Genomic DNA, 56,395 nt, shown 5'->3' on the forward strand with positions numbered 1-56,395 from the left:
TCGAAAACTGCGTAACTCATTGAATCTCAAGGAGTTTTCCGTTTCGACTGCGCCGGAAGTGGGGCGAATTATAGAGACTCAGAATCTGCCGTCAACCCTTATTTTCATAAATCTGTCATATCGGTCAAAAAAGCCCGAAACGCGAAGGCCGACCTTATAAGGTCGGCCTTCTGTGCACTGCCCTTCTCCTTACAAGCTAGGGAAAGCGAATTGCGAAGCTTCATGGCTCGCACGCTGCGGCCAGCGCTGGGTGATGGCCTTGCGACGGGTATAGAAGCGCACACCATCCGGGCCATAGGCGTGCAGGTCGCCGAACAGCGAACGCTTCCAGCCGCCGAAGCTGTGGTAAGCCACCGGCACCGGCAGCGGTACGTTGACGCCGACCATGCCGACTTCGATCTCGTCGCAGAACAGCCGCGCCGCTTCACCGTCACGGGTGAAGATGCAGGTGCCGTTGCCGTATTCGTGATCGTTGATCAGCTTCATCGCCTCTTCCAGGCTGTTGACCCGAACCACGCACAACACCGGCCCGAAGATCTCTTCCTTATAGATGCGCATCTCAGGGGTGACGTTATCGAACAGGCAGCCGCCGAGGAAGAAGCCATCCTCATGACCTGGAATACTCAAGCCGCGACCATCGACGACCAAGGTCGCGCCCGCTGCCACGCCGTCATCGACGTAACCGCTTACCTTGTCCCGCGCCTGACCGGTGACCAGTGGCCCCATGTCCAGACCGCACGAAGTGCCGGCACCGATTTTCAGCGCCTTGATCTGCGGAACCAGTTTCGCCACCAGCGCATCCGCCACCTGATCGCCGACACACACTGCGACCGAAATCGCCATGCAGCGCTCACCGCAAGAACCGTAGGCCGCGCCCATCAGTGCGCTGACGGCATTGTCCAGATCCGCGTCCGGCATCAGCACCGCGTGGTTCTTCGCCCCGCCCAGTGCCTGAACTCGTTTACCGCGCTTGGTACCTTCGGCGTAGATGTATTCGGCAATCGGCGTCGAGCCGACAAAGCTCAATGCTTTGACTTCCGGCGCTTCGATCAGCGCGTCCACTGCAGTCTTGTCGCCATGCACCACGCTCAGCACGCCTTTCGGCAGGCCAGCTTCCAGCAACAGTTGAGCGATCAGCAGCGTCGAGCTCGGGTCACGCTCGGATGGTTTGAGAATGAAGCAGTTACCGCAGACGATCGCCAGCGGATACATCCACAGCGGCACCATCGCCGGGAAGTTGAACGGGGTGATACCGGCCACCACGCCCAACGGCTGGAAGTCCGACCAGGCGTCGATGTTCGGGCCAACGTTGCGGCTGTACTCACCCTTGAGGATTTCCGGGGCAGCGCAGGCGAACTCGACGTTCTCGATACCACGCTTCAGTTCACCGGCGGCGTCTTCGAGGGTCTTGCCGTGTTCTTCGCTGATCAATTGCGAGATGCGCGCTTCGTTCTGCTCCAGCAATTGCTTGAAGCGGAACATCACCTGGGCACGTTTGGCCGGCGGGGTGTTGCGCCATGCCGGGAACGCAGCCTTGGCGGCGTCGATCGCGTGTTGAATGGTTTCGCGGGTCGCCAATGGCAGCTTGTGGATTGCCTGACCGGTAGACGGGTTGAACACATCAACCGCGCGACCGCTCTCGGTCACCAGTTCGCCATTGATCAAATGCGGGATAACGCTCATCGAAAACTCCTGAATTCTTGTGTACAGACGCCCGCATGGGGCGCCTGTCATTCGCAGGTATATATAGAGGGAAAAATCAGTCGAGCTTGTTCAGCACTTCGCCAACCGCGTCGAACAGACGATCGAGGTCTTGCGGCTTGCTGTTGAAGGTTGGGCCGAACTGCAGGGTGTCGCCGCCGAAGCGCACGTAGAACCCGGCTTTCCACAGGGCCATGCCGGCTTCGAACGGACGCACGATGGCGTCGCCGTCACGGGCCGCAATCTGGATCGCACCGGCCAGGCCGTAGTTACGGATGTCGATGACGTTCTTCGAACCTTTCAGACCGTGCAGGGCATTTTCGAAATGCGGTGCAACCTCGGCCACGCTCTGCACCAGGTTTTCCTTTTGCAGCAGGTCGAGTGCCGCCAGGCCAGCGGCGCACGCCACCGGGTGGGCCGAGTAGGTGTAGCCGTGGGGGAATTCCACCGCGTATTCCGGAGTCGGCTGATTCATGAAGGTCTGGTAGATCTCGGAGCTGGCAATCACTGCGCCCATCGGAATCGCGCCGTTGGTGACTTGCTTGGCGATGCACATCAGGTCCGGGGTCACGCCAAAGCTCTCGGCGCCGAACATCGAGCCGGTGCGGCCGAAACCGGTAATCACTTCGTCGAATATCAGCAGGATGTTGTGCTGATCGCAGATCTCGCGCAGACGCTTCAGGTAACCCTGCGGCGGAACCAGCACGCCAGCGGAACCGGCCATCGGCTCAACGAATACCGCCGCGATGTTCGACGCGTCGTGCAGTTCGATCAACTTCAGCAGCTCATCGGCCAGGGCGATACCGCCCTGCTCCGGCATGCCACGAGAGAATGCGTTGCTGGCCAGCAACGTGTGCGGCAGGTGATCGACGTCCATCATCGCCTGACCGAACAGTTTGCGGTTGCCGTTGACACCGCCGAGGCTGGTGCCGGCGATGTTCACGCCGTGATAACCACGGGCACGGCCGATCATTTTGGTCTTGGTCGACTGGCCTTTCAGGCGCCAGTAGGCACGGACCATTTTCACTGCAGTGTCGGCGCACTCGGAGCCGGAGTCAGTGAAGAACACGTGGTTCAGATTGCCCGGGGTCAGGTCAGTGATTTTCTCGGCGAGCTGGAACGACAGCGGATGGCCGTACTGGAAGCCTGGCGAGTAATCGAGAGTGCCCAGTTGCTTGGAAACCGCTTCCTGGATTTCCTTGCGGGTGTGCCCGGCGCCGCAGGTCCACAGACCGGACAGCGAGTCGTAAACCTTGCGGCCCTTGTCGTCGATCAGCCAGCTGCCTTCGGCGCCAACGATCAGACGCGGATCGCGCTGGAAGTTGCGGTTGGCGGTGTACGGCATCCAGTGCGCGTCCAGCTTCAGTTGGCTGGCCAGTGGCGACGGCGCGTTTTCAGGCATGTTCATCGGGCAAAACCTCGCAGGGCATAAGCATCAGGGAGATAAAAAGCGTTGTTGCAGCTAAATTGCCACGGCGATAAAGTCGGTGAAATCCAACTTTTCTAACCTTCAGTTAGAAGCCTGCTAAACAATGAGAACAACAGTATGAGCAGTCGCCGCCCCGATCCGCTGGCCCAGGTCAGTGATTTTGATATTCGCCTGCTGCGGATTTTTCGCAGCGTGGTGGAGTGCGGCGGCTTTTCTGCGGCAGAAACCGTGCTCGGCATTGGCCGCTCGGCGATCAGCCAGCAGATGAGCGATCTCGAACAGCGCCTCGGCCTGCGTTTGTGCCAACGCGGGCGCGCCGGGTTCTCGCTGACCGAAGAGGGCCGCGAGGTTTATCAGTCAGCGCTGCAACTGTTAAGTGCGCTGGAAAGTTTCCGCACCGAGGTCAACGGCCTGCACCAACACCTGCGTGGCGAGTTGATCATCGGCCTGACCGACAACCTCGTCACCCTGCCCCACATGCGCATCACCCATGCCCTCGCCCAGCTGAAGGAGCGCGGGCCGGACGTGCAGATCCAGATTCGTATGATCGCGCCCAATGAAGTCGAACAAGGCGTACTCGATGGCCGCCTGCATGTCGGTGTGGTGCCACAGGCCAGCGCACTGTCGGGGCTGGAATATCAGCCGTTGTACAGCGAACGCTCACTGCTTTATTGCGCGGTGGGTCATCCGCTGTTTTATGTCGATGACAAGCAACTGGATGACGAGCGCCTTAATAGCCAGGATGCGATTGCCCCGACCTTTCGTTTGCCGGCGGAGATTCAGGCGCATTACCAGGCGCTCAATTGCACCGCCAGTGCGTCCGACCGTGAGGGCATGGCGTTTCTGATTTTGACCGGGCGTTACATCGGTTATCTGCCGGATCATTACGCCAGCCTGTGGGTGCAGCAAGGTCGCTTGCGTGCGCTGAAATCGACGACACGTTTTTATGATTTGAGTCTGGCATCGGTCACGCGCAAGGGGCGGCGCCCTCATTTGGTGCTGGAAAGTTTTCTGGAGAGTCTGGCGGCGACGCGTTGAAAAATCCTGCAAGGCCCGACAGATCAGGTTTTCAACCACAAAATCACTGAATAACCTGAGCAAGTGGACAGCTTTTTGCAAAGCAGGATCAACCCCGATCCTTCAACAAGAAGCCTTAAGCCATGCAGCCAGATTCTGAACCGTCCAGCGACCTGATCTACGGCCTCGACGACCGCCCAAAACCACCGGCCGCGATCCTCGCCGCCCTGCAACACGTGCTCGCCAGTTTCGTCGGCATCATCACCCCGCCGCTGGTGATCGGCTCGGCACTCGGCCTGACCGCGCATTTGCCGTATCTGATCAGCATGGCGCTGATGGTTTCCGGGGTCGGCACCTTTATTCAGGCGCGGCGGCCGTTCGGCATCGGCGCCGGGATGATCTGTTTGCAGGGCACCAGTTTTGCCTTTCTCGGCGCGGTGCTGTCGGCCGGGTTTCTGGTCAAGCAGCGCGGTGGCAGCCCGGAAGACATTCTGGCGATGATCTTCGGCGTGTGCTTTTTCGGCGCCGTGGTGCAGATCGTCCTCAGCCGTTTCATCGGTCAATTACGCCGGGTTGTTACGCCGCTAGTGACCGGGATCGTCATCACCCTGATCGGCGTCAGTCTGATCAAGGTCGGCATCACCGATCTGGGCGGTGGTTTCAATGCGCCGGACTTCGGGGCGCCGGGCAATCTGGCACTGGGTGTGTTCGTGTTGCTGACGATCATCCTGCTCAATCGCTCGAACACGCCGTGGGTGCGGTTGTCGGCCATCATTATCGGATTGCTGCTTGGCAGTCTGGCCGCGTGGTTCAGCGGGAAACTGGTCCCGCAGGCATTGCCTGACCTGCCGCTGGTCAGTCTTCCTGCACCGTTCAAGTTCGGTTTCAGCTTCGACTGGACGGCTTTCCTGCCCGTCGCGCTGATTTATCTGATCAGCACCATCGAAACCGTCGGCGACCTCACGGCCAATTGCATGCTCGCCCGCCAGCCGATCAGCGGCCCCTCTTATATAAGCCGACTGCGCGGCGGCGTGCTCGGTGACGGCGTGAGCTGCATGATCGCCGCCACCTTCAGCGCCTTCCCCAACACCACGTTTGCGCAGAACAACGGCGTGATCCAGTTGACCGGCGTCGCCAGCCGCTACGTCGGGCTGTACATCGGTGCGATCCTGTTTTGTCTCGGCCTGTTCCCCATGATCGGCGCGGTGCTGCAGCAGATCCCGAAACCGGTGCTCGGCGGCGCGACCCTGGTGATGTTCGGCAGCGTCGCCGCAGCCGGGGTGCGGATCCTCGCGCAGTCGCCGCTGGACCGACGCAGCATGCTGATCATCGCCACTTCGCTCGGCGTCGGCCTGGGCATCGCCGCGCAACCGAGCCTGCTGCACCTGTTGCCGAAACTGGTGCAGAACCTGTTCGACTCGGCGATCACCAGCGGTGGCCTGACCGCGATCATCCTCTGCCTGCTACTGCCAGAAGCGAAAACCAACCGCGTTGAATCCGCCGCAGCGCTGAACAAGATCGAACAGGCGTAACGGTTTTATTGCTTCAGGACTTGTCGGATGCCTGTGGGTGCGTTATCAACGCAACTGGTTGCACCCACAGACAAACCGGAAGTGCCTATGACCTTTGAAGTCCCCGCTCACGGCGGCAAACCCGCCAGCCGCATTCGTCAGAAGAACGAAGAGACCATCCTCAAAGCCGCCGAAGACGAGTTCGCCCGTCACGGTTACAAAGGCACCAGCATGAACACCATTGCGCAGAATGCCGGGTTGCCCAAGGCGAACCTGCATTACTACTTCACCAACAAGTTGGGGTTGTACGTCGCGGTGCTGAGCAACATCATCGAACTGTGGGACAGCACCTTCAACACCCTGACCGCCGAGGACGATCCGGCCGAAGCGCTGACCCGCTACATCCGCGCCAAAATGGAATTCTCCCGCCGTCAGCCGCAGGCCTCGCGGATCTTTGCGATGGAAGTGATCAGCGGTGGCGAATGCCTGACCGAGTATTTCAACCAGGATTACCGCACCTGGTTCCAGGGCCGCGCGGCCGTGTTTCAGGCGTGGATCGATGCGGGCAAGATGGACCCGGTGGATCCGGTGCACCTGATCTTCCTGCTGTGGGGCAGCACCCAGCATTACGCCGACTTCGCCACGCAGATCTGCCGCGTCAGCGGGCGCAGCAAGCTGACCAAGCAAGACATGGAAGACGCCGGCAACAACCTGATCCGCATCATTCTCAAAGGCTGCGGCCTCACCCCGACTATTTAAGACGTTTATGCCTTTCACCCTCAGCGGTTTTTGCGAGTACCGCGAAGAGATTCGCAAAAGCCGCTTCATCACCTTCGCCGCGCCGATCGGCAGCCCCGCCGACGCGCAGGCGTTCTTCGAACAACACAGCGACTTGAATGCCTCGCATAACTGCTGGGCGTGGAAACTCGGTGTGCAATACCGCAGCAACGACGATGGCGAACCCGGTGGCACCGCGGGACGACCGATTCTGGCAGCCATCGAGGCGCAGGATTGCGACCAAGTCGCGGTGCTGGTGATCCGCTGGTATGGCGGCATTCAACTGGGCACCGGCGGTTTGGCCCGAGCCTATGGCGGCGGCGCGAACAAGTGCCTGCAAGCGGCGGCAAAAGTCGAGTTGATCAGCCGTGTGCCGCTCAGTTGTGCCTGCGGCTTTGCCGAGTTGGCGTTGGTGAAGCTGCGGGTGGCGGATCTGGGTGGTTTGGTAGTGGAGGAAAACTTCACGGCCAATGGTGTTGAGTTGCAGTTGGCGGTGGGTGAGGCGCAGATCGGGTTGCTGCAGACGCAACTGGCGGATTTGAGCCGGGGGCGGATTGTGCTGCAGCGTTGAAAGCAAGATCAAAAGATCGCTGCCTTCGGCCGCTCCTACAAAAGAATGTTCGTGTCCGTGTAGGAGCTGCCGAAGGCTGCGATCTTTTAGGGCAGCCCACAATCTGCTTATTCCACGGAGTTGCCCACATCTGCTGTGCACCCGACTGTGGATAACCTGAGCACATATGGCTGTAACCCTTCTGTCACGTGGCTTTGCGCGATTTGCTCACTTTTCGTCCATTCCATATGAAAAAAGATTAATCCCATGTAAAAACAAACAGTTAGCGCTGTTTATCACCATTGGGAGATAGCACCCCAGCGCTTATGCCAAGGATTTCCAATTGCGCACAATTACTGTGGAGCAACCTGTGGATAACCCGTTCATGGCTGGCGCAGTCGCAGGTTCTGCATAGGCCCCACGCGTTTGCTCGTTTTTTGATCAGTAGCCGGCGGTCAAAACTGGAGCCTGATCAACGGCTTTGCTCTCAATTGGTGCCGTACTTCCCGAGCATTTCCCCTTCGACGCTCTACGGCAACCGTTGGCGTGCAAGGCCCGACAAGGTTCCTGACTCAATGGCCAGGAAATTGCTTTATCCACAGGCATAACTCCAAGTCAGTCGAGCCTGTCATGCCAAGCCCAGATTCAACGCCGCGCCTGCAACTGCGCCAGATCAGCAAACGCTACCCCGGTTGTCTGGCCAATGACGCCATCGACCTGAGCATCGCGCCGGGGGAAATCCACGCCTTGCTCGGTGAGAACGGTGCGGGCAAAAGCACACTGATGAAGATCATCTACGGCGTGACCCAGGCCGATACGGGGGAAATGCTCTGGCAGGGTCAGCGAGTAAATATGCGTAACCCGGCGCAGGCCCGGCAGTTGGGGATCGGCATGGTGTTCCAGCATTTCTCGCTGTTTGAAACCCTCAGCGTCGCGCAGAACATTGCCTTGGCCATGGGCGCCAAGGCCGGCACGCCGAAACAACTGGAGCCAAAAATTCGGGAAGTGTCGCACCGCTACGGCATGGCGCTGGAGCCGGAGCGACTTGTCCACAGCCTGTCGATTGGCGAGCGACAACGGGTGGAAATCATCCGCTGCCTGATGCAGGACATCCGCCTGCTGATCCTCGACGAGCCGACATCGGTGCTGACACCGCAAGAGGCCGACGAACTGTTCATCACCCTGCGTCGTCTGGCGGCCGAGGGCTGCAGCATTCTGTTTATCAGCCACAAGCTCGCGGAAGTGCGCGCGCTGTGCCATAGCGCCACGGTCTTGCGCGGCGGGCGGGTCGCCGGGCATTGCCGGCCGGCCGAATGCTCGGATCAGCAATTGGCGCAGATGATGGTTGGCGAAGCGGCAGCACTGATCGGCGAATACCCGAAGGTCAGTGGCGGCGCGGACTTTCTACAGGTCAACGGCTTGAGCTGGCACAACCCCGATCCCTTCGGCTGCTCGTTGAGCGACATCAACCTGCAAGTGCGCGGCGGCGAAATCGTCGGTATCGCCGGGGTCGCGGGCAATGGCCAGGATGAGTTGCTCGCCCTGCTCAGCGGTGAGCAAACCCTGCCTCGCGACAGCGCGACAACGATTCGTTTCGCCGGGCAAGCGGTCGCTGATTTGCGCCCGGATGGAAGACGAAAACTCGGTCTGGCTTTCGTTCCCGCCGAACGTCTGGGCCACGGCGCGGTGCCGGAACTGAGCCTTGCCGACAACGCCTTGCTCACGGCCTTTCAACAGGGGCTGGTGAGCAACGGTTTGATCGAGCGCAGCAAAGTCGAAACCCTCGCACAAACCATCATTCAGCGCTTCGGGGTGAAAACCCCGGGCACTCACGCTGCCGCGCGCAGCCTGTCCGGTGGCAATCTGCAGAAATTCATTCTTGGCCGGGAAATCCTCCAGCAACCGAAACTGCTGATCGCCGCGCACCCTACCTGGGGCGTCGACGTTGGCGCGGCGGCGACCATTCACCGCGCGCTGATTGCCCTGCGCGATGCCGGCGCGGCGATCCTGGTGATCTCCGAAGACCTCGACGAACTGTTCCAGATCAGCGACCGCCTCGGCGCACTGTGCGCGGGGCGTCTGTCGCCGCTGCAGAACACCATCGACACCCTGCTGAGCGATGTCGGTGGCTGGATGGCCGGGCACATCGACCACACGCATTCATCGGCCACGGCCTGACGGAGTTTCCCAACATGCTGCTTTCCCTCGAACCCCGTGGCCAGCAATCGCGCCTGATGCTGTGGTGCTCGCCATTGCTGGCGGCGCTGCTGACCCTCGGTTGCGGCTCGCTGTTGTTCATCGCTCTGGGACATGACCCACTGCAAACTCTGCACACCCTGCTGATTGCACCGATCAGCGACTTGTATGGCATTTCCGAGTTATTGGTCAAAGCCCTGCCGATTCTGCTCTGTGCATTAGGCTTGGCGGTGGCGTATCAAGCGCGGATCTGGAATATCGGCGCCGAAGGGCAATTGCTCCTTGGTGCACTCGCCGGCAGTGCCTTGGCGGTGAACATCATCGACCTGCAAAGCCGTTGGGCGCTGGTGCTGATTCTTCTTACCGGCACCTGCGCCGGCGCCGCTTGGGCCGGGCTGACGGCATGGCTGCGCACACGCTTCAGCGCCAACGAAATCCTCACCAGCATCATGCTCAATTACATCGCGCTGAACCTGTTGCTGTTCTGCGTGCACGGGCCGCTGAAGGATCCGGCCGGCTACAACTTTCCCGAGTCGGCGATGTTCGGCGACGCCAGCCGCCTGCCGCTGCTGATGGAGGACGGCCGGGTGCATGCCGGGGTGTATTTCGCCCTGCTCGCGCTGGTTGCGGTGTGGGTGTTGTTGCAGAAAAGCTTTGTCGGTTTTCAGATCAAGGTGCTGGGGCTGGATAAACGTGCGGCGGGTTTCGTCGGTTTTCGCGAGAAGCGTTTGATCTGGCTCGCGCTGTTGATCAGCGGTGGTTTGGCCGGGCTGGCCGGGGTTTGCGAAGTGACCGGGCCGATCGGGCAATTGGTGCCGCAAGTCTCGCCGGGGTACGGCTATGCGGCGATCACCGTGGCGTTTCTCGGGCGGCTGAATCCGATCGGGATTCTGTTCTCCAGCCTGTTGATGGCGCTGCTGTACATCGGCGGCGAAAGCGCGCAAATGACCCTCAATCTGCCGCAAGCCATCACCCAACTGTTTCAGGGAATGATGCTGTTTTTCCTGCTGGCCTGCGACGTGCTGATTCTCTATCGGCCACGCCTGAAACTGCGCTGGACACGGCGCGCGTCGACCACCGCCGTAACCGCCGGAGCGCTGTGATGGATATCGATCTGCTGAGCAATATTTTCTACGCCATGGTGCGTTGCGGCACGCCGCTGTTGTTGGTGGCGCTGGGTGAGTTGATCTGCGAAAAGAGCGGCGTGCTCAACCTCGGCCAGGAAGGGATGATGCTGTTTGGCGCGGTGATCGGTTTTATCGTCGCCCTCAACAGCGGCAGCCTGTGGCTCGGTGTGCTGCTGGCGATGCTGGCGGGGATGCTGCTGTCGTCGCTGTTTGCCCTGGTGGCGCTGGTGTTCAACGCCAATCAGGTGGCGACCGGGCTGGCGCTGACGATTTTCGGCGTGGGTCTGTCGACCTTCGTTGGTGCGGCGTGGGTCGGCAAGCCGTTGGCCGGATTCGAGCCGTTGGCGATTCCGTACTTGAGTGAGATTCCGCTGATTGGACGGATGCTGTTTGCTCAGGATCTGCTGGTGTACCTGTCGTTCGCGCTGTTTGCGCTGGTGGCGTGGGTGATCATCAAGAGCCGTGTCGGCTTGATCATTCAGGCCGTTGGCGAGAACCCGGACGCGGCCAGTGCGATGGGCCTGCCGGTGCTGACCGTGCGCACGCTGGCGGTGCTGTTTGGCGGGGCGATGGCCGGGCTGGCCGGGGCGTATCTGTCGCTGGCGTACACGCCGATGTGGGCGGAAAACATGACCGCCGGACGCGGCTGGATCGCGCTGGCGCTGGTGGTGTTTGCCAGTTGGCGGGTATGGCGTTTGTTGCTCGGGGCGTATCTGTTTGGCCTCGCCAGCATCCTGCACCTGGTGGCGCAAGGCTTGGGACTGGCGATTCCGTCGAGTCTGCTGGCGATGCTGCCATACGTGGCGACGATTGTGGTGTTGGTGCTGTTGTCGCGCGATGCGGTGCGGACTCGGTTGTATGCACCGGTGTCGTTGGGGCAGCCGTGGCAGGCAGGGCATTAGCCACACACCAGACCTGTGGCGAGGGAGCTTGCTCCCGCTGGGGCGCGAAGCGGCCCTCAACATTGAATCTGGAAGACCTCGCACTCAGGAATTACGACTGCTGCGCAGCCGAGCGGGAGCAAGCTCCCTCGCCACAGACCGGCATGACCTGAGCCACGCCCCACGCCAGTTCAAAGACCAGAAACCCGATCAGCAACGAACTGGCGCCATACATCAGGGCATACGCCTGCCAAGCCGCAAACAGAAACCGCGCCACCGCGTCATAGCGCCCATACACCGGTTGCGGATCACGAATGCGCAGCACCGCCCACACACAAACCAGCGAGCCCAGCAGGTTTGCCATCAACATGTGCACGGGCTGAAACGCAGGCAGCTCACCGGGCAAATGCAACGCGGTCAAAAAACCGTGCAACACAGCAAAACTCCACGGCGTGGCAAACGCCGCCGTCACGATCAGGTCATACCAGGCGCTGCCGCGCACCACATTGCGATACTGATTTGCAGTCCACATCATCCATGCTCCGGAAATTCAGGGAGCACTCACGGTAAAGCCTGGAGTATGCTCCAGGGTCAAGACCTCTTTTGAGACCCAGCATGCGCATCGGTGAATTAGCCCAGGCCAGCGCCGTCAGCCGCGACACCTTGCGTTTCTACGAGCAACGCGGACTGATCGCGGCGCAACGCAGTGCCAACGGTTATCGCGATTACCCGCCGGAAATGCTGCAACTGGTGCTCTACATCAAGACCGCACAGCGCCTGGGTTTTACCCTCGGCGAAATCGGCGACAGTGTCGCCGCGTTGTGGAACGCGCCCGACCCGGAAAATGCCGTGGCGCAGTTGCTGCGCGACAAACTGCATTTGATCGAAACCCGCATGAGCGAACTCGATGTGTTGCGACGAGAGTTGCAACAACGGCTCGGTCAGGCGTGTCCATTGAATCCGTGAACCGTAACTTTCAAGGAATCCCGTCATGTCCCAGGCAAAACACGCACTGATCATCGGCGCCTCCCGTGGCTTGGGCCTCGGGCTGGTGAAAACCCTGCTGGCCGATGGCTGGCAAGTGACCGCCACCGTGCGCAATCCGCAGAAGGCCGAGGCGCTGCAAGCGCTGGGCAACGTGCGGATCGAGAAACTCGACATGGACGACCAGCAAGCGGTGATCGCCCTGAGCCAGCAGCTCAAGGGCGAGACCTTCGACCTGTTGTTCGTCAACGCCGGGGTCAAAGGTCCGGAGGTGCAAACCCCGGGCGGCGCGACACTGGCCGAAGTCGGCCAGCTGTTTTTCACCAACGCCGTGGCGCCGATCAACCTCGCACAGCGCTTCGTCGGACAGATCCGCGATGGCAGCGGCGTGCTGGCGTTCATGAGTTCCGGCCTGGGCAGCGTCACCGTCCCCGACGCCCCGGAGCTGGCGCTGTACAAGGCGAGCAAGGCTGCGCTGAACTCGATGACCAATAGTTTTGTCACGCAACTGGGCGAGCAGAAACTCACCGTGCTGTCGTTGCATCCGGGCTGGGTGAAGACGGATATGGGCGGTGAAGGTGCTGACCTGGATGTAGAGACCAGCACTCGCGGGCTGATTGATCAGGTGAATGCGTACACCGGCAAGGGTGGGCATCACTTCATCAACTACAAGGGCGAGACCATTCCCTGGTAAGCACTGCCCCCCCTGTAGGAGCTGCCGAAGGCTCGGGCCGCGATCGGACGATCTTTTGATCTTGAACAACAAAATCAAAAGATCGCAGCCTGCGGCAGCTCCTACAGGGGGTGATGTGTTGGCTGTCGGGTTGGGCTTGCCCGCGGCCGTGATTTGTTTGAAACTCCGCACCTCGTCCATCGCGGCGACCCTGGATCAGCAGACAGGGCAACACTGAGCTGGCAACCCTGAACCCAACTTTCAGAGGAGCCGGCCACAATGCCTGCGACCCGTACCTGGTTAAAAAATCCCCTCGCCATTTTCACGGCCAACGCGCTCGATGCCCGTGGCGGTCTGGTGCTGCAAGACGGCGTGATCGTCGAAGTGCTGGCAGCCGGTCAGCAACCGTCCGCGCCATGCAATGACGTGTTCGATGCCCGCGAGCATGTGGTCCTGCCGGGCCTGATCAACACCCATCACCACTTCTATCAAACCCTGACTCGCGCCTGGGCGCCGGTGGTCAATCAGCCGCTGTTCCCGTGGCTGAAAACCCTGTACCCGGTGTGGGCACGGCTGACCCCGGAAAAACTCGCCCTCGCGACGAAAGTGGCTTTGGCTGAATTGCTGCTGTCGGGTTGCACCACCGCCGCCGACCATCACTATCTGTTCCCGGACGGTCTGGAAAACGCCATCGACGTGCAAGTCGACACCGTGCGCGAACTGGGCATGCGCGCCATGCTCACTCGCGGTTCGATGAGCCTCGGCGAGAAGGACGGCGGCCTGCCGCCGCAGCAGACCGTGCAGGAAGGTCAGGTGATTCTCGACGACAGCCAGCGCCTGATTCACGAGTACCACGAGCGCGGCGACGGTGCGCAAATCCAGATCGCGCTGGCTCCGTGCTCGCCATTCTCGGTGACCCCGGAAATCATGTCCGCCAGCGCCGAACTGGCGAATAAACTCGACGTCCGCCTGCACACGCATCTGGCCGAAACCCTCGACGAAGAAGATTTCTGCCTGCAGCGTTTCGGCCTGCGCACCGTGGACTACCTGGACAGCGTCGGCTGGCTCGGCCCGCGCACCTGGCTGGCCCATGGCATCCACTTCAATCCGGATGAAATCGCCCGCCTTGGTCAGGCCGGCACCGGTATCTGCCATTGCCCGAGTTCGAACATGCGCCTGGCTTCCGGCATCTGCCCGAGCATCGAGTTGACCGATGCCGGTGCGTTGTTCGGTCTGGGCGTGGACGGTTCGGCCTCCAACGATGCCTCGAACATGATCCTCGAAGCGCGGCAGGCGCTGTACATTCAGCGCCTGCGTTATGGTGCGGAAAAGATCACCCCGGAACGCGTGCTGGGCTGGGCGACCAAAGGCTCGGCGAGCCTGTTGGGCCGTACCGACATTGGCGAGCTGGCGGTGGGCAAGCAGGCGGATCTAGCGTTGTTCAAGCTCGATGAACTGCGCTTCTCGGGAAGCCATGATCCGATTTCGGCGCTGCTGTTGTGCGGTGCCGATCGGGCGGACCGGGTGATGATTGGCGGCAAGTGGCGGGTGGTTGATGGTCAGGTTGAAGGGCTTGATCTCAAAGGCCTGATCGCTGATCACAGCCAGGCGGCTCGCCAGTTGATCGCCGGCACCTGATCCGATCACCAAACCCTGTGGGAGCGAGCTTGCTCGCGAAGGCGTCGTGTCAGTCAGTGCTTGAGTTGACTGATACTCCGCTTTCGCGAGCAAGCTCGCTCCCACAGTTGTTTTGCGTCGGGTTCAAAGGCCAAGCAGCGACAGCATGATGAACGTCGCAAACAGCACAAAGTGCGTCATGCCTTCGATGGCATTGGTCTCGCCGTCATTCAGGTTGATCGCACTGACGATCAGTGTGATGAAGATCATCACCGTCTGCACCGGGGTCATTGCCATTTGAAATGGCTGGCCGGTATACAGCGCCATCGCTTCCATCACCGGCACGGTCAGGATCACCGTCGACAATGACGCGCCCATCGCAATGTTCACCACCGATTGCATGCGATTGGCCAACGCGGCACGCAACGCCGTCAGAATCTCCGGCGCTGCGGAAATCGCCGCCACCAGAATCGCCGTGATCACCGGTGGTGCGCCCGTGCCTTCCAGGCCCAGATCGAGGGTCTTGGACATCACTTCGGCCAACGCGCCGATCACCACCACGCCGAACACCAGAATGCCGATCGACCACGCCAGGCTCAGCGGTTTCGGTTCATCTTCCACCGGTGCTTTCTTGCGGCGCTTGTCCGGGTAGCTGTAGCTGAAAAAATAGCTGTGCGGCCCGACCTGCATGCGCAGAAACAACGCATAAAGCACCACCATCGCACCGATGGTGAACGCTGAATAAATCTTCCAGTTGGCCGCCGGAATAAACTCCGGCACCACCATCGATACGCCCATGGCGGTGAGGATCATCACGCTGTAGCTGCGTGCCGAATCGTCGTTGTACGACTGCTCGCCGTGCTTGAGTCCGCCCATCAGCGCGGCGAGGCCGAGGATGCCGTTTATGTCGAGCATCACCGCCGAGTAGATCGTGTCCCGCACCAGCGTGGCCGAGGCTTCGTTGCTCATCATGATCGCCAGGATCACCACTTCCACCAGCACCGCAGCGAGGGTCAGGATCATCGTGCCGTAAGGGTCGCCGACTTTTTCTGCGAGCAGTTCGGCCTGATGAGCGACGCGCATCGAGGCGGCAACGATGAAGGCGATCAGAACCAGACCCGAAATCAACGCGACGATCTGCCCGCTGTGCAGCATCCAGTGTTCCAGTGGATAGGCGATGCACGCGGCAATCACCGCCAGCAGCAGAAAGCTTTCTTGCTTGAGGATCGTGAGCATGGCGGGCCTTTTTGCCGAGAGATTCGAATGAGCTACTGACTGCGGCGTGGCGCTAACGTTTCGTTACACCTTAGCGCACCAGCCGATAGCGTGAATCCGCTGGCTTGCACTGCGTTGGTTCCGGCGCTGAAAAGATCGCAGCCTGCGGCAGCTCCTACAGGTTGCGCATCCCCTGTAGGAGCTGCCGCAGGCTGCGATCTTTGGCTTTGTTGTCCTGTTGGTCAGCAATTTGCATTGCTCCTGACCACACACAACAAAATGGAGCTCCAATTCATGCACATACGCCCGCTGCACAAACTGCTGTGCGCCGCCATCGGTCTGGGGATAAGCCTGAGCGCCAGCGCTGCCGATCCGCTGAAGGTCGGTTTCGTCTACATCGGCCCGATTGGCGACCACGGCTGGACGTATCAGCATGAACAGGGGCGCAAGGCGCTGGCGGAGAAATTCGGCGCGCAGATCAGCACCAATTACGTCGAGAACGTGGCCGAGGGCGCCGACGCCGAGCGGGTGATCCGCAACATGGCCAAGGACAACTACGACCTGATCTTCACCACCTCCTTCGGCTACATGAACCCGACGCTGAAAGTCGCCAAACAGTTTCCCAAGGTCACCTTCGAACACGCCACCGGCTACAAGCAGGACAAGAACCTCGGCACCTACCTGGCGCGCACTTACGAGGGGCGTTACGTCGGTGGCTTCCTCGCGGCGAAGATGACCAAGAGCAAGAAGATCGGCTACGTCGCCTCGTTCCCGATTCCGGAAGTGATCCGCGATATCAACGCCATCCAGCTGGCGCTGAACAAGTACAACCCCGGCACCGAAATCAAAGTGGTGTGGGTCAACTCGTGGTTCGACCCGGGCAAGGAAGCCGATGCCGCCAACGCGCTGATCGATCAGGGCGTGGACGTGGTGTTCCAGCACACCGACAGCCCGGCGCCGATTCAGGCCGCCGAACGGCGTGGCGTGTACGCCGTGGGTTACGCCTCGGACATGGCGCACTTCGGCCCGAAAGCGGTGCTGACTTCGATCGTCAACGACTGGGCACCGCACTACATTCAGGCAACTCAGAGCGTGATCGACCACAACTGGAAGTCCCAGGACTACTGGGGTGGGCTGAAGGAAGGCACGGTTGAACTGCCGATCAGCGATCTGGTGCCAGCGCCGGTGAAAGCCGAGGCCGAGCAGATCATTGCCGACATCAAGAGCGGTGCGCTGCAACCGTTTACCGGCCCGATCAAGGATCAGTCCGGCGTGGAGAAAATCCCGGCGGGCGTGAGTGCGACGAATGCGGAATTGGCGTCGATGAACTATTACGTGGAAGGGATGAAGGCCGAGATGCCGAAGTAATCTCTTCAAACTTGCATCGACCCTGTGGGAGCTGGCTTGCCAGCGATGAGGCCCTCACATTCGACATCATTGTTGCCTGTCAGACCGCTATCGCTGGCAAGCCAGCTCCCACATTTTGATCTTCAGCGCTCTCAAGGATTGTGTATGGATCAGCTCCCGATCATCGACATCTCACCGCTCTACACCAACGACCAAAACGCCTGGCCCGCCGTCGCCGCACAGATCGACCAGGCCTGCCGCGAATGGGGCTTTTTCTACATCAAGGGCCACCCGATTTCCGCACAGCGCATCGACTCGCTGCTCGACCACGCCCAGCGTTTTTTTGCGCAACCGACCGAAGAAAAACTCAGGATCGACATCACCCAGACCCGCCACCATCGCGGCTACGGCGCCATTGCCACCGAACAGCTCGACCCGGACAAACCCAGTGACCTCAAGGAAACCTTCGACATGGGCCTGCACTTGCCGGCGGATCATCCCGAGGTGCTCGCGGAAAAACCGCTGCGCGGGCCGAATCGTCATCCGGCACAAGCAGGCTGGGAAACGCTGATGGAGCAGCACTACCTCGACATGCAGGCGCTCGCGCAAACTCTACTGCGGGCGATGACGATTGCGCTGGGGATCGAGCGCGACTTCTTCGATTCGCGCTTCGTTGAGCCAGTCAGCGTGCTACGGCTGATCCACTACCCGCCGCGCCACACCGCCAGCAGCGCCGAACAGCAAGGCGCCGGCGCGCACACCGATTACGGCTGCATCACCCTGCTCTACCAGGACAGCGCCGGCGGCCTGCAAGTGAAGAACGTCAAAGGTGAATGGATCGACGCACCGCCGATTGACGGCACCTTCGTGGTCAACCTCGGTGACATGATGGCGCGCTGGAGCAACGACCGCTATCGCTCGACCCCGCATCGGGTGATCAGTCCGCTGGGGGTGGATCGCTACTCGATGCCGTTCTTCGCCGAACCGCACCCGGACACCCGTATCGAATGCCTGCCCGGTTGCCAGGACGCACAGCACCCGGCGAAATATCCGACCACCACCTGCACCGAATTCCTGCTGTCACGCTTCGCCGATACCTACGCCTACCGCCGTGAACCGCAAGCGGTGTGATGGATCGCTTGGTCAGGTTTTGCCAATTGTTTCGGCGCGCATCTGTAGAATGGCCGCCATCTGCACCTGATGAGAAAAGAATATGTACGATTGGCTCAACGCCCTGCCCAAGGCCGAACTGCACCTGCATCTGGAAGGCTCGCTGGAGCCTGAGTTGCTGTTCGCCCTGGCCGAACGCAACAAGATCGCCCTGCCGTGGAGCGATGTCGAAACCCTGCGCAAGGCCTACGCCTTCAACAACTTGCAGGAATTCCTCGACCTGTATTACCAGGGCGCCGACGTGTTGCGCACCTCGCAGGATTTCTACGACCTGACCTGGGCCTACCTGCTGCGCTGCAAAGCGCAGAACGTGATTCACACCGAACCGTTTTTCGATCCGCAGACCCACACCGACCGGGGCATCCCGTTTGAAGTGGTGCTCAACGGCATCGCCGCGGCACTCAAGGATGGCGAGCAGCAACTGGGCATCACCAGCGGTTTGATCCTGAGCTTCCTGCGCCACCTCAGCGAAGACGAAGCACAGAAAACCCTCGATCAGGCGCTGCCGTTCCGTGATGCGTTTGTGGCTGTAGGCCTGGACAGCTCCGAGATGGGTCACCCGCCAAGCAAGTTCCAGCGTGTGTTCGACCGCGCCCGTCACGAAGGCTTCCTGACCGTCGCCCACGCCGGTGAAGAAGGCCCGCCGGAATACATCTGGGAAGCCATCGACCTGCTGAAGATCCAGCGCATCGACCATGGCGTGCGCGCCATCGAAGACGAGCGCCTGATGCAGCGGATCATCGACGAGCAGATTCCGTTGACCGTGTGCCCGCTGTCGAACACCAAGCTCTGCGTGTTCGATCACATGTCGCAGCACAACATCCTCGACATGCTCGAGCGTGGGGTGAAGGTCACGGTGAACTCCGATGACCCGGCGTACTTCGGCGGTTACGTCACCGAGAACTTCCATGCGCTGCATGAACACCTGGGCATGAACCAGGATCAGGCCAAGCGCCTGGCGCAGAACAGCCTGGATGCGCGTCTGGTAAAACCGTAAGCAACACCGCATAACCAATGTGGGAGCGAGCTTGCTCGCGAATGCGGTCTGTCATTCAACGAAGATGTTGTTTGATACACCGTATTCGCGAGCAAGCTCGCTCCCACAGTTGGTTTAGGAGTCAGCCAATAACTTCTGCTTCAGTCAGCTCTTCCAGCGTCTTGCCCCGCGTCTCCATCCCGAACAGCCACACCACCCCCGCCGCAATCGCAAAGCACAGCGCCCCCAGCGCAAACACCCCGCCCTGCCCGGTAATCGGGAATACCAGCCCGGTCACCAACGGCCCGAGCAACGAGCCGACGCGGCCAATCGCCGAGGCAAAACCCGAGCCTGTGGCGCGCGCCGAGGTTGGGTACAACTCCGGCGTGTAGGTGTAGAGCACTGCCCACATGCCGAACAGGAAAAACTGCATCAGCAGCCCGGAGCTGATCAGCAACGCAACGTTGCCGCCGAACACCGCGCTCTGCCCGTAGAGAAACGCCATCACCCCGCCGCCGAGCAACGTCACGGTGCACACCGGTTTGCGCCCCCAGCGCTCCACCAGCCACGCCGCCATCAGAAACCCGGGAATCCCGCCCAGAGAAATCAGCACGGTGTAATACACCGACTGGGTCACGGCAAAACCCGACTGTTGCAACAACGCACTGAGCCACGACGTCAGCCCGTAAAAACCGAGCAAGGCAAAAAACCACAGGCTCCAGATCATCGTCGTGCGCTGGCGGTATTGCGGTGACCAGATCTGCCTGAGGGCCGAGAAGAAATTGCCCGGCGGCGTCACTGTCCTTGGCAGGCGCACCGGCTCAGGCAGCGTTTCGACACCGAGCGACGTGCGCACGCGCGCCTCGATCGCGCTCAGTACTTTGTCCGCCGCCTCATGGCGTCCGGCTTGCTCCAGCCAGCGCGGTGATTCGGGAATAAAGAAACGGATCGCCAGCACAAACACCGCCGGCACCGCCAACACCAGAAAAATGTCGCGCCAGCCAATCAGCGGCAGCAGGAAGTACGACAGCACTCCGGCGGCGACAAAACCCAGCGGCCAGAAACCGTCCATCAATGCAATGTAGCGCCCGCGCCGCTGCGCCGGGATCAACTCGGAAAGCATCGACTGTGCAATCGGAAACTCCATGCCCATGCCAATCCCCAGCAAAATGCGAAACAGCGTCAGGCTCTCGACCGTTTGCGCGGTCGAACACAGATAACTGGCCACGCCCCACAGCACGATGCTCCACTGAAACACCGGTTTACGCCCGAAACGATCGGCGAGCATGCCCGACAGCGACGCCCCCAGCACCATGCCGAAAAAACTCGAACTGGCGAGCAGGCCGGCTTGTGCACTGCTCAAGCCGAATTCGGTTTTGATCGAGCCGAGCAGGAACGTCATCATGGCCAGGTCCATGGAGTCGAAAAAGAATGCCAGGGCGATGATGATGAAAATGACCCGGTGATAACCGCTGAGCGGCAGCCGTTCCAGGCGCTCTGCCGCGCTGAAGTTTCGCGTATCCATGCCCCATCCCCCATCCACAATGTGTGCGGATCGAGTGTGCGCGATTACGCCCCGGCGCTTTTTCTGGATACGACCTGTTCGCAGTCACAGGCGACGCCAGCGTCGAAGTGTCGGCCGGCGAACGCTCTACTACGCCAATTCCAGCTCGGTTTCCTTGGCGAAACGCTGGATTTCCCGCTGCCCGGCCGGGGTCACTTGCAAGGCTCGGGAGTCCTTGGGCAGCACCAGCCAGCCGGACTGCATGAACAGTTGCAGCACCGCCGCGCCCAGTGAACCGCCCAAGTGCGGGCGACGTTCACTCCAGTCCGGACAGGCACACGCCACCTGAGCCTTGCGATGAGCGAGGGCCTGGATGAATACCCCGCGGTTGGCCAGTTGCGTCGAGCCTTTGAGGGTCACCACGACCCGCTGCTCGATCTGTTCGAGCCAGCCGGCATCGAGCAGACGCTGATACAGATCGGCAGCCAGCGTGCCCCCCAGATGGTCATCGCAAAAGCGCGCACGCAGCAGTGAAGACGGCGCAGTCCGGGGATTGGCGCTCGGCGTCGAGCGTTTGAATACGTGAGGAATTTCTCGCGGTGCGCTGGCGATGGTGGCACTGGCCAGGGCTTCGATGGCCGCCGCAATCTCCGGGGCTGCCAGGCGGAAAAAGCGCTTGCGTCCACGGACCTCGACTTTCAACAGGCCCCCGGCGGACAAACGCCCCAGATGCGCACTGGCCGAGGATGGCGACAACCCTGCCAGCAGCGCCAGCTCTTCGGTCTGGCGTGCCGAGCCATCCATCAACGCCCACATCATCGCACTGCGCTTGGGGTCGGCCAGCAGCGTGGCGATCTGGCTGATGCAAGGTGCATGTTCCATGTGTTCACTCCCTGTTGAATCGTATCGTCTACTGCTCGAAGACATCTTGACCAGTAATGTGTCGTCGGCCAAGACGGGTAAAACGCCGTGAACCGGAGCACGCCAGGCCGGTGCTGCTGCACCCGTCAATGACGTGTCCGCGGCGTTTGTGCAGCGCTCGCCAGGCCCTGGAAAAACCACGCGGATTCTGTCCTGGCCGGTTATCGGTGCAGGTTTGAGGCGGTCGCTAGTATAAGCGGGATGCACGCCGCTTCCTGCGTCGTGGCTGACTCGAATGGTGATAGTTCCTGAGAGAAATTTCGCTAATTGCCTGCGACTAATGATCAACTTTCGGGAAATGCGGAAATTGACTACTCAATTCGGCGCATCGGCTGGCGAGCATTTCCCTTAAAAGGTTCACCGGCTTACTCAATTGTGCGCGATGGGCGCACAACAAATTCAGCGGAGCACGCTCACAGAGCAATTCCGGCAGCAACACCTTGAGGCGTCCGGCAAGGACATCTGCGCCAACGTCGAGCCACGACTTGTAGGCGATTCCAGCCCCCGCCACCGCCCACAACCGCACGACGTCGGCGTCATCGCTGAAGCGATCGCCACTGACCGTCAGGCCGACTTCACGTTTGCCGTCATGAAAACTCCAATGGTCGTGCACGCGGCTGCCGAGCATGTACAGCAGGCAATTGTGCTGCGCCAACTGTTCGAGCTGACGCGGTTCACCGTGGCGCGCCAGATACGCCGGCGAGGCGCAAAGCACGCGGCGATTGTCCGGAGCGATGGGCAGCGCCACCAGGCTCGAATCCTCTGGCTCGCCGTAGCGCAGGGCGATGTCCACCGGCTGGCGGAACAGGTCGGCGATGCGATCACCGAGCAACAGGCGCACGGTCAGCTTCGGATGCTCGCGTTGAAACTCGTCGAGCCATGGCAACAACAGGTTGCGCCCGAAATCCGAAGGCGCCGACAACTGCAGGATGCCGCTGACCTGATCCTGCGCGCTGGAGAGAAAACGCCGGCCTTCGTCCAGCGAACTCAACGCGGCCCGCGCGTATTCGAGAAAACCTTCGCCCTCGGCAGTCAGGCGCAAGCTGCGGGTCGAACGCGCCAGCAAGCGCACGCCCAGTTGCTGTTCGATGCGTTTGAGCGCCGCGCTGGCCACAGCGGCAGACATGTCCATCACCCGCGCTGCTGCAGACAGGCTGCCCAGATCCGCCGCACGCACGAACAACTGCAAATCGTCGAAACGCAGCATTCCCAGCCTCGATTATCAAAAAAATATTGAAAGAGACTGCTCTTTTAGCCGGTTTTATCGCGCCGAGAAATAGCCAATGATGGGTTCAAGCGAATTTATCCCGCGACTGGAGCCAAACATGTCCCAAGCATTCACCGCCATCGCCACCCTGATCGCCAAACCCGGCCAGCAAGAGACCCTCGAAAACGCCCTGCGTGCACTGGTTGAGCCGAGTCGCGCCGAAGAAGGCTGCAGCCAGTACGACCTGCACCGCGACCTCACCGATCCGCTGACCTTTTATGTGATCGAACACTGGGCCAGCGAGGAAATCCTTTCGGCGCACAACGCCAGCGCGCATTTTCAGAACTTCCAGGCCGCCGCCGGCCACTGCATCGAACACTTCCAATTGAAACGCCTGGGCGCCATCGCCTGAGCCCTTCTTCTATTACCGTTATGGAGCAAGTCATGAAAGCCATCGCCTATTACGCCTCCCTGCCGATCAGCGACGAACAATCCCTGCAAGACATCGAACTGCCGGAGCCGGTCGCCGGCCCGCGCGACCTGCTGGTGGAAGTCAAAGCGATCTCGGTCAACCCGGTGGACACCAAGGTACGGCAGAACGTGGCGCCGGAGAACGGCGCGGCGAAAGTGCTGGGCTGGGACGTTGCCGGCGTGGTCAAGGCTGTCGGCAGTGAAGTGACGCTGTTCAAGGCTGGCGACAAAGTGTTCTACGCCGGCTCCATTGCCCGTGCCGGTGGCAACAGCGAACTGCACGTGGTCGATGAGCGCATTGTTGGCCACATGCCGAAATCCCTCGGTTTTGCCGAAGCCGCCGCGCTGCCGTTGACCGCGATCACCGCGTGGGAGTTGTTGTTCGAACGCCTGCAGATCAGCGAAGGCAAAACCGATGTGGGCCAGAGCCTGCTGATCGTCGGTGCCGCTGGCGGCGTCGGTTCGATCCTCACCCAACTGGCCAGCCAATTGACCGGGCTCAAGGTCATCGGCACCGCGTCCCGTGCACAGACTCGCGACTGGGTGACCGAGCTGGGTGCCGACGTGGTGGTCGACCATAGCCAGCCGTTGAGCGAAGAACTCAAGCGCGCCGGCATCGATCACGTGACCCACGTCGCCAGCCTGACCCAGACTGATCTGCACCTCGATCAACTGGTCGAGGCCCTGGCGCCGCAAGGCAAACTCGCGCTGATCGACGATCCGAAGTCGCTGGACGTGAGCAAGCTCAAGCGCAAGAGCCTGTCGCTGCATTGGGAGTTCATGTACACCCGCTCGCTGTTCGAAACCCCGGACATGATCGAGCAGCACAAACTGCTCAATCGCGTGGCCGAGCTGATTGATGCGGGCACTTTGAAAACTACGGTGGGCGAACATTTCGGCACGATCAATGCGGCGAACCTGCGTCGCGCGCACGAGTTGCTGGAAAGTGGCAAAGCCAAGGGGAAAATTGTTTTAGAAAGTTTCTGAGAATCCGAAGGCCGCAATCAGCGCCAGACCCTTTAAGGGCTGGCGCTGTTTTTGCCGTCAGTCAGATGCTTCTGCGTTGTCACAAATGCGATCGTATTCAGGTCTACAATCGAAGCCTCTGCGATGCATCTTTTACACAAGGGAGGTCAGCAATGAAGATCCTGATAAAAGAAGTGGCAAAGTCCCAATGGCAGGTTCGCCTGGACCAGCACGCCGTGACCTTTCGCAGTGAAGCCGAGGCCCTCGCCTTCACCCGCACCCTTGAAGCGCGCCTGCACGCGCCCCATCAGTTTCCCGACCCCGGACAGCAACGCGCCGCCGGCTGAAGGTTTCAGGCTTCGGCCTGTGCTTGCGCCAGTGCCCGGGCATTCTGCAAACGCCGGGTGTACATCGCGACGCTCACCACCAGTAATCCGCACAGGCTGATGACCATGGCCATCGGCATGGCGCTGCCGTCGTGCAGCACGCCCACCAGCGAAGCCGCGCCGGACGCCACGCTGAACTGCAGGCAACCCATCAGCGCCGAGGCACTGCCGGCACGCGCGCCCTGACCGTTCATCGCGCAGGCCGCGGCGTTGGGCAGGATGCAGCCGAGGCTGGCAATGCACACGAACAACGGAAGCAACAGTGGCCACAAGGCGTCGGTGTGCATCGAGCTGACCGCGAGCAACGTCACACCGGCCAACAGATACACCCATACCGCCCGTGCCAGCAGGAACGCCGGACCGCGCTTGGCCAACAGCCGCGCATTAACCTGGGCCACCAGAATGAAACCTGCGGCATTGGTGCCGAACAGCCAGCCGAAATGCTCGGCCGGTACGCCGTAGAGCTTGATGAAGACGAACGGTGAACCGGCGATATAGGAAAACATCCCGGCGACGGCGATACCGCCGGTCAGGGCGTGGCCGAGAAACACCCGGTCGCCGAACAACCGGCCGTATTGGCGCAACGCACCGGACAACGGCTGGCGTGGCACATGGGCCGGCAGACTTTCCGGCAGACCCAGCGCCACAGCGAGGCCGGCCAGTGCGCTGAAGCCAGTCAGCACGAGGAAGATCGACTGCCAGCCCGTGGTGTTAACCAGCAGACCGCCGAGCAGCGGCGCGAGGATCGGCGCCAGGCCCATCACCAGCATCAACTGCGAGAAGACTTTCGCCGAACCAACCGCATCGCACTTGTCGCTGACCACTGCCCGGGAAATCACCATCCCAGCGCAGCCGCCCAGCGCTTGAACGAAACGCGCGCCGATCAGCCATTCCAGATTCGGTGCGTAGGCACAGGCCAGCGAGGCCAGGGTGAACAGGCCGACCCCGCCAAGCAACGGCAGGCGCCGCCCAAAACGGTCCGCCACCGGGCCGTAAAGCAACTGCCCGATCGACAGGCCGGCGAAATAGGCCGCCAGGGTCAGTTGCACATGCTTTTCATCAGTGCCAAAGGCCAGCGCCATCGACGGAAACGCCGGCAAATAGAAGTCGATCGCCAGCGGACCGAAGGCGCTCAAGGCACCGAGAATCAGAATGGTACGGAAGTTCATCAGGCATCCAGGTGGGATAGGAGTCGGCAGCCCGACAGTCTAGCCGCGCTGAGACACCTTGAACATTCCGATAGCTCGCTAACTATTAGAAATCAGATGACCTACACCTGAAACCTGTGGCGAGGGAGCTTGCTCCCGCTGGCCTGCGCAGCAGGCCCAGTGTTTTTCAATTGGAAAAAGGGCCGCTTCGCGACCCGGCGGGAACAAGCTCCCTCGCAACAGGGGATTTATCACTATCCGGCGAGTTTTACCGGGTAGCCCTCTTCGCTGATCACCTCAATGACCTGCTCGGCACTCAGCGAACTCTCGACGCCAACTTCCTTGGCCCCCAGATCGACCCGCACGCTGGCCGCCGGATCTTTCGCCTGCACCGCGTTGGTGATGGCTTTGACGCAGTGACCGCAGGACATGCCTTGAACGTTGAACACTTGCATGGATGGACTCCTTTGAGTGAGGTTGCCGGCAGTGTCGAGCTTGCCACCATGGCAAGGTCAAGTTCTGCGAAAAACTGCCGGGCTGGCAATCGGCGTCGCGCTCAGCCAAGCTGCGTGCATCAATGACTCAAATTCAGGAGATTCAGCCATGCGCTGGTCAGCTTTCAGCCTGTTTGGCTTGCTCAGCCTCTTTGCCGCCCTGCCCCAGGCCAACGCGACCGGCGAGGACTACGCCGTACTGATCATCTCGCGCGAGCGTCTGGAAGTGCCGACTTCTTGCGAGATTGGCGTGTACGTCAATGATCAACTCGCTGGGCGCCTGCTGCAGGAACAGACTACTTCCTTCAACCTGCCCCACGGCACGCTTTCCATTCGGCTGAAACAGTTGCCTGGCCAGGTGCCGGGTTGCCAGGCAGGCATGCTCGCACCGCCCGCGCAGGAGATCTCACTCAAGGCCGGCGATGTGGTGAAATACCGGATCGCGGCAAATGCCAAAGGCTTGTACCTGCGACCTGCTGCCCTCGAATACTAAGAACCTTTCCCAATGTGGGAGCCAGCCTGCTGGCTCCCACATTTTTTTGCCCTGCGACAACATGCAGATTGGCGCTTGACCTTGCCCGCATGGCAAGGTTGATCCTTGTAGGCATCTACTACAGGGAGTACGACCGATGTCCGATTCCACCACTTTCGATCTGCCGATTGCCGGCATGACCTGCGCCAGTTGCGCCGGGCGTGTCGAGCGGGCATTGAGCAAAGTCAGCGGCGCCAGTGCCGTCAGCGTCAATCTCGCCACCGAGCAGGCCCGGGTCCAGGCGCCCGGCGACAGCTTGCCGGCGTTGATGGAGGCGGTCGAACGCGCCGGTTACAGCGTGCCGCAGCAAACCGTGGAATTGAGCATCGACGGCATGACCTGCGCCTCGTGCGTCGGCCGCGTCGAACGCGCCCTGAACAAAGTCCCCGGGGTGAAGAGTGTCAGCGTCAACCTCGCCAACGAACGCGCGCACCTCGAATGGCTCGGTCAGGTCGATATTCAGTCGCTGCTCGATGCTGTGAGCAAGGCCGGTTACTCGGCCAGCGTCTGGCAAGCCGAACATCCCGCCACCGATAACCAGCAACAGCGTCTGCACCATGAACGCTGGGCGCTGATCTGCGCCATCGCCCTGGCTTTGCCGCTGGTGCTGCCGATGCTCCTGCAACCGTTCGGCATTCACTGGATGCTCCCGGCCTGGGCGCAATTCGCCCTCGCCACCCCGGTGCAATTCATTTTCGGCGCACGGTTTTATGTCGCCGCGTGGAAAGCCGTGCGCGCCGGCGCCGGCAACATGGATTTGCTGGTCGCCCTCGGCACCAGCGCCGGTTATGGCCTGAGCCTGTACGAATGGGCCACCGCCACCGGGCGCATGCCACATCTGTATTTCGAAGCCTCAGCCGTGGTGATTGCCCTGGTGCTGCTCGGCAAATACCTGGAAAGCCGCGCCAAGCGTCAGACCGCCAGCGCCATCCGCGCCCTCGAAGCCTTGCGCCCGGAGCGGGCGATTCAAGTCATCGGCGGTCGTGAACAGGACGTTGCGATCAGTGCCCTGCGCCTCAACGATCTGGTTCTGGTCAAACCTGGCGAACGCTTTCCGGTGGACGGTGAAGTGCTTGAAGGCCAGAGCCACGCTGACGAAGCGCTGATCAGCGGCGAGAGCCTGCCTGTGCCAAAACAGCCGGGCGACAAGGTCACCGGCGGCGCGATCAACGGTGAAGGTCGCCTGCTGGTGCGTACCACCGCCCTCGGCGCGGAAAGCGTGCTGGCGCGGATCATCCGTCTGGTCGAGGACGCTCAGGCAGCGAAAGCGCCGATCCAGAAACTGGTGGATAAAGTCAGTCAGGTGTTCGTGCCCACCGTGTTGCTGATCGCCCTCGCCACCCTGATCGGCTGGTGGTTGTACGGCGCGCCAATGGAAACCGCATTGATCAACGCCGTCGCCGTGCTGGTGATTGCCTGTCCGTGTGCCCTCGGTCTCGCCACGCCAACAGCGATCATGGCCGGCACCGGCGTGGCCGCGCGCCACGGCATTCTGATCAAGGACGCCGAAGCGCTGGAACGTGCCCATGAAGTCGACAACGTGGTCTTCGACAAGACAGGTACGCTGACTTCCGGCACGCCACGCATCGCGCATTTGAGCGCGGTGGATGGCGATGAGAATACGTTGCTGAAAACGGCTGGCGCCCTGCAACGCGGCAGCGAACATCCGCTGGCCAAAGCCGTGCTGGACGCGGCCGCCGAGCGTGGTCTGAACGTGCCGGATATCAGCGACAGCCAGTCCCTGACCGGGCGTGGCATCGCCGGCAATCTTGGCGGTCGGCGTCTGGCGCTGGGCAATCGGCGTTTGCTGGAAGAAAGTGGCCTGAACGCGGGCAATCTCGCCGAATCCGCCGAGGCCTGGGAAAGCGAAGGCCGGACCTTGTCGTGGCTGATCGAGCAAAGTCCTGAACCGCGCGTAATCGGCCTGTTCGCCTTCGGTGACACGCTCAAGCCCGGCGCATTGCAAGCAGTGCAACAACTGACCGCCCGCGATATCCACAGCCATCTGCTGACGGGCGACAACCGTGGCAGCGCGACAGTGGTCGCCGAGGCGTTGGGCATCGAGAACGTGCTCGCCGAAGTGCTGCCCGCCGACAAAGCCGCCACCGTCGCCGAACTGAAGAAAACCGGCGTGGTGGCAATGGTCGGCGACGGCATCAACGACGCCCCGGCACTGGCCGCAGCGGACATCGGTATCGCCATGGGTGGCGGCACCGACGTAGCGATGCACGCCGCCGGCATCACTCTGATGCGCGGCGATCCACGGCTGGTACCGGCGGCACTGGAGATCAGCCGCAAGACCTACGCGAAGATCCGCCAGAACCTGTTCTGGGCCTTCGTCTACAACCTGATCGGCATTCCGCTGGCGGCGTTCGGCTTCCTCAACCCGGTGCTGGCCGGCGCGGCGATGGCACTGTCGAGCGTCAGCGTGGTGAGCAATGCGCTACTGTTGAAAACCTGGAAACCGAAGGATCTGGAGGAGCACCGATGAACATCGGCCAAGCGGCCCGGCACAGTGGTCTGAGCGCAAAGATGATCCGCTATTACGAGTCGATCGGCCTGCTCAAGGCGGCCCATCGCACCGACAGCGGCTACCGGGTCTACAGCGATGATGACCTGCACACCCTGGCGTTCATCAAGCGTTCGCGGGACCTGGGGTTTTCTCTGGAGGAGGTCGGCAAGCTGCTGACCCTGTGGCAGGATCGCCAACGTGCCAGTGCCGATGTGAAAGCGCTAGCGCGTCAGCACATCGACGAACTGAATCAGAAGATCCGCGAACTCGGCGAGTTGCGCGACACCCTGCAGGATCTGGTCGAGCACTGTAATGGCGACCATCGTCCCGACTGTCCGATCCTCAAGGAGCTGGCGTCGGGCTGCTGCGCGCAACCCGCCCGCGCCTGAACGCCAACAGTTTCACGGTCAACAGCGTACCGAGCGGGATGCCGTGGAACAGCATGACCACGGCACCCGGCGTCCACCATTCGTAGAACGGCGCGGCAATCAGCATGCCGACGCCAAACCCGGTCATTTGCAGCAAGGTCAGGAAACTGAAAATCGGCAGACGCAAATGCTCAGGCTCACGTTGCAGGCGCGAAATCAGGCCGACTTCGGAAACGCCATCACCCAATCCTGCCGGCAGGGAAAACAGCAGCAGGCCGAGCAGGCTGTGCTGCTGGAACATCAGGATAAAGCCGCAGGACATCAACGCCACGCCGAAGAAATACCGTCGCTCTAGATCACGGTTATCCATGCCTTTGAGGCGACTGGCAATTCGTGCGCCGAGCAGTTTGCCGCTGGCCCACACCGCCAGCATCAGGCCCAGCGTGGTGCTGGCCGAATCGGGTGTCAGCAGTCTGGAGATGATCGGGAACCCGACGTTGTGCGCGGCACTGCCCAAGGTGTCGGCCATGGTCACGGCGAGCATCGCCGCAATCACCGGGGCACTGCGCAGGCCTTGTTTCAGGGCTGACCATTCGCCGCGTTCGCTGGCCGATTGTTCGCTGACGTGTGGCGCGGCGAAGCGCAACGGGGCAATCATTAGCGCTGCCAGCAGATAGGTCAGTGCGTTGAGTGCGAATACCGTTTCGAAACCGAATGCCGCCACCAGCAACCCCGAGACCAGGCTGCCGCCAACCATCGCCGCCGATGACGCCGAGGTGATCCAGGCGTTGGTTTTCAGTAGCTGCGCCGGGGCGATCAGCCTCGGCAACTGGCTGTTGAGGCCGATGGCGAACATCGAGTTACCAAAGCCCAGGCCGAACGCGATCACCGGCAACAGCAACGCCTGCTGGCTCACCGGCAGGATCAACAGCAGGCCAAGCAGCGTCGCGCGCAGCAGATCGAAGGCCATCAGCGGTACCCGGCCATTCCAGCGCCGATAGAACCGTGTGCCGATCAGGCTGGCGAAAATCCCCCCGCCAACCCGACTGGCGAGAAAAATCCCGACGCTCATGGCGCTGTTGCTCAGCAGGTAAACGTACGTCGCCAGCGCGACCATGTTGAGGAAAGCGCCGAAGTCGGAGATCAGCCGGGCGGTGATGATGAGGCGGGCGTTCACATTCAATCCTTGAGTGTGCGGGGGCGGACAAGATTCCCATATAACGTCCATAGATACCACCGGCCCCTGTGGGAGCTGGCTTGCCAGCGAAGAGGCCGGTACATCCGATAAAATTTTCAGCTGAACCACCGCTATCGCTGGCAAGCCAGCTCCCACAGTGAGGTGTGGTGACGGAATATACGGGCACAAAAATCCCGGCCGAAGCCGGGTTTCTGTTCAAGCGTTTACTGCATCCACGGTGGCGGCGGTGGTTCGTCGGACTTGCCTTTGGGCTGGTCATCCGCCGCACGGATCGCCTGCTTGCGCTCTTCGTCGAGCCGCGCCGCTTCGATCTCGCGCAACACACCGCCAACGTCGGCCAGTTCTTGCGGATCGTCGAACTCGCCGGTGAGCACGCTGTTGGGGTGCAAGGTGCCGGCTTCGTACAGCGCCCACATTTCTTTCGCGTAGCGGGTCTGCTTCAGCTCCGGGGCAAAGCGCCCGAAGTACGAAGCCATGTTGCCCACATCGCGCTCGAGCATGCTGAACGCGTGGTTGTTGCCGGCGGCATCCACCGCCTGCGGCAGGTCGATGATCACCGGGCCGGTCGGGGTCAGCAGCACGTTGAACTCCGAGAGGTCACCGTGCACCAGACCGGTACACAACATCAGCACGATCTGCGAGATCAGAAACGCGTGATACTCGCGGGCCTGATCCGGCTCCAGCACCACGTCGTTCAGACGCGGCGCGGCATCGCCATACTCGTCGGCCACCAGCTCCATCAGCAGCACGCCATCGAGAAAGTCGTACGGCTTGGGCACTCGCACACCGGCACCGGCCAGACGGAACAGCGCCGCGACTTCGGCGTTCTGCCAGGCGTCTTCGGTCTCCTTGCGACCGAATTTCGAACCCTTGGCCATCGCCCGGGCCTGCCGGCTGTTACGCACCTTGCGGCCTTCCTGATACTCGGCTGCCTGGCGGAAACTGCGTTTGTTCGCCTCCTTGTAAACCTTCGCGCAACGTAACTGGTTACCGCAGCGCACCACATAAACAGCTGCTTCTTTACCACTCATGAGTGGGCGCAGCACTTCGTCGACCAGACCGTCTTCGATCAGGGGTTCAATGCGTTTTGGAGTCTTCATCAGCTTTTATTGTGGGTCCTTTATTACCAAACACGCGAATGTCACTCGTTATACGGCAATCCTCGCGCTACGGGGAGGGGTTGCCGACCTGTGAACCCTGTGGATGCACACACTGTGCCGAAATAATCGAGCTTTGCCGATCATAGCCGAGCCGACCTTGCTTGTAGTTATCGGCTGTCGAGGGCATTTGCGACAGAATCTGACACGCAGCGGTGATGAAAAGATTCAAGGTCAAAAGATCGCAGCCTGCGGCAGCTCCTGCATGAAATTGGCGTCGAAGGCTGCGATGTTTTAGCGTTCGATGATTGCGGTGACACCCTGCCCCCCAGCCGCGCAGATCGAGATCAGTCCCCTGCCCTTGCCTGCCGCATCCAGCAGTTTTGCCATGTTTGCGACAATCCGCCCACCGGTCGCGGCAAACGGATGCCCCGCCGCCAGCGAGCTGCCTTTCACATTCAACCGGCTGCGATCGATCGAGCCCAGCGGTGCGTCCAGCCCCAAACGCGTCTTGCAATATTCAGGGTCTTCCCAGGCCTTGAGCGTGCACAGCACCTGGGCGGCGAACGCTTCGTGTATTTCGTAGTAATCGAAGTCCTGCAGGGTCAGCCCATTACGCGCCAGCAGGCGCGGCACCGCATACACCGGCGCCATCAACAGGCCTTCGGCGCCGTTGACGAAATCCACCGCCGCCGCTTCGCCATCGCGCAGATAGGCGAGGATCGGCAAACCACGTTCTTTCGCCCACTCCTCGCTGCCCAGCAGCACCACCGAAGCGCCGTCGGTGAGCGGCGTGGAGTTGCCCGCCGTCAGCGTGCCCTTGGCGCTTTTTTCGAAAGCGGGTTTGAGCGTGGCGAGTTTTTCCAGGGTCAGGTCCGGGCGCAGATTGTTGTCGCGGGTCAGGCCGAGGAACGGGGTCATCAGGTCGTTGTGCCAGCCCTCGCTGTAGGACGCGGCGAGTTTGTGATGGCTTTCGAGGGCCAGTTGATCCTGCTCTTCACGGGGAATATTCCAGGTCTGCGCCATCAGTTCGCAGTGCTGGCCCATCGACAGGCCGGTACGCGGTTCGCCATTACGCGGAAACTCCGGGATCAGGTGCCGCGGACGCAGTTGCAGAAAGGTTTTCAGCTTGTCGCCGGTGGTCTTGGCGCGGTTGGCCTGCAGAAGGATTTTGCGCAGCCCTTCGCTGACGCTGATCGGCGCGTCCGAGGTGGTGTCGACGCCACCGGCAATGCCGCAGTCGATCTGGCCGAGGGCGATTTTGTTGGCCACCAGCAGCGCCGCTTCCAGCCCGGTACCGCAGGCTTGCTGGATGTCATAGGCCGGGGTGGCCGGTGACAGCCGCGAGCCGAGCACGCACTCGCGGGTCAGATTCATATCCCGTGACAATTTAAGCACCGCCCCCGCCACCACTTCGCCGATGCGCAGGCCGTGCAGGTTGTAGCGTTCGATCAGGCCTTCGAGAGCGGCGGTGAGCATCACTTGGTTGCTGGCAGTGGCGTACGGCCCGTTGGAGCGGGCGAAAGGAATACGGTTACCACCGATGATGGCGACGCGGCGCAGCTGACTCATGAAAAGCTCCTTTTCCAAATGGTCGAATTCACCTGAATCCTCTGTAAAAGTGATCTGTGGTGAGGGGATTCATCCCCGATGGGTCGCGCAGCGGCCCCCTCATTGCAATCGCTATACATTGCGACTGCTTCGCAGCCGATCGGGGATGAATCCCCTCGCCACAGGTCACTCCTACAGGGTTCAACGTTGTTTCTGAATTTGTGTTTGGCCACACAACCATCGGCGGCCAACTACTCTGCTGTTCTAGCGTAGGCCTTATTGCGTGGATCGAACGATTGATTGCCGTTGGTAGTCCACACTTTGAACCCCAACTTTTGGAGAGCGTTCCATGTCTGACCGCTATATCGACTTCGCCAACTCATCCATCGGCCACCGTCTGGTCGGGGCTTTGGGCCTGCCGTCGCCGGTGCGGCTGGAACGCTGGCAGGCCGGGCGCCTGCGGCCGGTGGACGGTGCGCTGCTGATCGGCGGCGGGCCGCTGGCCGAGCGGATCAACGCGTTCGCCAACCGCCTGACCGATGCGATCTACAGTTACGGCAGCGAACCGTCGCTGGCCACCGCGTGGATTCCCGGGCACGGGCCGAAACTCAAGGCCGTGGTGTTCGATGCCAGCGATCTGCAGCACACCGACCAGCTCAAACAGCTGCGTGAGTTCTTCCAGCCGTTGATGAAAAATCTCGACAGCAGCGCGCACCTGGTGATCCTCGGCCGCGCCCCGGAAACCTTGCGCGATCCGTTTGCGTCCAGCGCACAGCGGGCACTCGAAGGCTTTTCGCGCTCGCTGGCCAAAGAGCTGCGCAGCGGCGGCACGCTGCAACTGATCTATGTCGGTGAGGGCGCCGAAGATCAGCTTGAGGGGCCGCTGCGGTTTTTCCTCTCGCCGAAAAGCGCCTTTGTCTCCGGGCAGGTGATTCGCCTCACCGCGTGCGCCACGCCGGTCACCGATTGGACCCGGCCATTGGCCGGACGCAGGGCGCTGGTCACCGGCGCGGCACGCGGGATCGGCGCCTCGATTGCCGAGACCCTCGCCCGCGATGGCGCCGAGGTGATTCTGCTCGACGTCCCCCCGGCCAAGACTGATCTGGAAGCCCTCGCCGCACGTCTTGGCGGCCGGGCGATCACCCTTGATATCTGCGCCGAAGATGCCGCCGCGCACCTGATCGAACAATTGCCGAACGGCCTCGACATTCTGGTGCACAACGCCGGGATCACCCGCGACAAGACCCTGGCCAACATGACCCCGGAATTCTGGGACGCGGTGCTGGCGGTCAACCTCAATGCTCCGCAAGTGCTGACCAAGGCCCTGCTCGACAGCGGCACCCTGCACGACAATGCGCGGGTGATTCTGCTGGCCTCGATCAGCGGCATCGCCGGCAATCGCGGACAGACCAACTACGCCGCAAGCAAGGCCGGGCTGATCGGCCTGGCGCAGGCCTGGGCGCCGACGCTGCACGAACGCGGCATCAGCATCAACGCCGTGGCCCCGGGCTTCATCGAAACCCAGATGACCGCGCACATCCCGTTCGGCCTGCGTGAAGCCGGACGGCGCATGAGTTCGCTGGGCCAGGGCGGTTTGCCGCAAGACGTCGCCGAAGCCGTCGCATGGCTGGCACAACCGGGCACCGGTGCGGTCACCGGCCAGGCATTGCGGGTCTGTGGACAAAGTGTTCTGGGGGCATAGGCATGAGCATTGAATGGCACACCCTCGACCGTGAACCGAGCCTGCCCGGCCTGTACGCGCGGGCCGCGACCCGGCGCAAGATTACCGGCACCCGACTGCCCGACAGCGGTTTGCGCTGCTGGGTCGATGTCGACGGCCAGAAACTGGCGGCGTATCGCAAGGTCTGCGGCTTTGCCGATGACGGCCTGCTGCCGCCGACTTATCCACACATCCTCGCGTTCGCCCTGCAGATGCAATTGCTCACGGCCAAGGAATTTCCGTTCCCGCTGCTGGGGCTGATTCATCTGAGCAACCGCATACGCGTATTGCGACCGATGGGCGGGATCAGTCGAGCGCAAGTCAGTGTTCGCGTGCACAACCTGCAGCCGCATCCCAAAGGTGCGACCTTCGACGTACTGACCACTCTGGACGATCAACTCGGACCACTGTGGGAGGCCGAAAGCCAGATGCTCTGTCGCGGGGTGAAACTCGATGGCGAACCTGTCGAGCAACACTGGGAGCCGACCCAGGTGTTGACGCAAGTGGCGCAATGGAAAGCCCCGGCCGATATCGGTCGGCAATACGCCAAAGTCTCGGGCGACTACAACCCGATTCACCTGAGCGCCGCCAGTGCCAAACTGTTCGGTTTCCCCACGGCGATTGCTCACGGCTTGTGGAACAAGGCCAGAACCCTCGCGGCACTGGCTGATCATCTACCCAAGGCCAACCTTGAAATCGCCGTGCACTTTCGCAAACCGGTGCGCTTGCCCAGTGAGGTTTCATTGCCGGCGAGTGCGCCGGGATCCAGCGGCGAGTTGCGCCTGATCGGCCACGGCGATCTGGAACACATGGTCGGGCAATGGCAACCGATTGCCTGATCCTCACCCCCGGGCAAGCCTGTAAATTGTGTATATATCACTTAAGTTTTTCCACGCTTGGCGCCGCACTCTGAAAAAACCCAGGCCTTGATTTTCAAGGCCTTTTTTTATGCGTCTATATCCTGGGTATTAGTCCTTAGGCACGGCGCGGCGCCTTATATATAAAGGCGTTAATACCAACTTGAGAATGGTCGAAACCTGCGGCGCGATTGAGATTGACACCACGGACGAGGCATTACCGGCGACAGATCGGTGAGCCATCGAAAACGACGAATGTTGTTACAGGTGCAAGGAATCTCAATCATGAAAACTCAAGTGTGGTGCAAATCGGCAACAGCTCTGGCATTGATCCTCTCCCTTGGCCTCGCTGGCTGCAGCAGCGGCGGTGGCGGCCATCACAGCAGCTCCGGCAGCTCTTCGCCAGACAGCGCGACGTCGGGCACTGGCGGCACTAGTGGTACTGGCGGTAGCAGTGGCACTGGCGGCACTGGCAGCACCGGCGGCACCGGCGGTACCGATACCGCAGGCACAGGTGGTACCGGAGGCACCGGTGGTACTGGCGGTACTGGCGGTACGGGTACAACCAACCCGACCGATCCGACCAACCCAACCAATCCGACCGACCCTACGGGTCCAACCAACCCGACCAACCCGACCACCACTCCGCTGGTGACCACCACCCTGGTGCAGGATGTCGGCAAAACCGTCGCAGGCGTCGGTGATGGCGTCGGCCAGGTCGGCGATTCGCTGAGCACCGTACCGGTCGTCGGTGGCGTCGTGCAAAGCGCGGCCAACACCACTGGCAACGTGGTCAGTACCCTCGGCAATGGCGTGGCCAACGGCATTGGCAAACTGGGCACCGTCGACAACGGTCTGGGCGTCACCGCATCCTCGGTGGGCGGCGTGGTCAGCGATGTCGGCAACGGTGTATCGGACCTGAGCGGCAAACTGGCGGCCGCCACCGGCAGCGTTCCGGTTGTCGGCGGCGTGGTCACCAAAGTCGCCCCGGTACTCGACGGCGTCGGTGAAAAAGTCACCATGCTCGGCGACACCCTGAGCCTGGCCACCACCACCGGCCCACTCGGTTCAGTGACCAAAAGTGTCGGCAACGGTCTGGTGCCAGTGATTGCGATGGTTGAAAGCACCACCGACAAAGTCGGCGCTGCGACCGGCCTCGGCGCTCCGCTCAATGGCGTACTCGGCCAGGTCGGTGGCGCCGTCAAAGGCGTGGGCGGTCAGGTAACCGGTGCTGGCGGCGGCAACGCCTTGACCAACACCGTTGGCGGCGCGTTGACCAACGTCGGCACCGCGGTTGGCAAAGCCGGCGGGCTGGTGGATAACGGCACCAGCACCGGTGGTGGATTGGGCGGCGGTCTCGGCGGCGGCCTGGGCGGTACCGGCTTGCTGCAAACGGTTGGCGGCGCCGTGGTCAACGTCGGCTCCGGGCTGAACGCTGGCAGCACCAACGGCGTGGTCAGTGCCGGCGGCGTCACGGCTGGCGGACTGGGCAATACCATCGCCTCGCTCAACACCGTACTCGGCGGCTCGGGTACTCCGATCACCGCCACTACCTCGCCACTGGCCAGCGTCGGCGCCACCGTCGGTGCCGGGCTTAATCCGGTCACCAGTGCAGTCACCAGCGTCACCCAACAAGTTGGCGCAGCGACAGGCCTGGGCGCACCGGTCGCCGGTCTCACCGGCCAGGTCGGCGGCGCAGTCAGCACCGTTGGCGCCACCATCGCGTCCACCAACAACCCGGTCACTACCGCCGTCGGCGGTGTGGTCAGCAACGTCGGCGCAACCGTTGGTGCAGTCGGCGGCCTGCTCAACGGCGGCACCAGTACCGGCGGCACCGCCACCGGTGGCACCGCAACCGGTGGCCTGGGTGGTGTACTCGGTGGCCTGACCGGCGCTCTTGGAGGCAACAAACGCTAAATTGCACCTGGCCGATTCGACGGCCTCACCTACAGCGCCTACGCTTGGTTGAGGGCGGAAGATTCCCACGAGTCTTCCGCTTTTTTCTTAGGAAAAATTTAACTCAGCGCTGTGATCTGACCATGGAGTGTCCTATGCGCGTAATGGCATCCCTGCTGTTCCTCAGTATCAGTTCCGCCGCCCTCGCCGACACCCTGCCCAGCTTTCTCAACAGCAACGAAACCACCCGCAACCTGCCCGTGCCGAACCTGCCGGCAGATGCCTATCGCCCCGCGGCCACGCCTCTGCAAGTCCCCGACCCCGGCGCGGCCACGGCGCAGCCGCTGTTGATGGACACCAAAGTCAATCTGAAAACCGTGCAGATCGAAGGCGGCACGATCTACCCGCTCAACGAACTGGCCGAAGTCTACAAACCTCTCATCGGCCACCAGACCAGCCTGGCCGAGCTGATCGAAGCCACCCGCGACATCACTCGACGCTACCAGAAGGACGGCTATCTGCTGTCCTATGCCTTCCTGCCGCAACAGCGTTTCGACGATGGCGTGGCCCGGGTCGTGCTGGTGGAAGGTTATGTGCGCGACGTGCAGGTGCAAGGCGATGTCGGCCGGGTCAAAGGCCTGCTCGACGAGCTGGCGGCAAAAATCCAGGCCGAACGCCCGCTGACCCGCAAAACCTTCGAACGCTACACCACCCTGATGACCCGCATTCCCGGGGTGACCATCCAGGCGCAAGTGCCGCCGCCCGGCACCACCGACGGCGCAACAACACTGGTGGCCCAGGCCAGTCGCAAACCGTTCACCAGCACCATGAGCACCACTGAAGACAACCGCAATGGCACCCAGGCTTTGCTGGGGGTCAGCAGTAATTCGCAGACCGCCATGGGCGAACAGTTGACCCTCAGCGGACTGTTTCCGCCGGGGGACGATCATGAGCATTACTACCGTGTGGACTACAACCAGTTCCTCAACAGCGAAGGCACGCAACTGAGCCTGTTCGCCTCACGCTATCGCGCGGATCCGGGCACCAATGTGCTGACCAGCGATGGCTTTGAACTCAAGCCGCACAAGGAAGATGACCGCTACTCGATCGGCGTCAGCCACCCGTTCATTGCCGCCTCCAACGAGCTGCTTAACGCGGGAGCGCGGCTCTATGCAGTGGATGACAAAAACCGCTACAACGTGGTCGGCTACCCGATCAGCATCGAAGAGCGCACCAACGTGCGCGCCCTCGCATTCGAAGGCGACTGGCGCAAGACCGATGCGCGGCAGCTGCGGATTCTCAGTGGTGGCGTGTATCAAGGCCTCGACAGCATGGGCGCGCATTCCAACAACCCGGCGCTGGACCTGAACTTCCTGCGCCTGCGCCTCTCCGGCGTACAGAGCGACAAGTTCTTCGACAACTGGCAAGGCGTACTGTCGGCCGCGTTGTACTGGAGTGATGACACCCTGCCCGACAGTGAACGTGCGGTGTTCGGCGGGCAGAATTTCGGCCGTGGCTACCCGGACGATCAGGCGTCGGGCGACAAGGGCTGGGGCGCGGCTTATGAGGTCAACTACAGCTTCAATCGCGACGGCAACTGGGTGCGCATCCTGCAACCGTACGTGGTGCTGGACCGTTCGAAAACCTGGTTCAACACGCTGGCGGTGCAGAGCAACGACCTGTCATCGGCAGCCGTAGGCCTGCGTTTTGGCGATGCCAAGTACTACAACATTGCGTTGGAGGCCGCCAAGCCGATGTCGGATGAAGCGCTGGATACGTTCAATCGGCGGGCGCGCTACAGCATCAGTTTCAGCTATCAGTTGTAGGCCTTCAGCCAGTCTGACATCGCCGGTTTTTCGGCGATAGAAGACTGGTTTGAGCCACGTCATCGGCCTAGTTCTTGGTCTCGATCTTGCCACCCGCATCCGGGTCGTAGAAATCCGGAATCTCGTATTTGTACTTCTTCAACCAGCGCTGCATCGCCTGTTCGCGCTCCGCCGCCGTGGCGGTTTGCGGCTTGGTCGAGGCGGCCTGGTTGCGGCTTTGCAGCACCAACCAGCCTTCGGTTTCCTGTTGCTGCGCCGAGGCCGGGCCGGCGTCGATCGCCTGGGCCGCAAGCGGCAGGCTGAGCAGGGTCAGGCAGCACACACGGTGCAAGGTGTTCATGGCGATCTCCCTGGATGTCACTTGAGCGTCGACGGTTGCGGGTCCGCCACCACCGCCACCTGATTGCCGGCGGGTGGCGTAGCCTTGGTCGGTACCTTGAGTTTTTCCGCGCGGGCCTGGGCGTCGGCGAACTGCTCCGGCGTCAGGTGCGCGCGGCTGACGATTTCGGCGGCTTGCTGCCAGTTGTTCTGGTACAGCAGCAAGCTCACCAGATTCAGCGTGGCCAGTTGATCGTTCTGCTTGAGTTCGATGGCCGTCAGGAACTCGAAACGCGCATCTTCAAGACGCAACTGGTTGAGGTAGACCACGCCCAGGTCATTGCGGATTTTTTCATTGGTCGGCGCCAGACGTACCGCGCGCTGCAAGTGCGCCTGGGCCTGGCCGTTGTCGCCACGGGCGGCATAGATCTGGCCCAGGCCATGTTCGGCGTCCGCCGTCAGGCAGGTGCCGAGCAAACCGCGATACAGCGGCTCGGCTTCACTGCGCCCGAGCAAGCGGTAGACCCTGGCCTTGCGCAGGCGTACCTCGACCAGTTTGTCGGGCAGGCTTTGCAGGTTGGCCAGGCTGGCGTGCAGCTTGCCGTCGTTGGCCAGATCGTCCGCCAGGTTCAGCGCCAGTTCCTGTTCGGAATCGAGCTTGCTGCAACTGGCCGGTGCGAGCATCGCCGACCACGGCGCCTGACCGTCGGTGGCGCAACCACCGAGCAACAACACACTTGCCAAGACAATCAGTGCTTTCATCAAACGCTCTCCATGAGCCCACATCAGTTTGCAAACGCCCGGGTAATCGCGGTGAACCCCGGGCCGGCCAGTACGATCAGCAAGGCAGGAAACAGAAACAGCATCATCACCACCGACATCTTCGCCGACATCTTCGAGATGTATTCCTGCAGTCGGGTGAGGCGGCGGTCGTCGAGTAATTGTTTGAGCGCCAGCAGCGATTTCATTGCCCCGCCACCCTGCTGAATCAGTTGCTGCAGGATCACGCAGGTGTCGGTGAACTCATCGACCGCCAGCATCACCGAGGTCTTGTTCAACTCCTGTCCCAGCTCCAGTCCCGAGTCGACCCGGGCCAGAATCAGGCGCAGTTCGCGGGTCAGTTCCGGCAGCAGTTTCTGCCCTTCGGTGCTGAGCACGCGCAAGGCTTGTTCAACCGCCATGCCCGACTCGAAGAGGATGCGCAGCAGCGGAATGAACGTGGAGATTTCCACGGCGATGGTTTTCTGCCGACGCCCGGCGGCGTAAGCCAGCAGCCGCTTGGGCAACAGGTAACCGGCGCCGGTGGCGAGCATCGGCACGATCCAGCGGTTGGCGGCGTGCGGAAAAAACACTTCCTGCAGAAAGATCGCCAACCCAAGCGCCAGCAGCGGCGTGCCGATCTGGCAGGCGGCGAACAGCGAGCGCTCACTGGCGCGGCGCCAGCCGAGGCGACTGAGCAGGGTCTGGGTTTCGCTGTCGATGCTCACTGAGCGCTGGCCGAACCTGCTGTTGCCCAGAGCACGCAGCCAGTTACCAAAACGGTTCTCACGCACCAGATGCCCCTGCAACCGCTGGTTGACCTGGCGCACCCGGCGCCGCTCCGTCAGCAGGTGATTGACCACCAGCAACAGCGCGCCGAGCAGCAGCATCAGAGCGGCGAGATAGACCATTTCAAATACTCCGCAACATGCGCCACAGCGCCAGGCAACCGGTCACTTGCAACACCACGGCGATGATCAACATGGTCCGACCACCGGAGTCGTGCCACATGCCGAGCATGTAGCCGGGGTTGGTCAGCATGAAGTAGCTCACCAGAATCACCGGCAGCGAACCCAGCACCCACGCGGTCATGCGTGTTTCGCCAGTCAGTGCGCGCAGTTGCCGGGCGCCCTGGTCACGCTCGCGGATCAGCTTGATCAGGTTCTCCAGCAGTTCGCTGGCATTGCCGCCGTAGCGATGGTTGACCTTGAGGCCGAGGGCGAACATGCGCAATTCGTCCTGTTCGTAGAGTTCGGCGAAATCGCTGACCGCATCCGGCAGATTGACCCCCAGCTGCACGTTGCGCTGCACCCGGCCCATGGCTTTTTTCAGCGGATCCTCGCTCGATTCGATGCCGCCCATGACCGCGTCGCTCAAGGTGCGGCCGGACTTGAGACTGCGTACGGTGTAGTCGAGCAGTTGCGGCAACTGCTCGATCATGCGTTTGATCCGCCGGTGGTACAGCCAGGAAATGTACAGCCGCAGGATCAGCGGCGGCGCCAGCAGCATCGCCAGCAAACCGATCCAGTCTGCCAATAGATAACCGAGGGCAATCGCCACGCCCCACAGGGTCATCCACAGCCCGAAACGTTCGGTGGGACGGCCAAGCCCGGCGCGTAAAAACATCCGTTCAAGCCCGACCCAGGCCGGTTTCTGTGCGACCAGTTGCGGCTGCCCCGCCGCGAGGCGATTGAGCACCCGTTCGTTGTTGGTCTTGTGGATGCCGTGCACGAACAGCCAGATCGACAGCCCGAGCAGGATCAGACACAGGAGGATGAGAATGGCCGGTCCGATCATGATGCAAGTCCCATGCGGTCAGCCCAGGTGGGTCTCGTGGCGCAACTTGTCGCCCGCCGGATTGACCGCTTCGCGCAGGAAGCCGAAACCGGTACGCCGATCAAGGCGAAACAAGGTGTTGGTGACGTAGACGTCTTCGCGGATGCCGACCACTTCCACCACCTCGCTGACACAGCGGCGGCCGTCGGGCATGCGGGTCAGCTGAATGATCACGTCGAGCGCCGCGCAGATCATCTGGCGCAAGGTGCGCTCGGCGATCGAGCGACCGGTCAGCCCCACCAGCGTCTCCAGCCGCAACAACGCATCCTGGGCATTGTTGGCGTGCACGGTGCTCATCGAGCCGTCGTGACCGGTGTTCATCGCGGTCAGCACATCGACCACTTCAACGCCTCGGATCTCGCCGAGAATGATTCGGTCGGGGCGCATGCGCAGGGCGTTGCGGATCAGGTCGCTGGCCTTGACTTCACCATGGCCCTCGGCATTCGGCGGGCGGGTTTCCAGGCGCACGACGTGCGGGTGGCCGAGCTGCAATTCGGCGACATCTTCGATGGTCACCAGACGTTCGTGGGGGTTGATCAATTGGCTGAGGATGTTCAGCAGCGTGGTCTTGCCGGTGCCGGTACCGCCGCTGATCAGCACGTTGCAACGCTTGCCCACCGCCTCCTGGAGGAACTCGAAAATCGCCAGGTCGATGGTCTGCATCGCCATCAGATCACTGCTCTTGAGCATGTCCTTGCGAAACTTTCGAATCGACAGGCAGGGGCCGTCGAGGGCGATCGGCGGAATGATCGCGTTGACCCGGCTGCCGTCCGGCAGACGCGCATCGACCATCGGTGAAGACTCGTCGAGGCGCCGTCCGAGTGGTGCGAGAATCCGTTGCATGACCCGCTCGACGTGATGCGCGTCGATAAAGCGCAGGTCACTCTGATGCAGCACGCCATCGCGTTCGATGAATACCCGGTGCGGGCCGTTGACCAGAATCTCGGTCACTGACTGATCGCGCAGCAGCACTTCCAGCGGACCGAAACCGGTAAGTTCGTCGACGATTTCCTCGGCCAGGCGCTCCATCTCATAACGGGAAATCGCCAGGTGCAGGCGGGCGATGTATTCGGCGACCTTGTCGGTGACAAACTGCGCCAGCAACTGACGCGATCCCTCCAGCAGGTTTTTCCCCGACTCTTCGATGGCGTCGATGATGTAGCGGTGCAGGACCAGTTTCAGGCCTTCGTGATCGGTATTGCCGACCGCGCCGTGGTGTACCGCGCCGAACAGTTTTTCCGCGCTCATGAGGTGCCTCGCAAGCGGTCGAACCAGGTGACCTTGGGTTTGGCCAGGCCTTCCGAGCGCTTGGCCAGACGTTCGCCGAGAGCCCGCAGGCTTTGCGTGAGTTTTTCCCGCGGGGCCAGTTCGAACAAGCTGACGCCCTGGTTCTTGGCGTTCAGGCGCACTTCGGCATTGGCCGCCAATACCGCGATCACTTCAAGGTTGAAGGTTTTGCCCAGGGTTTCAGCATCCGGGGCCACGCTGCCCAGATAGCCGTCCACCAGCAAACGCGCGTGGTCGAGCTTCATGCCCTTCTCGCGCCACAAGTTGAGTACCGCGAGGTTGCGGCGGCAGTTGAGCACGTTCTGATCGGTGTACCAGATCAGCTTGTCGCAGTGGCTGACGAACGTGCGCAAGGCTTCACTGTCGGACTGCCCGGTGAGGTTCACGACGATGTGCTGGAAGTGTTGGCGCAAGGCGCTGAGCAACATGTACAACTCGGCGGCACTGGTGCTTTCCAGCGGCTCGTCGCTGCCGGCATACGCCAGAATCCGCAGACCCGCTTCAGCGCTGGTGAAGGCACTGTCGATCAGCGTCGCGTCGAGCCTGCGCAAATGACGCAAGGCATCGCCGAAGTGGAACGAACTCTCGAGCCCGAGCAGCGCCAGGCTGTCACCGCGCGGCAGGCCCAGATCCAGCAGCAAGGTCTGCTGTCCGCTCTTTTGCACCACCTGCGCCATATGGTTGGCCAGCAGCGCGCCATCCGAATAGCTCTGCGTGCCGTACAACACCGTAAGGCCGCCAAGCTGCGTGTTGGCCGCCACCGGTGGCAGGCGCTTGTTCAAGCGCCGCACCAGCCCGGCGACTTCACTGGCGCGCGAACCGTAGGCGACAAAATCCCGGGCGCCGGCACGCATGGCATTGAGCACCAGTTGGTTGTCCATGCCATCGCCGAGCGCAACGATGGCGAGCATCGGTTTGGCTTCCAGCGCGCCTTCGATCAACGCACTCTGCGCCACCACATGCTCGCGGTCGAGGCCGACGAACACCAGGCTGGCGAAGGTGACGTCGACCAGCGCCAGCAACTCGTCCAGGCTCCCGGCCCCGGCGCTCACCACCTGGCCCAGCGGCGCGAGTGCGCCTTGCAGCCACTCCAGATCGGTGCTGTTACGGGTGATCGCCAGAAAGGTCTGGCTCAGGTTCTGGTTCATTGGGACAGCCCACTGCGTTTGTCGAAGTTGCCGTTTTCGAGGAAGAACATGCGGTAGAAATTCGGGTCGTAATTGCGCAGTTTTTCCCCCGGCAGCGACGGCAGTTGCGCGTCCGCCGCCAGTGGCTGCACCAGGTGCGGGGTGACAATCATCAGCAGTTCACGCTCTTCGCGCTTGATCTGCGAGCCTTTGAAGAAGGCGCCGAGCACCGGGATATCGCCCAGCCCCGGAAACTTGTTCACCTGCGAGGTGTTGGTGGTGCTGATCAGGCCGCTGATCACGAAGCTTTCGCCGTCGGCCAGCGAAACGCTGGTGTCGGTGCGGCGAATGGTCAGGGCCGGCACGGTAGTGCCGGCGATTTGCACGGCGTTACTCAGATCCAGTTCGCTGACTTCCGGTGCGACTTTCAGCGCGATGCGGTCGTGGCTGATGACGGTCGGCGTCAGGGTCAGGCGGATACCGAACTCCTTGTATTCGATCGACACGTTGTCGCTGCCGGCGCTGGGCACCGGAATCGGGATTTCACCACCGGCCAGAAAGCTTGCGCTCTGCCCGCTCAGCGCCACCAGGCTGGGGCGCGCAAGGGTGTAGGCGAAACCGCTGGTTTCCAGGGCGTTGATGATCGCCATGGTCTTGCCACCGATCCACGAAAAGTTGAACAAGCCGTTATCCACCGGCAGTCTCGGCGTCGGCACGCCGTCGATGGGTGGCAACGTACCGGGCGAACCAAACAGGAAATTGCCCCGGGTGCCGATCAGCGAAGCGGTGGCTTCCTTGAGTTTGGTGCGGCTGACTTCGACGAAACGAATGTCGGTCTGCACTTGCGAGGGCAGTGTCGGATCGTCGGAAGGCATTCTGCTGGCGCTGGTCAGTGCGGCGGTGGCACTGCCCTTGACGAACACCATGCTCTGGCGCGGCTCGCTGGAGCACGACGTCCAGACCATCAGGCTGGTGGCGCCGGGGGCCACCCCGGTGAGTAGAAACGATGCGCTGCCGGTGTCGTGCACATCGGCGATCTTCGGGTCGCCGATGGCCACGCGGGTGATCGCCACCGGCGACTGGATGTCCTGCTGGAAGCCTTCGCCGATCTCGATCACCGGCGGCATACGGCCGAGTGCCGAGCAATTGCCGGTGGCCGCGACGGCGGCGTTGATCGACAGTCCCATCAGTATCAAGGCCCGGACGACAGGTGTTAATAGCGGCCTGAATCGACTCTGCATGCACGTGGATCCTTGCTCAGTCATGGGGCTTGTTGGGAAAGCTGATTGCCGCGGATCACTTCCATCGGCCGCGCACCGCCATGGCCGCCAGTGGCCGGCGCTTTCGGCGCGGCACCGAGGGCCAGTTGGGTGAACTGGAAGAGTTGGCTGTTGGCGTTATCCACGTGCGCCGGTGACTGGGTTTCACCGGCCCAATACTTGGCCAGACGCTGTTCTTCGCTGCTGCGCACGGCCAGGCGCAACGTGCCGACCTGAGTGGCGAGCATCATCCGGCTGAGCAATTGTTCGGGCACCGCCAGCACCACGGTGCGCGCAGCAATCCGGCGTTGATCCTGTTTGAGTTTTTCGTCGGCGCTCAAGGCTGGGTTGGCGGGCTGCCCATCGTTGGTCAGGCCGTATTGCTCACCGACACCGAGCACGCGCATCGCCGGTACGACGATCTGCGCCGACTGCTGCAGATTGCTCGCGTCCTGACGCAGGTAGAGCAGCACATCGACGTAGTCACCGGGGATCAGTTGTCCGGCGGCGCCGATCACTTCGTCCACGGCCACGGTCAGCGCGCGCTCATCACTGTGAATCATCCGCGCCAGTGAGCCACCGGCCTGAAAGCTTTCATCGTTGAGCCAGGTGCCAGCGCTCAGGTGCCGCCACGGCGTGCGACCGATTGCCTGATCAACGCTGGCGAGGCTGCCGGCTGGCGCACTGCGCAGTTTCTCCACTGCCACATCGGCAGCCGTGAGCGGCGTGAACGGCGGGACATCATGTAACAACACGACCACTGGCTGGCGGGTCTGATCTTCGGCGGCGGCCACGGTTTTTTCAATGGCGACTGCCGGGGCGGCAGGCACCTGGGCAACGGGAGCCGGTTGCCGACTGAGGACCAGGCCCCAGTAACCGACGACGATTGCTCCCAACAGCAGCACTGCTGCAAGACCCATGGTGACGCGACTGTTCATGACGGCTCTCCCTTTCCTGCTGCACCGACAGCCTGTACTTCCTGTCGAGAGAATTTTTCGCGATCAGGCAGCTATGAACATGCAACGATTTCGCTATTTCCAAGCTAGCTGATCCGAGACAAAACGCCATTACTGACAGGAAAATAACCCACTAAAGTATGAGCCTTGGCCAATTAACTGCAGGGTTTGGCTCGACTAACGTTCTGGTTAATCCTTTGTGATTAATCCGTTCTTACAGTTGTTGACCGGGGGTTTGTTGACAATGCTCTGATAGCACGGTGAAAGCATGCCGCTGTAGCGTTGGATCGGCGCCAGAGGCGCAAAGGAGTGGACGTATGTTTCGGATGATCATCGACTATCTACTGGCCAGGGCCAGGCTGCTGTGCAGAAGTGAAGAAGGCGCGTCTGCCATCGAATACGCGATTGTGGTGGCAATGGTGGCTGTCGTGGTTGTGGTGTTTGTGACGCCCATCGGCGACAAGGTGCTGGCCATTTTCAACCTGGTGCTGACCAAGCTCGGTGGCACGGCACAGAGCAGAGTCGCGCCTTAATCAAAATCCTTTCCCTTCTACCAGTGCCTTGGCCCCCTGCTGAAAACAGTAACGCTCCGGCACTGGCAATCATCGGATTTCACAGGTCCGATCTCTCGCTGTCATGAGGAGAATTTCAATGATCCTTGAATACCTGATATTGCGCCTGAGGTCCTTTCTGGCCAGCACGGAAGCCGCTTCAGCCATCGAGTACGCGATTGTCGTGGCTATGGTGGCGGTCGTGGTGGTGGTGTTCATCACACCGCTGGGCGCGAAAATCTTTGCGATTTTCAACAACGTCCTGGTATCCCTCGGCGGCACTGCACAAACCGCTCCGGTGCAAACCCCCTGATGTGAGTCGCGTCCGGCGAATGTCGCGCTACACTCGATCTCACTTTCAGCTTTTCAGGGACTGCCCATGACTGCTTCCTCACTCCCCCGCCAACAGTTGCTTCTGGTTGACGATGAAGAGGACGCGTTGCTTGAGTTGGCCGAGCTACTGGAGGGCGAGGGCTTTGTCTGCCACACCGCGACGTCGGTGAAACTCGCCCTGCATCACCTCACTCGCTATCCGGACATCGCCCTGGTGATCACCGATCTGCGCATGCCGGAGGAGTCCGGCATGTCGCTGATCAAGCGTCTGCGCGAGCACACCTCACGCCAGCATCTGCCGGTGATCGTGACCTCCGGACATGCCGACATGGAGGACGTCAGCGACATGCTGCGTCTGCAGGTGCTGGATCTGTTTCGCAAGCCGATCTATCACGTGCGCCTGCTGGAAACCCTGGACAATCTGTTCCCCAAACCCAAGACGCAGGCCGGATAATCGCTCAAGGTATTTTTTGGCAGAATTGACTGCCTGCCCGCGAAGGGCAGGCAATCGTGATCAGTGTGCTGTCACACGCTGACGGGCGGCCGAAGCACTGGGTGATAGCGCCAATGCCAACTGGGTGCGGTTGTGCATATGGGTCAGGCGCAAGACCTGCGAGACATACAATTTCACGGTGTTTTCGGTGATGCCCAACTCGCAGGCGATCTGATAGTTGGTCTGCCCTTTGCCCACCAGCCGCGCCACGTCCAGTTGCCGTGGTGACAGCTGATTGAAGATCGCCGGAATCTCCTGCTCGGCTTCGGCGCTGTCGCCGCCGAGCATGTCTTTGACCACCGCCGCCGGATTGCGCCGGACCTTGTCCAGGTCCTGGTAGAGATCGTCGATGGATTCCGAGAGAAACTGCAGCTTCTGGTTCAGGTGTCCCAACTGCACATTCTTGTGCCGCTCTTGCAGGGCTGCTTCCTGACGCTTCACGCCTTCGAGCAGTTCATCCAGCTGGATCGGCTTCTGATAGTAATCGGCAATCCCGGCACGCAGCGCCTTGATCACGTCCTGTTTGTCGGCGCGCCCGGTGAGCATGATCGCCTCGAACACCCGGTGTTTGCCGCTGATGCGTTGCAGCTCCTGCACCAGTTGAATACCGTCCATGTCCGGCATGTGCAGATCGCTCAGCACCAGGCCGATTTCCACGTCTTCGCTGAACCGTTCGATCGCCTGCGTGCTGGATTCACACGGCACACAGCGGTAACCGCTGCTTTCGAGAAACTCGCACAACTCTTCGACAATCAACGGTTGATCATCGACCACGAGCACTTTTACCGCCGACGTAAGCTTGTTCACGAACCACTCCATTGCTCGGGCCAAAGCTGACTTTTTCTGCACTTTGGCGATGTAACGACTTCATTTGAAAGTAGACGCACTTTCCGACTATGTACATAGAACTAGTGGCACCTGGCGACTAATGGATCCAATGAATCGAAGCCAGTACCCCCAGCAGCACGAACGGTGCAAATGGCAGCTTCTTTGACGCTCCCGGCTCCATATATCGAAGATGTTCTCTAAGTCGTTGACTCATATGAAGCCAGACTCTTGGCGCGATCAGTAGCCAGAGCAGACTGGCGATACCCGCGCCGATAAACGCACAAAGAATGAATAAACCGTTCGTCGCAAGGCCCATGGCTGTCATTAATTTCACATCGCCTGCGCCCATCCGGCCCATGAAATACCCCGGCAAGGTCAACACCAGAGCAATCACGCCCGCCCAAAGTCCCTGCTGCGCATCGGCACCGAGCCACGTCGTCCCGGTGACCAGCAGGTAGATCAGCGCCAGCGCTCCTGCACCGAACGTCAGCACATTAGAGATGCGCCGTTGCCGGGCATCCTGGGCGGCGCACAGGGCCAGCCAGATCAGGAGAACTAAACTCTGCATCCGGTTAAATCCGTCCGATTTTGCTGAATGATTCTATGCTGATACTACGCAGTGAACGTCAGGGTAGACGCAGTCATGAAAACCGGCTTCGCAAAATCACAGGCAGGCGCAGTGGCGATCGAATTCGCCTTGGTATTCGTGATTTTTTTCGCCGTGTTCTACGCGCTGGTCAGCTACAGCCTGCCGTTTGTATTGATGCAGACTTTCAACGAGGCGACGTCCGAAGCGGTGCGCCGCAGCGTCGCGGTCGACCCCAATACCCCCGGTTACGCCTCCGTGGTGGTGAGCACTGCCAACACCGCGTTGACCCAGCAGTTGCAGTGGGTGCCATCCGCGCTGAACCTGGTGGTCGGCGTCGACACCTCGGCGGTGTATGACGCCACTCAAGGTACGCTGACGGTCAGGGTCGATTACCCCACCAGCAAGCTCAATCAGGTCATTCCGTTTCTGGTGCTGCCGGGCGTGGGTGCAGTGCCGAGTCTGCCCGCCACCCTCTCCGCCGCGTCGAGCCTGAAATTTTGACCGCCGGCGACAATCTGTTCGGGCGCCTGCTCAAGCGCGCGCCACCGCCGGCCAACGAACTGCCCGATCATTTCGGCGCACCGCCGCTGGGCCTGCACCTGCAACTGGACCACGACGGCGGCGTATTGCAGATGGCCGGGCCGTTGCGTCATCTGTTGGCGCAACAGCCGCCTCACGACTCGCCGCTGCCGTTGTCGGCTTATTTACTCGCGCACAGTACGTTGGCGATTGAAGGCCGCCCGCAAGACTGGCAGGGGCAAATGCTCGACCTGGATTTCCCCGGTCTCAGCGATCAGACCCTGCACCTGCGCGGTTGGGTCCAGCCTTCGGCCGAGGGCTGGATGCTGCAACTGATGGACATCGGCGACCTGCTGCTGGAGCGCCAGCAGTCGCGCAATCGTGAAGCCTGTCAGGCCCTCGCCGGGCAAATCAGCGAACACCTGCGCGTCTGCAGCCTGACGCGTTTGCCGATGGTGCTCAGCGAGCAACTGCAGGCCATCGCCCAGCGCTGGCATATCCCGTGTCTGGCTCTCGCCCTGCTCGACGAACAGGAGCAGGGCTGGCAGATCTACGAGCAATATCGCGCCCACGACGCGCCGCTGCTGTGGCAGGACGGCCAGCGTCTGGGCACGCCGCTCGACAGCCTCAACGGCAGCGCGCCGCAACGCCTCGGCACCCATCATGGTTGGTACGAACACGCGCGGGTGGAGGCCACGTTCGGCAACGCCAACGGGTTCGCCGTGCCCTACAGCGACGATCGTGGGGTGGTCGCGTGGCTGCTCTGCGGCTTCTATGCCGTGGACATTGCCGCCCCGCACCTGAACGACCGCGACTGGATGGCCCTGACCAGCGCCCTCGCCGGCCCGTTGCTCAGCCGCCTGCGAGAACAGCAACATCATCACTACACCGAACGCCTCGAATCGCTGCAGACCCTGCTTGGCACCGGTTGGTGGGAAATGCTCGGTGACGAGGTGCTGTTGGCGCCATCGTTGCTTGACGTGTTGCCTGCAGACAGTGCGCGCATGCCCGTGCAAGACTGGCTGGCACTGATACATCCGGCCGATCGCGAAGAACTGCGCAGCCGCCTGCACGCCCTGCAACTGCATGGCGAAGCGCTGACCCTTAACGTTCGTCTGCACCGTTCCGGCCCCGCACAGACACCGCTGTGGTACCGCGTGCAGGGCCAGGTCGCCGGCAGCGGTGAACAGCGGCGGCTGGTGGGGTTCATGCTCGACATCAGCGACACGCGCAACCAGCAGCAACGCGCCGAAGCCGCCCATGCGCGACTGGATAACCTGATCGCCAGTTCGCCGGCAGTGATTTATGTGCAGCGCTACGTCGAGGGTGCGCTGCTTCCTGACTTTTTCAGCGCCAGCCTGCTGCCGCTGCTGGGCTGGACGCCGGCCGAGGGCTGCGCCGCCGACTGGGTGCCACTGATTCACCCCGAGGACCGCGAACTGTATTTCGCTCGCACCCGCCAGCTGTTGCGCGAAGGCTCGGTGCGCGCGCGTTATCGCTTGCGCGACGCGCGCGGCGAATACCACTGGCTGCTCGATGAAGCCAAGCTGCTGCGCAACGACCTTGGCCTGCCGGTCGAAGCCGTCGGCCTGTGGCTGGATGTCACCGAAGCGACCCTCGCCGCCGAGCAGGTCAGGCACAGCGAGGAGCGCTATCGAATTCTGGTGGAAGACTCGCCGGCGATGATCTGCCGTTATCGCCCGGACCTGACCCTGACCTTCGGCAACCGACCGCTGGCGACTTATCTGGAATGCACACCGGAGCAATTGCCGGGGGTCGATCTGGGCAGCTGGATGTCCGACGAACAACGCGCCGCCTTCCTCCAGCGTCTGGCACTGCTGACCCCGGAGCTGCCGGTGAGCACCGCCGAAATCAGTCTGCAATTACCTGGGCGCGAACATGCGTGGTGGGTGTGGTCCGACCGCGGAGTGTTCGATGAACACGGACGCTTGATTGAAGTGCAGGCCGTGGGCCGCGACAACACCGAGGTACGGCGCTCGCAGCAGCAACTCACGCAAAGCGCGAAAATGGCCACCCTTGGCGAAATGGCCACCGGTCTGGCCCACGAAATTAACCAACCGCTGAACGTGATGCGCATGGCCATCGTCAACGTGCTCAAGCGCCTGGGCAACGGCGATGTGCAGATCGACTACCTCACCGACAAACTCAACCGCATCGATGCCCAGGTGCAGCGCGCGGCAAAAGTGGTCGATCACATGCGCGTATTCGGCCGCCGCTCGGAGATCGAGCAGCAACTGTTCAACCCGGCCTCGGCCATCGAAGGCACGTTGTCGTTGCTGGCCGAAGGCATGCGCGGCAAAGGCGTGGATCTGCGCATCAGCGAAACCGCTTTCAGCGTGCAGGTGCGCGGTTACGTCGATCAGCTGGAGCAGGTGCTGATCAACCTGATGGTCAACGCCCGCGATGCGCTGCTCGGCAAGCGCGAAAAAGATTCGTCGTTCAAACCGTGGATTTCGATCTACGCCGAGCGCGATGAAAGCAAAGTGCGGCTGTGGGTCGAGGACAACGGCGGCGGCATCGATCCGCGCTTGCTGGAACGGATTTTCGAACCGTTTTTCACCACCAAACCGGTGGGCGTCGGCACCGGGCTGGGGCTGTCGGTGAGCTACGGCATCATCGAAAACATGGGCGGGCAATTGAGCGTGCGCAACTCGCTGGAGGGCGCACGTTTCTGCATCGAGTTGCCGATTGCCCCGGACGCCTAGATCACCAGATAGGCCTTGCCGGTCTGGCCACAGGTCATGTTGGCGCCGACGTCGACGTCCATCAGGTTGATGCCCAGGCTTTTAAGCAGATTGTTGAGCAATGGATCGAGCAACGGGCTGACCAGGTTGGTCACCACAGGCAGCAGATGATTGGTGACGTCACTGATCAATGAGGCGACGCCAGTCACGATTGCGCCCAGTGGATTACTGCCTTGCGGTCTGTATACGATCAAATTGATCCCCGCCAACGTGTTGCTCAGGCTGCCGACGATATTGGAGGTCGGCGCAGCTGATTGCACGCTTGGCGGCAGTTTCAGGTTGGCGGGTGTCGCGAATGGCGTACCGCTGGAAAACAGCAAGTCCTGCGAGTTTTGCGCGACGGGGGTATCCAGCATGATTGCGATGCCGCCGGCACCGTATTGAATATGCGAATTGGGGTCGCAACTGCCGAGCCCGGCGACCCTGTAACACGTCGCGATGCCCAGGTCGATCAGCGGCAATGGCGTGACCGTCGGCTCGGCTGAGGATGAGAACGCATTAGTGGGATCGATCTTGCCGAGTTTGAGGTCGGCAATAGAGGTAACGGTATGTGCGGTCAGGCTCTTGGTACCGGTGGATCCGGTCGGGCAGCTGTAATCGGTAACATAACTTTTGGCACCACCTGCATCCAGGCTGATATCGATTCTCGGCGACGGCAAAAGCAGTGGATCCAGTTGCTGGCAGCCAAGACATACCACCGAGTTCAGCACTGCCACCAGATTCAGACCGAGCACCGCATTGAGTGTCGAGGTCAGCCCACCCACCAGCCCCAGCACCGCATTGGTCAGCCCGGCCACCCCGCTCAATACCGGCAGATCCACCGAAAGCATCGTGCGAATCTGTGCCGTGCGCACATAAATCCGGTCCGCCCCCAACGGATTGGCCTTGGCCCGCGCCGGGTCGCCAATCGCCGAGAACTGCGGTGGCTCGATCACCTTGACCCGCACCGTGACATTCGCCAGCCCCAGCACGCTGATCGGCAAGGTCGCGGCCACCGCGCTTTTGCTGTTGGCCAGTTGCACCACGCCCTGAATCAGTTGCAGCAGTTGCAGGTTGGCATCCAGCCCCGCCGCTGTGGTGCCGGTCTGCAGTTGCAGGATGTCGCCGAGTTTGACCGGTGCAGCATTGATCGCCGCCACCTGCAGCTGACCCAGCGCAGTGATCACCGTAGCGGTCGCGCCATTGAGCTGGACCACCGTAGCCGCCGCCTGAATCAGCTGGGTGACCGTGGCCTGGGTGTTGAGCAATTGCGTGTAGTTGCCGGCGGCGACATTGAGGTTGATCGCCAGTTGATTGAGGTAGCTGAGCAGGTTGATATCGGTATTGAGCAGACCGTCCCAACCCAGTGCCGTGAGGTTGACGTTGCCGCCAAGCAGCCCGGAGAACAGCGGATTGAGAATGTTCGACTGGGCGGTGTTGATGCTCGCCAGGGTGCTGCGGATGTTCAGTTGCGCCACCGTTGGTATTGGTTGCGCGGCGACGGCCGAGGCATTGAGCGTGGTGTTGAGGCTGACCGCCGAGCCGCTGAACAAGGCCTGCACGCCGCCGGCAAAACTGGTGATGACCGTGCGGCTGGCAACCACTTTGATCGCGCTCGACTGGGTTGCATCGACGGTAAACGCACGCAGGCCGCTGGCGGCGGTCTGCACACTGCCGCAGGTCGTCGCGAGGGTGTTGTTGCTATCGACGATGTAGCCATTGCGCACCGCGCTTTGCCCGGCATACGTGGCCGCGCTCAGGCCGGACTGACAATTGCCGCCGCGACTGACCGCTTCCAGCGCCGCGCTGTCGACCACCCGCTGCAACTTGCGCTGCTCCATGTACAGCCGACCGGTGTCGACCACCAACAGCATCAACACCAGCGCCAGACTGAGGGTGGCAGCCGCCATCAAGCCGATCGCCCCGCGTTGCCGGGCCGGACCGTTGAACTGCGTACGAGGCGACATGGCGCACTCCTTTGCCGGCGCGTTGCCGAGCGCTACCTCCGATGGTGGGTTTGAGTGTAGACGGCGCTAATGGCAACGCGCCATTTGGTGCCGCACAAAACCCTGCAGACCTCGCTTGCTCGCGAATGCGCTGTGCCATTCAACATGGATGTGGCTGGCACGCCGTCTTCGCGAGCAAGCTCGCTCCCACAGGGGGATTTGTGGTGGGCAAAAAATGGGAGCCTCTTGGGCTCCCGTTTTTTTTACAGCGGACTAGCGTGGTGGATAGTTGGCCAATATCCGGCTGACGGTTTCGCGCACCGCGTTGCTGCGATCCTGTGGATTGGGCGTGCTGCTGAGCATCTGCTCATCGCTGCCGCGCCACACCAGTTTGCCGTCCTTGCCATCAAGCAGGTCGATCTGGATCGTTGCCACCTTGTAGGTGATGTTGCGGGTTTCGTTGTACATCGGCGCGCCCCAGTAACCGTTCCACGGGCCGCCCCATCCGCCGCCGTAGTTGGTGGTGACTTGCTGCTGGCGATCTTCGACGATCAGGTAGGTCTGCACGCTCAGGTCGCCCTTGGCCCCGGCAGCGGCGGGACGCAAGCCGCGCTGGTCGAGCTGATCGCTGACGGCCTGGCGGATGCGCTGCTCGGTCAGGTCGCTCTTGATCCGTGGATCATCCGGGCGATATTGCAGCGCCGGTTCTTTCCAGCTCCAGCTGCGATAGGCGGCGAAGTCGCGGCTGGCGTCAAAGTCATGGTTGACCTGGTTGGCAGCGCAGGCACTGAGCAGCGCGGCCATGGCCAGTAAAGCAAGACGACGGAACATGGTTGTTCTCCGGTTGAAGGCCTGAACCTGCGAAGCGTTCTCACATGAAGTCTAGCTCGGCGGATAGGCCGACAGGGCTTTTTCCAGAGCCTCGCGAATGGCGTCGGTGCGCACCAGTTGGCTACCCTGATTGGCGGTTTCGGCGCTGGCGCTCCACACCGGTTGACCGGTGCCGGCGTCGAACAGATTGACCT

53 protein-coding genes (1 of these 53 cut by a window edge) are annotated in these 56,395 nt (G+C 61.5%); 28 read left to right on the plus strand and 25 right to left on the minus strand.

Features of this window, described 5'->3' with window-relative positions; all coding sequences use genetic code 11:
* Positions 1–189 precede the first annotated feature (189 nt).
* Positions 190–1,683 (minus strand): CoA-acylating methylmalonate-semialdehyde dehydrogenase, encoded by a 1,494-nt coding sequence (locus PMI25_RS02280; protein WP_007968119.1) that lies wholly within the window; start codon positions 1,681–1,683, stop codon positions 190–192.
* A 76-nt stretch (positions 1,684–1,759) separates the two neighbouring features.
* Complete coding sequence (locus tag PMI25_RS02285; RefSeq protein ID WP_007968117.1) at positions 1,760–3,109, minus strand: aspartate aminotransferase family protein; 1,350 nt, start codon at positions 3,107–3,109, stop codon at positions 1,760–1,762.
* 138 nt (positions 3,110–3,247) lie between these two features.
* Here PMI25_RS02285 and PMI25_RS02290 point away from each other — a divergent pair, with 138 nt between their 5' ends.
* From PMI25_RS02290 to PMI25_RS02320, 7 genes are all read left to right on the plus strand, one after another.
* Entirely contained in the window at positions 3,248–4,168 is a 921-nt protein-coding gene (locus tag PMI25_RS02290) for a LysR family transcriptional regulator (RefSeq protein ID WP_007968115.1), read from the plus strand.
* Positions 4,169–4,290: 122 nt separating this feature from the next.
* Positions 4,291–5,679, plus strand: coding sequence for a uracil-xanthine permease family protein (locus PMI25_RS02295; protein WP_007968113.1), 1,389 nt, complete (start codon positions 4,291–4,293; stop codon positions 5,677–5,679).
* 87 nt (positions 5,680–5,766) lie between these two features.
* Complete coding sequence (locus PMI25_RS02300; protein WP_045121963.1) at positions 5,767–6,417, plus strand: TetR/AcrR family transcriptional regulator; 651 nt, start codon at positions 5,767–5,769, stop codon at positions 6,415–6,417.
* Positions 6,418–6,424: 7 nt separating this feature from the next.
* Entirely contained in the window at positions 6,425–7,006 is a 582-nt protein-coding gene (locus PMI25_RS02305; protein WP_007968109.1) for an IMPACT family protein, read from the plus strand.
* Positions 7,007–7,615: 609 nt separating this feature from the next.
* Entirely contained in the window at positions 7,616–9,163 is a 1,548-nt protein-coding gene (locus PMI25_RS02310; protein ID WP_007968108.1) for an ABC transporter ATP-binding protein, read from the plus strand.
* A 14-nt stretch (positions 9,164–9,177) separates the two neighbouring features.
* Entirely contained in the window at positions 9,178–10,284 is a 1,107-nt protein-coding gene (locus tag PMI25_RS02315; RefSeq protein ID WP_007968106.1) for an ABC transporter permease, read from the plus strand.
* On the plus strand, positions 10,284–11,210 hold the full coding sequence (locus tag PMI25_RS02320) for an ABC transporter permease (protein WP_007968104.1): 927 nt from the start codon (positions 10,284–10,286) through the stop codon (positions 11,208–11,210). The genes PMI25_RS02315 and PMI25_RS02320 overlap by 1 nt, the downstream gene beginning before the upstream one ends.
* 91 nt (positions 11,211–11,301) lie before the next feature.
* Here PMI25_RS02320 and PMI25_RS02325 read toward each other — a convergent pair whose 3' ends face one another.
* A complete protein-coding gene (locus tag PMI25_RS02325; RefSeq protein ID WP_007968102.1) occupies positions 11,302–11,721 on the minus strand; it encodes a hypothetical protein in 420 nt (139 codons plus the stop codon).
* Between the two features lie 83 nt (positions 11,722–11,804).
* Here PMI25_RS02325 and PMI25_RS02330 point away from each other — a divergent pair, with 83 nt between their 5' ends.
* The 3 genes from PMI25_RS02330 (at position 11,805) to PMI25_RS02340 (ending at position 14,484) form a co-directional block, all read left to right on the plus strand.
* Entirely contained in the window at positions 11,805–12,155 is a 351-nt protein-coding gene (locus PMI25_RS02330) for a MerR family transcriptional regulator (protein WP_007968100.1), read from the plus strand.
* Positions 12,156–12,180: 25 nt separating this feature from the next.
* Positions 12,181–12,867 (plus strand): SDR family oxidoreductase, encoded by a 687-nt coding sequence (locus PMI25_RS02335; protein ID WP_007968099.1) that lies wholly within the window; start codon positions 12,181–12,183, stop codon positions 12,865–12,867.
* Between the two features lie 258 nt (positions 12,868–13,125).
* Positions 13,126–14,484: an 8-oxoguanine deaminase gene (locus PMI25_RS02340; RefSeq protein WP_007962939.1), complete on the plus strand. Its 1,359-nt coding sequence runs from the start codon at positions 13,126–13,128 to the stop codon at positions 14,482–14,484.
* 123 nt (positions 14,485–14,607) lie between these two features.
* Here PMI25_RS02340 and PMI25_RS02345 read toward each other — a convergent pair whose 3' ends face one another.
* Complete coding sequence (locus PMI25_RS02345; RefSeq protein ID WP_007962948.1) at positions 14,608–15,699, minus strand: calcium:proton antiporter; 1,092 nt, start codon at positions 15,697–15,699, stop codon at positions 14,608–14,610.
* A gap of 273 nt (positions 15,700–15,972) precedes the next feature.
* On the opposite strand from PMI25_RS02345, the gene PMI25_RS02350 reads away from it, so the two are divergent.
* The 3 genes from PMI25_RS02350 (at position 15,973) to PMI25_RS02360 (ending at position 19,192) form a co-directional block, all read left to right on the plus strand.
* Positions 15,973–17,046: a BMP family ABC transporter substrate-binding protein gene (locus PMI25_RS02350; protein WP_007962950.1), complete on the plus strand. Its 1,074-nt coding sequence runs from the start codon at positions 15,973–15,975 to the stop codon at positions 17,044–17,046.
* 144 nt (positions 17,047–17,190) lie between these two features.
* Positions 17,191–18,156 carry a 2-oxoglutarate and iron-dependent oxygenase domain-containing protein gene (locus PMI25_RS02355; protein WP_007962952.1) on the plus strand — a complete coding sequence of 322 codons (966 nt, stop codon included), beginning with the start codon at positions 17,191–17,193 and terminating at the stop codon, positions 18,154–18,156.
* An 82-nt stretch (positions 18,157–18,238) separates the two neighbouring features.
* On the plus strand, positions 18,239–19,192 hold the full coding sequence (locus tag PMI25_RS02360; protein WP_007962954.1) for an adenosine deaminase: 954 nt from the start codon (positions 18,239–18,241) through the stop codon (positions 19,190–19,192).
* 121 nt (positions 19,193–19,313) lie between these two features.
* Here the strand turns inward: PMI25_RS02360 and PMI25_RS02365 are convergent, their stop codons facing one another.
* The 3 genes from PMI25_RS02365 to PMI25_RS02375 all read right to left on the minus strand — a co-directional run bounded on the left by PMI25_RS02365 (position 19,314) and on the right by PMI25_RS02375 (position 22,803).
* Positions 19,314–20,696, minus strand: a complete 1,383-nt coding sequence (locus PMI25_RS02365; protein ID WP_007962956.1) for an MFS transporter — start codon at positions 20,694–20,696, stop codon at positions 19,314–19,316.
* A 129-nt stretch (positions 20,697–20,825) separates the two neighbouring features.
* The gene (locus PMI25_RS02370) at positions 20,826–21,557 is read right to left on the minus strand and encodes an ArsR/SmtB family transcription factor (RefSeq protein WP_007962957.1); all 732 of its coding nucleotides are present in this window, start codon (positions 21,555–21,557) and stop codon (positions 20,826–20,828) included.
* Positions 21,558–21,873: 316 nt separating this feature from the next.
* Complete coding sequence (locus tag PMI25_RS02375) at positions 21,874–22,803, minus strand: LysR family transcriptional regulator (protein WP_007962958.1); 930 nt, start codon at positions 22,801–22,803, stop codon at positions 21,874–21,876.
* Positions 22,804–22,921: 118 nt separating this feature from the next.
* On the opposite strand from PMI25_RS02375, the gene PMI25_RS02380 reads away from it, so the two are divergent.
* The 3 genes from PMI25_RS02380 (at position 22,922) to PMI25_RS29420 (ending at position 24,587) form a co-directional block, all read left to right on the plus strand.
* Complete coding sequence (locus PMI25_RS02380) at positions 22,922–23,215, plus strand: putative quinol monooxygenase (RefSeq protein WP_007962959.1); 294 nt, start codon at positions 22,922–22,924, stop codon at positions 23,213–23,215.
* 32 nt (positions 23,216–23,247) lie between these two features.
* Complete coding sequence (locus PMI25_RS02385) at positions 23,248–24,261, plus strand: zinc-binding alcohol dehydrogenase family protein (RefSeq protein ID WP_007962961.1); 1,014 nt, start codon at positions 23,248–23,250, stop codon at positions 24,259–24,261.
* Positions 24,262–24,413: 152 nt separating this feature from the next.
* Complete coding sequence (locus PMI25_RS29420; protein WP_007962962.1) at positions 24,414–24,587, plus strand: hypothetical protein; 174 nt, start codon at positions 24,414–24,416, stop codon at positions 24,585–24,587.
* A 5-nt stretch (positions 24,588–24,592) separates the two neighbouring features.
* Here PMI25_RS29420 and PMI25_RS02390 read toward each other — a convergent pair whose 3' ends face one another.
* Positions 24,593–25,795 carry a multidrug effflux MFS transporter gene (locus PMI25_RS02390; protein ID WP_007962963.1) on the minus strand — a complete coding sequence of 401 codons (1,203 nt, stop codon included), beginning with the start codon at positions 25,793–25,795 and terminating at the stop codon, positions 24,593–24,595.
* A gap of 233 nt (positions 25,796–26,028) precedes the next feature.
* A complete protein-coding gene (locus tag PMI25_RS02395) occupies positions 26,029–26,229 on the minus strand; it encodes a heavy-metal-associated domain-containing protein (protein WP_007962964.1) in 201 nt (66 codons plus the stop codon).
* A gap of 148 nt (positions 26,230–26,377) precedes the next feature.
* Between PMI25_RS02395 and PMI25_RS02400 the strand changes: the two genes are divergently transcribed.
* The 3 genes from PMI25_RS02400 to cueR all read left to right on the plus strand — a co-directional run bounded on the left by PMI25_RS02400 (position 26,378) and on the right by cueR (position 29,701).
* Positions 26,378–26,761, plus strand: a complete 384-nt coding sequence (locus tag PMI25_RS02400; RefSeq protein ID WP_007962965.1) for a hypothetical protein — start codon at positions 26,378–26,380, stop codon at positions 26,759–26,761.
* 136 nt (positions 26,762–26,897) lie between these two features.
* Positions 26,898–29,291: a heavy metal translocating P-type ATPase gene (locus PMI25_RS02405; RefSeq protein ID WP_007962966.1), complete on the plus strand. Its 2,394-nt coding sequence runs from the start codon at positions 26,898–26,900 to the stop codon at positions 29,289–29,291.
* On the plus strand, positions 29,288–29,701 hold the full coding sequence (gene cueR, locus PMI25_RS02410; RefSeq protein ID WP_007962968.1) for a Cu(I)-responsive transcriptional regulator: 414 nt from the start codon (positions 29,288–29,290) through the stop codon (positions 29,699–29,701). The genes PMI25_RS02405 and cueR overlap by 4 nt, the downstream gene beginning before the upstream one ends.
* On the opposite strand, the gene PMI25_RS02415 is transcribed toward cueR, so the two are convergent.
* The 3 genes from PMI25_RS02415 to PMI25_RS02425 form a co-directional block, all read right to left on the minus strand.
* Positions 29,655–30,908: an MFS transporter gene (locus tag PMI25_RS02415; RefSeq protein WP_177325692.1), complete on the minus strand. Its 1,254-nt coding sequence runs from the start codon at positions 30,906–30,908 to the stop codon at positions 29,655–29,657. The two genes, cueR and PMI25_RS02415, sit on opposite strands and share 47 nt — an antisense overlap.
* Positions 30,909–31,081: 173 nt before the next feature.
* The gene (locus PMI25_RS02420) at positions 31,082–31,978 is read right to left on the minus strand and encodes a PA4780 family RIO1-like protein kinase (RefSeq protein ID WP_007962973.1); all 897 of its coding nucleotides are present in this window, start codon (positions 31,976–31,978) and stop codon (positions 31,082–31,084) included.
* Positions 31,979–32,269: 291 nt separating this feature from the next.
* On the minus strand, positions 32,270–33,547 hold the full coding sequence (locus PMI25_RS02425) for an acetyl-CoA C-acetyltransferase (protein WP_007962975.1): 1,278 nt from the start codon (positions 33,545–33,547) through the stop codon (positions 32,270–32,272).
* A 328-nt stretch (positions 33,548–33,875) separates the two neighbouring features.
* On the opposite strand from PMI25_RS02425, the gene PMI25_RS02430 reads away from it, so the two are divergent.
* The 4 genes from PMI25_RS02430 to PMI25_RS02445 all read left to right on the plus strand — a co-directional run bounded on the left by PMI25_RS02430 (position 33,876) and on the right by PMI25_RS02445 (position 39,825).
* A complete protein-coding gene (locus PMI25_RS02430; protein WP_007962983.1) occupies positions 33,876–35,228 on the plus strand; it encodes a 3-oxoacyl-ACP reductase in 1,353 nt (450 codons plus the stop codon).
* Between the two features lie 2 nt (positions 35,229–35,230).
* Positions 35,231–36,085 (plus strand): MaoC family dehydratase, encoded by an 855-nt coding sequence (locus tag PMI25_RS02435; RefSeq protein WP_007962984.1) that lies wholly within the window; start codon positions 35,231–35,233, stop codon positions 36,083–36,085.
* Positions 36,086–36,388: 303 nt separating this feature from the next.
* Positions 36,389–38,020 carry a collagen-like triple helix repeat-containing protein gene (locus PMI25_RS02440; protein ID WP_007962985.1) on the plus strand — a complete coding sequence of 544 codons (1,632 nt, stop codon included), beginning with the start codon at positions 36,389–36,391 and terminating at the stop codon, positions 38,018–38,020.
* Positions 38,021–38,154: 134 nt separating this feature from the next.
* Positions 38,155–39,825: a ShlB/FhaC/HecB family hemolysin secretion/activation protein gene (locus PMI25_RS02445; RefSeq protein ID WP_007962987.1), complete on the plus strand. Its 1,671-nt coding sequence runs from the start codon at positions 38,155–38,157 to the stop codon at positions 39,823–39,825.
* Positions 39,826–39,892: 67 nt separating this feature from the next.
* Here the strand turns inward: PMI25_RS02445 and PMI25_RS02450 are convergent, their stop codons facing one another.
* Genes PMI25_RS02450 through cpaB form a run of 8 tightly spaced genes read right to left on the minus strand, consistent with a single transcriptional unit; the run spans position 39,893 to position 47,349 of the window.
* Positions 39,893–40,165: a DUF3613 domain-containing protein gene (locus PMI25_RS02450; RefSeq protein ID WP_007962989.1), complete on the minus strand. Its 273-nt coding sequence runs from the start codon at positions 40,163–40,165 to the stop codon at positions 39,893–39,895.
* Positions 40,166–40,182: 17 nt separating this feature from the next.
* The gene (locus tag PMI25_RS02455; protein WP_007962991.1) at positions 40,183–40,905 is read right to left on the minus strand and encodes a tetratricopeptide repeat protein; all 723 of its coding nucleotides are present in this window, start codon (positions 40,903–40,905) and stop codon (positions 40,183–40,185) included.
* A 23-nt stretch (positions 40,906–40,928) separates the two neighbouring features.
* The gene (locus PMI25_RS02460; RefSeq protein WP_007962993.1) at positions 40,929–41,813 is read right to left on the minus strand and encodes a type II secretion system F family protein; all 885 of its coding nucleotides are present in this window, start codon (positions 41,811–41,813) and stop codon (positions 40,929–40,931) included.
* 1 nt (position 41,814) lies between these two features.
* Positions 41,815–42,699 (minus strand): type II secretion system F family protein, encoded by an 885-nt coding sequence (locus tag PMI25_RS02465; protein ID WP_007962998.1) that lies wholly within the window; start codon positions 42,697–42,699, stop codon positions 41,815–41,817.
* Positions 42,700–42,717: 18 nt separating this feature from the next.
* The gene (locus PMI25_RS02470; protein ID WP_007963006.1) at positions 42,718–43,986 is read right to left on the minus strand and encodes a CpaF family protein; all 1,269 of its coding nucleotides are present in this window, start codon (positions 43,984–43,986) and stop codon (positions 42,718–42,720) included.
* Positions 43,983–45,173 carry a Flp pilus assembly protein, ATPase CpaE gene (locus PMI25_RS02475; protein ID WP_007963007.1) on the minus strand — a complete coding sequence of 397 codons (1,191 nt, stop codon included), beginning with the start codon at positions 45,171–45,173 and terminating at the stop codon, positions 43,983–43,985. The genes PMI25_RS02470 and PMI25_RS02475 overlap by 4 nt, the downstream gene beginning before the upstream one ends.
* On the minus strand, positions 45,170–46,393 hold the full coding sequence (locus PMI25_RS02480; RefSeq protein WP_007963008.1) for a type II and III secretion system protein family protein: 1,224 nt from the start codon (positions 46,391–46,393) through the stop codon (positions 45,170–45,172). The genes PMI25_RS02475 and PMI25_RS02480 overlap by 4 nt, the downstream gene beginning before the upstream one ends.
* Before the next feature lie 20 nt (positions 46,394–46,413).
* Positions 46,414–47,349, minus strand: a complete 936-nt coding sequence (gene cpaB, locus PMI25_RS02485) for a Flp pilus assembly protein CpaB (RefSeq protein ID WP_007963009.1) — start codon at positions 47,347–47,349, stop codon at positions 46,414–46,416.
* A gap of 335 nt (positions 47,350–47,684) precedes the next feature.
* Between cpaB and PMI25_RS02490 the strand changes: the two genes are divergently transcribed.
* The 3 genes from PMI25_RS02490 (at position 47,685) to PMI25_RS02500 (ending at position 48,705) form a co-directional block, all read left to right on the plus strand.
* Entirely contained in the window at positions 47,685–47,900 is a 216-nt protein-coding gene (locus tag PMI25_RS02490) for a Flp family type IVb pilin (RefSeq protein WP_007963010.1), read from the plus strand.
* A gap of 118 nt (positions 47,901–48,018) precedes the next feature.
* Positions 48,019–48,231 (plus strand): Flp family type IVb pilin, encoded by a 213-nt coding sequence (locus PMI25_RS02495; protein WP_007963011.1) that lies wholly within the window; start codon positions 48,019–48,021, stop codon positions 48,229–48,231.
* Positions 48,232–48,297: 66 nt separating this feature from the next.
* On the plus strand, positions 48,298–48,705 hold the full coding sequence (locus PMI25_RS02500; RefSeq protein WP_007963012.1) for a response regulator: 408 nt from the start codon (positions 48,298–48,300) through the stop codon (positions 48,703–48,705).
* 60 nt (positions 48,706–48,765) lie between these two features.
* On the opposite strand, the gene PMI25_RS02505 is transcribed toward PMI25_RS02500, so the two are convergent.
* Positions 48,766–49,551 (minus strand): response regulator transcription factor, encoded by a 786-nt coding sequence (locus PMI25_RS02505; protein ID WP_007963013.1) that lies wholly within the window; start codon positions 49,549–49,551, stop codon positions 48,766–48,768.
* A gap of 118 nt (positions 49,552–49,669) precedes the next feature.
* Positions 49,670–50,140 (minus strand): A24 family peptidase, encoded by a 471-nt coding sequence (locus tag PMI25_RS02510; RefSeq protein WP_007963014.1) that lies wholly within the window; start codon positions 50,138–50,140, stop codon positions 49,670–49,672.
* Between the two features lie 75 nt (positions 50,141–50,215).
* On the opposite strand from PMI25_RS02510, the gene PMI25_RS02515 reads away from it, so the two are divergent.
* Positions 50,216–50,662: a TadE/TadG family type IV pilus assembly protein gene (locus PMI25_RS02515; protein WP_007963015.1), complete on the plus strand. Its 447-nt coding sequence runs from the start codon at positions 50,216–50,218 to the stop codon at positions 50,660–50,662.
* The gene (locus PMI25_RS02520) at positions 50,659–53,406 is read left to right on the plus strand and encodes a PAS domain-containing sensor histidine kinase (protein ID WP_007963016.1); all 2,748 of its coding nucleotides are present in this window, start codon (positions 50,659–50,661) and stop codon (positions 53,404–53,406) included. The genes PMI25_RS02515 and PMI25_RS02520 overlap by 4 nt, the downstream gene beginning before the upstream one ends.
* Here the strand turns inward: PMI25_RS02520 and PMI25_RS02525 are convergent.
* From PMI25_RS02525 to PMI25_RS02535, 3 genes are all read right to left on the minus strand, one after another.
* Positions 53,403–55,391, minus strand: coding sequence for a pilus assembly protein TadG-related protein (locus tag PMI25_RS02525; RefSeq protein ID WP_007963017.1), 1,989 nt, complete (start codon positions 55,389–55,391; stop codon positions 53,403–53,405). The genes PMI25_RS02520 and PMI25_RS02525 overlap by 4 nt on opposite strands.
* A gap of 252 nt (positions 55,392–55,643) precedes the next feature.
* A complete protein-coding gene (locus PMI25_RS02530; protein WP_007963018.1) occupies positions 55,644–56,201 on the minus strand; it encodes a DUF4136 domain-containing protein in 558 nt (185 codons plus the stop codon).
* A gap of 51 nt (positions 56,202–56,252) precedes the next feature.
* On the minus strand, positions 56,253–56,395 hold the 3' end of the coding sequence (locus PMI25_RS02535; protein ID WP_007963019.1) for a DUF4136 domain-containing protein. It continues 469 nt past the right edge of the window; only the last 143 of its 612 coding nucleotides appear in the window; the start codon falls outside the window, past its right edge; it ends in the stop codon at positions 56,253–56,255.

Source organism: Pseudomonas sp. GM30 (assembly GCF_000282275.2).
Taxonomy (GTDB): Bacteria; Pseudomonadota; Gammaproteobacteria; order Pseudomonadales; family Pseudomonadaceae; genus Aquipseudomonas.

Excerpts from the sequence above, each read along its gene's own strand:
- PMI25_RS02415 (WP_177325692.1), bottom strand. The coding sequence starts at position 30,908 with ATGGACGTTATATGGGAATCTTGTCCGCCCCCGCACACTCAAGGATTG.
- PMI25_RS02530 (WP_007963018.1), bottom strand. The coding sequence starts at position 56,201 with ATGTTCCGTCGTCTTGCTTTACTGGCCATGGCCGCGCTGCTCAGTGCC.
- PMI25_RS02375 (WP_007962958.1), bottom strand. The coding sequence starts at position 22,803 with ATGCTGCGTTTCGACGATTTGCAGTTGTTCGTGCGTGCGGCGGATCTG.
- PMI25_RS02320 (WP_007968104.1), top strand. The coding sequence starts at position 10,284 with ATGGATATCGATCTGCTGAGCAATATTTTCTACGCCATGGTGCGTTGC.
- PMI25_RS02335 (WP_007968099.1), top strand. The coding sequence starts at position 12,181 with ATGTCCCAGGCAAAACACGCACTGATCATCGGCGCCTCCCGTGGCTTG.
- PMI25_RS02325 (WP_007968102.1), bottom strand. The coding sequence starts at position 11,721 with ATGTGGACTGCAAATCAGTATCGCAATGTGGTGCGCGGCAGCGCCTGG.
- PMI25_RS02365 (WP_007962956.1), bottom strand. The coding sequence starts at position 20,696 with ATGGATACGCGAAACTTCAGCGCGGCAGAGCGCCTGGAACGGCTGCCG.
- PMI25_RS02330 (WP_007968100.1), top strand. The coding sequence starts at position 11,805 with ATGCGCATCGGTGAATTAGCCCAGGCCAGCGCCGTCAGCCGCGACACC.
- PMI25_RS02525 (WP_007963017.1), bottom strand. The coding sequence starts at position 55,391 with ATGTCGCCTCGTACGCAGTTCAACGGTCCGGCCCGGCAACGCGGGGCG.
- PMI25_RS02345 (WP_007962948.1), bottom strand. The coding sequence starts at position 15,699 with ATGCTCACGATCCTCAAGCAAGAAAGCTTTCTGCTGCTGGCGGTGATT.
- PMI25_RS02395 (WP_007962964.1), bottom strand. The coding sequence starts at position 26,229 with ATGCAAGTGTTCAACGTTCAAGGCATGTCCTGCGGTCACTGCGTCAAA.
- PMI25_RS02285 (WP_007968117.1), bottom strand. The coding sequence starts at position 3,109 with ATGAACATGCCTGAAAACGCGCCGTCGCCACTGGCCAGCCAACTGAAG.
- PMI25_RS02450 (WP_007962989.1), bottom strand. The coding sequence starts at position 40,165 with ATGAACACCTTGCACCGTGTGTGCTGCCTGACCCTGCTCAGCCTGCCG.
- PMI25_RS02390 (WP_007962963.1), bottom strand. The coding sequence starts at position 25,795 with ATGAACTTCCGTACCATTCTGATTCTCGGTGCCTTGAGCGCCTTCGGT.
- PMI25_RS02370 (WP_007962957.1), bottom strand. The coding sequence starts at position 21,557 with ATGGAACATGCACCTTGCATCAGCCAGATCGCCACGCTGCTGGCCGAC.
- PMI25_RS02360 (WP_007962954.1), top strand. The coding sequence starts at position 18,239 with ATGTACGATTGGCTCAACGCCCTGCCCAAGGCCGAACTGCACCTGCAT.
- PMI25_RS02295 (WP_007968113.1), top strand. The coding sequence starts at position 4,291 with ATGCAGCCAGATTCTGAACCGTCCAGCGACCTGATCTACGGCCTCGAC.
- PMI25_RS29420 (WP_007962962.1), top strand. The coding sequence starts at position 24,414 with ATGAAGATCCTGATAAAAGAAGTGGCAAAGTCCCAATGGCAGGTTCGC.
- PMI25_RS02400 (WP_007962965.1), top strand. The coding sequence starts at position 26,378 with ATGCGCTGGTCAGCTTTCAGCCTGTTTGGCTTGCTCAGCCTCTTTGCC.
- PMI25_RS02290 (WP_007968115.1), top strand. The coding sequence starts at position 3,248 with ATGAGCAGTCGCCGCCCCGATCCGCTGGCCCAGGTCAGTGATTTTGAT.
- PMI25_RS02500 (WP_007963012.1), top strand. The coding sequence starts at position 48,298 with ATGACTGCTTCCTCACTCCCCCGCCAACAGTTGCTTCTGGTTGACGAT.
- PMI25_RS02310 (WP_007968108.1), top strand. The coding sequence starts at position 7,616 with ATGCCAAGCCCAGATTCAACGCCGCGCCTGCAACTGCGCCAGATCAGC.
- PMI25_RS02510 (WP_007963014.1), bottom strand. The coding sequence starts at position 50,140 with ATGCAGAGTTTAGTTCTCCTGATCTGGCTGGCCCTGTGCGCCGCCCAG.
- PMI25_RS02455 (WP_007962991.1), bottom strand. The coding sequence starts at position 40,905 with ATGAAAGCACTGATTGTCTTGGCAAGTGTGTTGTTGCTCGGTGGTTGC.
- PMI25_RS02470 (WP_007963006.1), bottom strand. The coding sequence starts at position 43,986 with ATGAGCGCGGAAAAACTGTTCGGCGCGGTACACCACGGCGCGGTCGGC.
- PMI25_RS02280 (WP_007968119.1), bottom strand. The coding sequence starts at position 1,683 with ATGAGCGTTATCCCGCATTTGATCAATGGCGAACTGGTGACCGAGAGC.
- PMI25_RS02355 (WP_007962952.1), top strand. The coding sequence starts at position 17,191 with ATGGATCAGCTCCCGATCATCGACATCTCACCGCTCTACACCAACGAC.
- PMI25_RS02405 (WP_007962966.1), top strand. The coding sequence starts at position 26,898 with ATGTCCGATTCCACCACTTTCGATCTGCCGATTGCCGGCATGACCTGC.
- PMI25_RS02445 (WP_007962987.1), top strand. The coding sequence starts at position 38,155 with ATGCGCGTAATGGCATCCCTGCTGTTCCTCAGTATCAGTTCCGCCGCC.
- PMI25_RS02385 (WP_007962961.1), top strand. The coding sequence starts at position 23,248 with ATGAAAGCCATCGCCTATTACGCCTCCCTGCCGATCAGCGACGAACAA.
- PMI25_RS02490 (WP_007963010.1), top strand. The coding sequence starts at position 47,685 with ATGTTTCGGATGATCATCGACTATCTACTGGCCAGGGCCAGGCTGCTG.
- cueR (WP_007962968.1), top strand. The coding sequence starts at position 29,288 with ATGAACATCGGCCAAGCGGCCCGGCACAGTGGTCTGAGCGCAAAGATG.
- PMI25_RS02495 (WP_007963011.1), top strand. The coding sequence starts at position 48,019 with ATGATCCTTGAATACCTGATATTGCGCCTGAGGTCCTTTCTGGCCAGC.
- PMI25_RS02460 (WP_007962993.1), bottom strand. The coding sequence starts at position 41,813 with ATGGTCTATCTCGCCGCTCTGATGCTGCTGCTCGGCGCGCTGTTGCTG.
- PMI25_RS02305 (WP_007968109.1), top strand. The coding sequence starts at position 6,425 with ATGCCTTTCACCCTCAGCGGTTTTTGCGAGTACCGCGAAGAGATTCGC.
- PMI25_RS02430 (WP_007962983.1), top strand. The coding sequence starts at position 33,876 with ATGTCTGACCGCTATATCGACTTCGCCAACTCATCCATCGGCCACCGT.
- PMI25_RS02515 (WP_007963015.1), top strand. The coding sequence starts at position 50,216 with ATGAAAACCGGCTTCGCAAAATCACAGGCAGGCGCAGTGGCGATCGAA.
- PMI25_RS02475 (WP_007963007.1), bottom strand. The coding sequence starts at position 45,173 with ATGAACCAGAACCTGAGCCAGACCTTTCTGGCGATCACCCGTAACAGC.
- PMI25_RS02350 (WP_007962950.1), top strand. The coding sequence starts at position 15,973 with ATGCACATACGCCCGCTGCACAAACTGCTGTGCGCCGCCATCGGTCTG.
- PMI25_RS02315 (WP_007968106.1), top strand. The coding sequence starts at position 9,178 with ATGCTGCTTTCCCTCGAACCCCGTGGCCAGCAATCGCGCCTGATGCTG.
- PMI25_RS02340 (WP_007962939.1), top strand. The coding sequence starts at position 13,126 with ATGCCTGCGACCCGTACCTGGTTAAAAAATCCCCTCGCCATTTTCACG.
- PMI25_RS02380 (WP_007962959.1), top strand. The coding sequence starts at position 22,922 with ATGTCCCAAGCATTCACCGCCATCGCCACCCTGATCGCCAAACCCGGC.
- PMI25_RS02480 (WP_007963008.1), bottom strand. The coding sequence starts at position 46,393 with ATGCAGAGTCGATTCAGGCCGCTATTAACACCTGTCGTCCGGGCCTTG.
- PMI25_RS02435 (WP_007962984.1), top strand. The coding sequence starts at position 35,231 with ATGAGCATTGAATGGCACACCCTCGACCGTGAACCGAGCCTGCCCGGC.
- PMI25_RS02425 (WP_007962975.1), bottom strand. The coding sequence starts at position 33,547 with ATGAGTCAGCTGCGCCGCGTCGCCATCATCGGTGGTAACCGTATTCCT.
- PMI25_RS02420 (WP_007962973.1), bottom strand. The coding sequence starts at position 31,978 with ATGAAGACTCCAAAACGCATTGAACCCCTGATCGAAGACGGTCTGGTC.
- cpaB (WP_007963009.1), bottom strand. The coding sequence starts at position 47,349 with ATGAACAGTCGCGTCACCATGGGTCTTGCAGCAGTGCTGCTGTTGGGA.
- PMI25_RS02440 (WP_007962985.1), top strand. The coding sequence starts at position 36,389 with ATGAAAACTCAAGTGTGGTGCAAATCGGCAACAGCTCTGGCATTGATC.
- PMI25_RS02300 (WP_045121963.1), top strand. The coding sequence starts at position 5,767 with ATGACCTTTGAAGTCCCCGCTCACGGCGGCAAACCCGCCAGCCGCATT.
- PMI25_RS02465 (WP_007962998.1), bottom strand. The coding sequence starts at position 42,699 with ATGATCGGACCGGCCATTCTCATCCTCCTGTGTCTGATCCTGCTCGGG.